This window comes from Rhizobium ecuadorense (assembly GCF_001187535.1).
Taxonomy (GTDB): Bacteria; Pseudomonadota; Alphaproteobacteria; order Rhizobiales; family Rhizobiaceae; genus Rhizobium; species Rhizobium ecuadorense.
Map to the genome: position 1 here is coordinate 1 of NZ_LFIO01001078.1, position 57439 is coordinate 57439.

The window sequence follows — 57439 nt, forward strand, 5'->3', positions numbered from 1 at the left end:
GCCCCAAATGTGCCGGTAGAAAAGGCCCTGGAGCCGATCGTCGAACGCGGCCCGAAACTGCACCAGGCCGGCGAAGCCGGTTACCGCTGAGGAACATCCATGCGACTACTCGTTCTTGGCACGGGCGTGATGGCGAAAAACCAGCTCGCCCGCTTTTCCCTCATCGACGGCGTGACGGTGGTCGGCGCCGTCGACACCGATCCCGAGCGGCTTTCGGCCTTCGCCGACAAGTTCAACATCGAAAAGCGGTTTCTTTCGCTGGAGGAGGCGATCGCCTGGGGTGAATTCGACGCGGCGACGAACGTCACGCCCGACCGCATTCATCACCCGACGACCATGGCGCTGATTGCCGCGGGCAAACATGTGTTCTGCGAAAAGCCGCTGGCGGAGAACTATGCGAAGGCGCTGGAGATGACGGAGGCGGCCGAAAAGGCCGGCGTCATCAACATGGTAAACCTGACCTATCGCAATGTCGCGCCGTTGCAGCGCGCCCGCGAGATGGTGCTCGCTGGCGAGCTTGGCACGATCAGGCATGTGGAAGCCTCCTATCTTCAGAGCTGGCTGGTGTCGCGTGCCTGGGGCGATTGGCGAACGGAATCGACCTGGCTGTGGCGGCTTTCCACCGGCCATGGCTCGAACGGCGTGCTCGGCGACGTCGGCATCCATATCCTCGATTTTGCTGCCTATGGCGCGGCGACCGACATCGACCATGTCTTTGCCCGGCTGAAGACCTTCAACAAGGCGCCGGGCGGACAGATCGGCGAATATCTGCTCGATGCCAATGACAGCTTCACCATGTCCGTCGATTTCGCCAATGGCGCACTCGGCGTCATCCATGCCAGCCGCTGGGCGACAGGGCATCTCAACGAGTTGAAGCTGCGCATCTATGGCGAGAGGGGCAGCCTCGAGGTCATCCATCGTCCCAGCGGTTCCGAGTTGCATGGCTGCCTCGGCGAGGGTGTCGAAACCGCCACCTGGACGCAGATCGAGGTTGAACCGGTGGCGACCAATTACGAGCGTTTTGCGGAGGCCGTGGCAAGCGGCGTCCAGCCAGACCCTAACTTCCGCCACGCCGCCAACCTGCAGAAGGTGCTGGACCTCGCCATTGTGACCGAGCGCGAGCGGCGCGAACTGAAGGTCTGATCTGCCGTGGGATGATGTAACGGGGCAAGGACAAGCCGTATGAAAAGCCTTCTGACAAGCTGGCCGCTTTGGGCGCTTCTTTCCGCTGGCTTTGCAGCGGTCACGGCGATTTTCGCCAAGGTCGGCGTCGAGAACGTCAACTCCGACTTCGCGACCTTCATCCGCACCATTGTCATCCTGCTGGCGGCGGCGATGATGGTCTCCATATCGGGAAGCTGGCAGGAGCCGTCTTCCGTGTCGAGCAGGAGCTGGCTCTTCCTGGTGTTCTCCGGCCTTGCCACCGGCGCATCCTGGATTTGTTATTTCCGTGCTCTGAAGCTTGGCGATGCTGCCCGTGTCGCCCCGATCGACAAGCTATCCGTCGTCTTCGTGGCTGTCTTTGCGGTGCTGTTTCTCGGCGAGCGCTTGACGCTTCCGAACTGGCTCGGCGTCGTTCTGATTGCGGGAGGCGCCGTGCTCGTCGCTTACAGGGCATGAACCAGTGACAAGCATAGTCTTCGTAAACACGGGAAAAAAGACCCCGCCGAAGCGGGGCCGGAGGTTGCCGAGCCGCAGCAGGCGGCACCGGCGATATGAGTGTTCTTATTCGATGACCTGCACCACGCGATGGGTGCGGGGTTCGACGATCACATGTTGATTGTTGATGACCGTATAGGCGTATTTCGGATTATCGGGCACCGGTGTGACGACAACATCGGCCGGAAGCGGCTTGCCGACGACGATCGGCTCCTGGACGACCACCGAGGCGGTCGGGGCCGGCTGCTGCTGGACATAGGTGACGACCTCGCGCGGCGGCGGATCGACAACGGCGCCGGCGACACCGCCGGCCACGCCGCCAATGGCGGCACCCACGGGGCCACCGACGATGGCGCCGGTGATCGCGCCGCCGGCTGCGCCAGTCACGGCGCCATCAGCGAGGGCATTGGTTGCAAGTGACGACAGCGCAAGGGCGCTGGAGACAAGTAGAATCTTGTACATTTTGCTTCTCCTTTGCTGGGGTTGCGTTTGGGTAACGACCACGCCAATCCGAGGTTCCGGCAGGAGAGAGTCACGCTTTGGAAGGCCGGTTCACATTCTGTGAGGGGGGCGAAGCCATCCGCCGCGGTTGGATTATTCCAGTCGCCGGCGGAAGAGCCAGGCGGCGGCGCTGAGTGTGACGGCGGCGATCAACGCCAGCGGGATCGTCTGGTGGACCACCTCGCTCACGGGGATATCCTTGAGGAAAACGCCTTTGACGATCACCAGGAAATAACGCAGCGGGTTGATGAAGGTTATCGGCTGGAGCCAGCCCGGCATGTTCTCGATCGGCGTCGCAAAGCCCGAAAGCAGCATGGCCGGGACCATGAACAGGAAGGCGCCGAGGATCGCCTGCTGCTGCGTCATCGACAGCGCCGAAATGAAGAGGCCGAGGCCGGCGACCGAACCGAGATAGAAGATCGCGCTGCCGTAAAGCAGGAAGAGCGAGCCGCGCAGCGGCACCTCGAACAGAAAGACGGCGGCGAGGATATAGACGGTGATGTGGAAGAGGCCGATCATCATCGGCGGGATCAGCTTGCCGATCAGGATTTCGTGCAGGCGCAGCGGTGAGACCATCAGCTGGTCGAAGGTGCCGAGCTCGCGCTCGCGGGCGATCGACAGAGCCGTGACGATCAGGCCGATCAAAAGTGCGATGCTGGCGATCAGGTTCGGCACCATGAACCATTGGTAGGTGAGGTTCGGGTTGAACCAGTTGCGCGGCACGGATGAGACGATGCCGGCGCCGGCGCGTTTGCCCGCCGGTGTTTCGGCGGCAAGGGCACCGCCGATCTGCGAGAGGTAGCCGGCGACGATCTGCGAGGCGTTGGAGCGGCGGCCGTCGAGCACCACCTGGAGATCAACAGGTGTTCCCGCCTCGATGTTGCGCGAAAAATCCGGACCGATCTCGACGGCGGCGATCACGGTCTGGTTGTCGATCGCCACCCGGACTTCGCTCTGATCGGCGGCGAATTCGATGTTGCGGAAGGTCGGCGACCCGTCGATGCGCTCGATCAGCTCCTGGCCCCAGTGACCGCTGTCGCGGTTGAGGATCATGACGTCGACATTGCGGACTTCCAATGTCGCGGCATAGGAAAAGACGAGAAGCTGGACGATCGGCGGGCCGATCAGGATGGCGCGGCCCTTGGGGTCGCGCAGCACGGCGAGCAGTTCCTTGACGATGAGGGCGTAGAGCCTTGTCCACATCTCAGCCGATCCTCTTCCGGGTGCTGCGGGCCGCAAGCACGAACATGACGGCGCCGATCGCCAGCATCACGGCGATTGCCTTTCCGAACATCGGCCAGATATCGCCGGCAAGGAAGACTGTCTGCAGGCTGGGGATGAGGTACCGCGCCGGCACGATGAAGGTGATCCACTGGATGACAGCAGGCATGGAATTGATCTCGAACAGGAAGCCCGAGAGCAGGAAGGCCGGCAGGAAGGCCGATATTAGCGCCAGCTGCGAGGCGAGGAACTGGTTCTTCGTTGCCGTCGAGATCAGCAGGCCCTGACCGAGCGCCGGGATCAGGAAGGCGGCCGAAAGCGCGTAAAGGGCGGCGACCGAGCCGCGGAACGGCACGCCGAAAAGAAAGACCGCCAGCAGCACGCAGAGCGTCATCGAGGTGAGGCCGAGCAGGAAATAGGGCAGGATCTTGCCGGTGAGCAGTTCGACCGCCGTCACCGGCGTCGCCATCATCGCCTCCATAGTGCCGCGCTCCCATTCGCGGGCGACGACGAGCGAGGTCAACAGCGTGCCGACCAGCGTCATGACGATGGCGATCGAGCCGGGCACGAGAAAATTGCGGCTGGTCAGCTCCGGATTGAACCAGAAGCGCTGCTCGACCGCGATGGCGGGAGCGTGGGAGGCCACGTCGGCCTGGCGCTGCTGCTCCCAGTTGGCGACGGCGCCCTGGGCATAATTCTGGACGAAATTGGCGGTGTTCGGGTCGGAACCGTCGACGATCACCTGAATGGCGGGATGGTTGTCTGCGGTGTAGCGTGTGGTGAAATCGGCCGGGATGATGACGATGCCGCGCACATTGCCGAGCACGAGATCTTCCTCGAACAGGCGCCGGTCGCGGCCCATCGCGACATCGAAATAGCGCGAGGCCTGGAAGCTGGCCGACAGGTCCTGTGTCAGCGGCGTCAGCTCCTCGGTCACGAGGCCGATGCGGGTGCGGGTGGTATCGAGTGAGACGCCGTAACCGAAGAGAAAGAGTAGGATCAGCGGCAGCACGAAGGCGATGAGGATGCTGCTCGGATCGCGGATCGCCTGAAAACTTTCCTTGCGCACGAGAGCAAAAAGACGCCGCAGCCGGCCGGAAGAGGCGCTCATGCGGCGTCCTCCGCTTCCGATTGCTGCACCAGGGCGATGAAGGCGTCCTCCATCGTCGGATCCGGCTGCTCGTTGGTCGCGACGCGGGCCTTTAACTCATCGGGCGAGCCAAGCGCGATCGAACGGCCGCGATAGATCAGCGAGATGCGGTCGCAATATTCCGCCTCGTCCATGAAATGGGTGGTGACGAGCACGGTGACGCCTTTTTCGACAAGCGCGTTGATATGCGTCCAGAACTCGCGCCTTGTGATCGGATCGACACCCGAGGTCGGTTCGTCCAGGAAGAGGGCGCGCGGCTCATGCATGACGGCGCAGGCAAGCGCCAGGCGCTGCTTCAGGCCAAGCGGCAGGTCCTTGGCGGGCTCGCGGGCGTGGCGGCCGAAATCGAAAATGCCGGCCATCAGCGCGATGCGCTCGCGCTTGCGCTGCCCGCGAAGACCGTAGACGCCGGCGAAGAATTCGAGGTTCTGCATGACGGTGAGATCACCGTAAAGCGAGAATTTCTGCGCCATGTAGCCGAGCTGGTTGCGGGCTTCAGCGGCATCTCGGCGAAGATCGAAACCGGCGACGCGGCCTTCGCCGCCGGTCGGCTTCAGCAGGCCGCAGAGCATCTTGAAGGTGGTGGACTTGCCGGCACCGTTCGGGCCGAGCAGGCCGAAGATCTCGCCGCGGCGGATATCGAAGCTGATATCCTCGGCGGCAGTGAAATCGCCGAAGCGCTTGGTCAGGCCCTTGGCCTCGATCACCGGCCGGTCGCCCTCGGCCTTCAGCGGATCTTGCGCTTCGGCAAGCCTGGAGCGGCCGCCGGGGCCGCCGCCCAGCATGTCGACAAAGGCATCCTCGAAGCGGGGCGGGGCGGGGGCGAGCGTTGCCCCGTCGCCGGCCTTGCCGATATCGGGTTTTTTGTCCTTGGCCGCCACCAGGCGGATCGCTTCGCCCTGGATCACGCCGTCGATGACGCCATCGGCCTGCAGGAGCTCGGCAAGCACCTGCCGGCGGCGCCCGCTGACATCGGACACCCTGAAGACCCGGTCGTTGACGCGCTCGGTCAGCTCAGCGGGTTTTCCCGAGAAGAGCAGTTTTCCCTGGTTCAGCAGCAGCACGTGGTCGCAGGCTTCCGCCTCGTCGAGATAGGCGGTCGACCAGAGCACGCCGATGCCTTCCTTCGTCAGGTTCTCTACCATTTTCCAGAGGTCGCGGCGCGAGATCGGATCGACGCCGACGCCGGGCTCGTCGAGCAGCAGCAGGCGTGGTTTTTTGAGAAGCGCGCAGGCAAGGCCGAGCTTCTGCTTCATGCCGCCGGAGAGTTTCCCGGCGAGCCGGCCGGTGAAGCGTTTGAGGTCGGTGAAGGTCAGCAGTTCGTCGAAGGCGCTGGCGCGTTCGCTTTTCGGCAGGCCGCGCAGATCGGCGTAGAGATCGAGGTTTTCCTGCACCGAGAGGTCCTCATAGAGACCGAAGCGCTGCGGCATGTAGCCGATCGCCGCCTGGATGCCGGCGGCGTTCTTGCTGGTGTCGAAGCCGAGAACCTCTACTGTCCCCGTGTCGGGCAGCATCAGGCCGGTCATCAGCCGGATCAGCGTCGTCTTGCCTGCGCCGTCAGGGCCGACTAGGCCGGTGATCGCACCGCCGCCGATGACGCCGGAGACGGCGTCGAGGGCGGGAGGCGCATCGCCGAAGCGCTTGGTGACGCCGTCGATCCGGACGAGCGGCTTGTCGTCCCAATCTTTCTGAGGGGCGGCGGTCATCGTCCGTCTGCCGCGGGCGCCGGAAGACGCACGGTGACCGGCATGCCCTGGCGCAGATCCGGGCCGGGCTTGTCGATGACGATCCTCAGGCGATAGACGAGATCGGTCCGGAGCTCCGGCGTCTCCACCGATTTCGGGGTGAATTCGGCGACCGGCGAGATGAAGCCGATCGTGCCGTCATAGGGTTTGTCGGGCGCCGTATCGGAGGTGACGGAAACCTTCATGCCGGGATGGATGCGGCCGAGATCGGGTTCGGCAACATAGCTGCGCACCCAGACGGGTTCGGTCAGCGACAGCACGAAGACGGTATCGGCCGGCGAGACGATCGCGCCGTTCTCCCGCACCCGCGAGAGGATGATACCGTCGTTCGGAGCGCGCAGCTCCGTGTCGGCGAGCGAGGTGCGGGCCGAGGCGAGCGTCGCCTCAGCCGCCTTCAGCTGGGCGTCGGCTGCGGCGATATCCTCGACGCGGGAACCTTCCTGCAGCAGCTTCAGCGCCTCGTTGGCGGACTGCGAGCGGGCGGCGGCCATCGCCTTTGCGGCGGTCGCCTGGTCGAGCGTCGCTTCGGAAATAGTGCCTTGCGGGCGCAGCTGGCGGGCGCGGTCATAGGCGAGGTTGGCATTTCCGAGATCGGCGAGGCTTTCGTCATAAGCGGCGCGCGCCTGGGCGATCTCAGTCGGGCGAGGGCCTGCCTTCAGCTTGTCGAGGGTTGCCCGAAGGGCGGCGGCGTTAGCCTCGCCGGAGCGAACGGCGAATTCATAGGGTGCGGCGTCGAGCTTCGCCAGCACCATTCCGCTTTTGATCACGTCGCCTTCGTCGACGCGGAGTTCGGAGAGGCGGCCGCTGACGCGGAAACCGAGCGAGACCTGGCGGATATCGACATTGCCGTAGAGGGCGAATTCGCGGCGGGCCTCGGGCAGCCAGCCGAGCTTTTCGGGCAGGCCGTACCACCAGGCGGCGCCCGCGACGACGAGAAGGAGAGCGATGGGAAGGATGCGTTTCATGCTGCACCTCCCTTCGACGGGCCGAGCACATCGACCAGTTCGGCGGCAAGGCCGCGTAAGATTTCCACCTGTTCCGGGCCGACGGCCTCCCATTCCATCTGGGCAAGCACGGCCGCGTGGGTGACGCGAAAGACGAGGATGCTGCCGATAAGGTTGAAGGTGCGCAGGCGCACATGTTCGGAGGCGGGATCTTCACGCAAGATGGCGCCGATCAGCCGCCGGCCCATCTCGATCATCGGCCGCATGATGCCCTGATAAACCCTTGCGAAGGCTTCGGTCGGCTCCATCTGCTCGCGGACCAGGAAGCGCGCCCAGGATTCGGATTCCTTGCCGACGAAAAGCGTCACCATGGTCTGGAGAATTTCCGTGAGGAAGAGACGGGCTTCGCTTTCGCCGAGTGTTTCGCCGGCAGCGTCGAGCGCCATGAGATGCGTGCCGATACGCGCCCGCATGTCGCCGACATGCGTATCGATGCGGGCCATCAGATATTCGGCGGTGGCGATGTAAAGGCCTTCCTTGCTGCCGAAATAATAGGGGATCGCCTGCAGGTTGACGCCGGCTGCTTCGGTCAGCTGACGTGTCGAGGCGCCGTCAAAGCCGTAGCGTCCGAAGACGTCGAGGGCGGCGGCCAACATCTTCTGCCGCGCGGCCTCGGCCCGGGCGGATGCTGGCGGGGTTTGAGTGTCGCTTTCCTGGTTCATGAGAGTTTTATAACGCTGATCGCAAAATAAGTCAATCGATTGATATATTTTGCTGAGAAGCGGCCCGAACTGTGGAGCTTTTCACCAGGCGGGCAATCGCGCCGGCCAAAAAAATCCGCCGATTTTTTCTATTTTTGCGCTCATTTTTCGACACAAAACGGCCTTGCTCTTTCCGTATTGTCGATGCGATGCGTATCCAAATTTATATTATCGCGCTGCTGTTGAGCGCCATCATGTGGTCGATCTCGTTCGATGCGGCGCGTGAATCCTATCATGCCGCGCAAAGTGCGGGATTGATGCCGAACCTGCATATCAACAAGAAGCTGGATCGCGTTCTTTAGATTGCGGTCGTCAGCATCGCGCCGATCTCGCCTCGGCGAGTTCGGAGCCGGGGAAGCGTTTTCCCGTGTGTCCCGCGACGAGCGGGAGAGAAAGCCGAATTCCTTAAAATTTGACCGATCGGCTTAAAAGCCCTGCAAATACTGCTGTGTAGAGTGGTCTCATGAAAGCGATCGAAGCGTGGACAGACGCGTCGATCGTTTGGAGACGGGCGAAGCAAAGCCCGCCGATCCGCAAACGGGGACTTCGACATGCACAAAATTCTTGCCGCCATCGCTCTCACTCTGACCATCACCGGCGCTGCCGGGCCGGCGCTCGCCATCGGTCCCGCCAGCCTTGGCCGCGACCTGATGTATACCTCCGCCATCGGCCATTCGCCCGAGATTCCGTTGACGACACGCGCCGGTTTCGTGCGCCCCGGCGTTCCTTTCGTCCTTCGCAGCCCTGCTCAAATCGAGGGCGAGGGTTATCAGCTCAAGGCCTATTCGCCGAAACTGACCGTTGTCGTCGACTATGTGTTTTGGAAGGCGGTCGACGCGGTTGAAGCGGTGACGTTTCTGCGCTGATATTCCTGGTCACAGGAGGCAATTTGGGTCGGCACTCGAGGTAAGCTAGGCGCCGAGTTCGCCACGGACATCGAGATACCAGTCGACGAAGGCTTTGACGCCGACATCCAAACTCGTGTCCGGCTTGTAACCCGTCAGCGCTACGAGCAGATCGGGCGCCGCGAAGGTGCGCGGCACGTCACCCTTCTGCATCGCCAGCATCTTGCGGATGGCAGGACGGCCGAGCGCCTTTTCCACCGTTTCGACGAAATCCATCAGGCTGACCGGCTGGCCGCCGCCAATATTGACGACCCGAAAGGGCGCCTGGCGCGAAAGCGTTTCGATGGCCGCATTGCCCAGACGGTTGTCCTCGCCAGGGGCGATTGCCGACAGCCTGACGATCCCCTCAACGAGATCGTCGATATAGGTGAAGTCACGGCTCATATTGCCTTCGCCGTAGATTTCGATCGGCTGGTCTTCGAGCATGTTCTTGGTGAATTTGAACAGCGCCATGTCGGGCCGGCCCCACGGGCCATAAACGGTGAAGAAGCGAAAGGCCGTGGTCGGGATCTTGTGCAGATGGGCATAACTATGCGCCATCAGTTCCATCGATTTCTTCGTCGCGGCATAGATGGTCAGCGGCTCGTCGGCGCGATCGGTCTCGTGAAAGGGAACGGTCGCATTGGCGCCGTAGATCGAGGACGTCGAGGCCAGCATCAGGTGACGGATTTCGACGCGCCGCGCGATTTCCATGATGTTCCACGAGCCTTCGACGTTCGATCGAAGATAGGCCTCGGGATTTTCCAGGCTGTAACGCACACCGGCCTGGGCGGCGAGGTGGATCAGGATGTCGGGCTTGGCCGCGACCACAGCTGTCTCCAACGCTTCGCGATCCTCGAGCATAGCGATGACCGGTTTGAAGGCTGGGAATTGGGAGAGTGCCGCATGGCGCATCTCCTTGAGCTTGACGTTGTAATAGGGAGTGAGGCCGTCGAAGCCGGTGACCTCGTGCCCTTCCTGCAGCAGGCGCCTGGCCAGATGAAAACCGATAAAGCCGGCAGTCCCGGTAATGAAGTAGCGCATTCCAACCTTCTTTCGGCTCGCTGCCCACGGCAAAAGCCGATTCCGTATCGCGTGACCCCCCTTACAAGATAAGAAGAGGCCGAGTCGATAGATCTTTGAAAGAGAAGGCGGCCGCCGCCATGGCGGCGGTCGCCGGCATATTTGCGCCTTGCCCGGCCGGATGAGGGCGGGCCGTCGATATCGTCCGAAAGCCAGCCGCGGCCATCGGCTATTATGCTGCGTTGCAACATATCAGCCTGCATGTTATGGCCGGCGGGTCGTCTGCAAGCAGGTCAGGATCGATGAGAGAGATAATTTATTGGATTCTCTGCGCGTTTCTGACCGTCGCCATCGCGATCGTGTCCTTGCGCTATGTCACGAACTTCTGGCTTTTGTCCTTTCTCTACAGCTTCCAGGTTCACTTCGGCGTCCTCTTTGTTGCTGCCAGCCTGATCATTCTGGCTGTCAGGCGACAGATCTACGGCTTCGTTCTTCTGTTTGTCTCGCTTGTTCTCGTCGCTCACGGCGTCGTTATGCTGCGGGAGTTTTCCGAGGACGACAGAGGCACGGACAGACCGGCGCTTTTTCGCCTGATGTCGTTCAACATGGCGATCGACAACTGGAAAAACTCGACTGCCATCACCGACATGGTGATCGCGTCGAATGCCGATGTCGTCAATTTGCTTGAAGCCAAGCCGCTGACCTTCCATCTGCAGCAATTGTTCAAGGCCTATCCCTATCATATCGGTTGCGACACCGGGAAGGATACCTGCGATACGCTGGTGCTGTCCAAACGCCCGTTCGTCAACCGGCAGGTCGCAAGCATGGGCAGTCTGCGAAAAAACAGGCTGGTTATATCGAGCGTCGACTTCGGCGGCGAAACCATCAATCTGGTTTCGGCGCATCTGACCAAACCGTACTTCGACGATTTCCAGATGGCTGAACTGGAAGATCTCGCCAAAGCGCTTGGTTCGATCGACGGCCCTCTGGTGCTGTCAGGTGATTTCAACTCTTCGTCGATCGCCCCGAGCATCCAGGCTTTCCTGCGTAAGCAGGGACTGAAGACGATCGCGCCCGAACCGGCGACATGGCCGATCGGTGCCGGCTCATTGGGGATCGCCATCGACCATATATTTGCGCGCGCGCCGCTTCATCTGACATCGCTGAGGCGTCTCGATGACAATCTTGGCTCGAACCATTCCGGTCTGATCGCCGAATTCGTTCTCGACAGGGACGGTGAAACTGCACCGGCAAAGTAAGCTGCCGGGCAAAGTCAAAATCTCGTCCTGCCGCCTTTCTTGTCGATCATCTGAAATTTCTCGCCGTCGGTCTTCACGCTGACGCAGTCGGTCGACTTGTTGGGAAACCGGACGCACACCTGGCCATTGGTTATCTTGTAGCCATTCCTGTTGCCCTGGCGATATTCGTAACCGTTGCTGCTTTCTTTCAGTTCCGACGTGCCCGGCAGATGCTCGCGGATTTCTGCCTCGCTTGCGGTTCGCATCTTTCCGGTTTCGGCAAACGCCATTCCCGGTGCCATGATCGCAAGAAATCCGGCGAGGGCGGGCAAGATACGCATCAAGGGATCTCCGGTCATGTCTTTCGGTACATCCATTCTACGAGAATTCCGATAGCGAGTTCAACAGCGATAGCGGTCGCGCCGGAAAAGGCGGCCTATTGTTCGGGGCCGGCCAGTCCGGCGGCGACGTTACGTTCTTCCGAACTCATCGACGATGCGGATGATGTCGTCCTCGCCGAGATAGGAGCCCGTCTGCACCTCGATGAGCTCGAGGACGATCTTGCCGGGATTGGCGAGACGATGGACTTCGCCGAGCGGAATATAGACGCTTTCGTTCTCGCGCAGCATTCGCACGGTCTCGCCGACCGTCACCTCGGCCGTTCCCTTGACGACGACCCAGTGTTCGGAGCGATGGTGGTGTTTCTGCAGCGAAAGCTTCTTACCCGGGGTCACGAAGATGCGCTTCACCTGGAAACGATCGCCGTTGAAGATCGAGGTATAGCCGCCCCAGGGCCGATAGGAGGTGGGGTGGGTTTCGGTGAATTTCGCCGTCGCCGAAGAAGAGGCCAGCATCTTGACCAATTGCCCGACATTCTGGCTGTCTTTGAGCGGTCCGACATAGACGGCGTCCTCACTGGCGATGACGGCGACATCCTCCATGCCCTGGACGGCAAGATGCACGCCATGGGTCATGACCAGCGAGTTGCGGGTATTGACGACGGTCGTGTTTGCGGCGGCGACATTGCCGTTGTCGTCGCGGCTGCCTGATTTCCAGACGGCATCCCAGCTTCCCATATCCGACCATTTGAACGGCGAGGGGACGACGGCGGCCTTGGAGGTCTTTTCCATGATCGCGTAGTCGATGGAGATATCGGGGCTCTTGGCGAAATGATCGGCGTCGAGGCGGGTAAAGTCGAGGTCGCGGCTTGCCTTGGAAACGGCCTTGCTCGCCGCCTTCAGCACATCGGGCGCATATTCCTGCAGTTCGGCGATGAGCTCCGCCACCGGGAACATGAAGATGCCGGAGTTCCAGTAGAAGCCGCCGTCGGCGAGCATTTTCTCGGCCTTTTCCAATGCCGGCTTTTCCACAAAACGGCTGACCTTGTGGGCGCCGTTTTCGAGCGCATCGCCGATTTCGATATAGCCGTAACCGGTTGCCGGCTCGGTGGGCGTGATACCGAAAGTGACGAGCTTGCCATCGGCTGCGGCATTCCGGGCGATGCGGATGCAATCGAAATAGCTCGTGTCGGCGAGGATCTCGTGATCCGAGGCGAGCATCTGGATGATGGTGTCCTTGCCGAAAAGCTCGGAAGCAAGGGTGGCGGCGGCGGCCACCGCTGCGGCGGTGTTGCGGGCGACCGGCTCGAGCAGCACGGCGGCGAGCGGGACAGCCAGCGCGCGGGCCTGCTCGGCGACCAGGAAGCGAAATTCCTCATTGGTGACGACGATCGGCGCTTCATAGAGCTCCGGGTTGGAAACGCGTTCGAGTGTATCCTGAAACAGCGTCTTGTTGCCGACGAACTGGATGAACTGTTTCGGGGCGGTGGCACGGGAAAGCGGCCAGAGCCGCGTGCCTTTGCCGCCGGCCATGATCACGGGAACGATTTTCTGCGTCATAGGCGGGTTCCTTGAAAAAAGCTTGTTCGTGGCATGTTTAGCGGGCGTTTGCCCAGTCCGTTATTCGGGTGAGGCCTGTCTTCAGCAGATCCAGGGCTGCGGTTTCGCTCCCGGCTTCGACATAGCAGCGCATTTCCGGCGCATTGCCCGACGGGCGGAAATGAATGATCCTGCCGTCTTTCAGCGTTACGCGAAGTCCGTCGATATCGGATTTCGCCGCCACCTCGCCGACCGGCTGCAGGAAAGCGGCAAGGTTTTCATTGGAGGCGCGCAGATGCTCCATCAGCGCCGCACTCGTCTCCACCGGAAAATTCTCCAGGCGATCGGCAGCGGCAAAGGGCAGATGATAGGAGGCGGCAACGGCCGAAAGCGGCTGCCTGCGAACGGCGGCGAGCGACAGGATCGCAAGCATCGGGAGAAAACAATCGCGCGTCGGCAAGGCGCGCACGGATTCGCCGTTGATATCGAAAGGGGTTGCCGTCAGCAGCCCGCCATTGGCCTCAAAGCCCATGACATGATCTTTGCCGGCCGCCACGGCCTCTTCCATGGCTGCGATAACGAAGGGCGAGCCGACGCGGGTGCGCCTGACGGCGAAAGACCCTGCGGCCTCGATGCCGGAATTGGAGGTAACCGGTGTGACCACCGTGTCGGCGCCGAGAAAATTGGCTGCGACAAGGCCGAGAAGGTCGCCGCGCAGCGGCGTGCCGGTTTCGTCTGCGACCAGCGGGCGGTCGCCGTCGCCATCGGTCGAGACGATCGCGTCGAACTTATGCTCGGACACCCAGCGCTTCATCAGCGCGACCGTCTCGTCGGAAACGGCTTCTGTGTCGACCGGAATGAAACTCTCCGAACGGCCGAGAGCGATGATCTCGGCGCCATAATGGGCGAGAACCTCAACCAGCAGGTCGCGGGCGACGGTGCTGTGCTGGTAGACGCCGATCTTCAGGCCGGATAGCGCCCCCTGCGGCAGCAGGGCGGCATTGCGCTGGAAAAAGAACTGCCGGCAGATCGCCTGATGATCTTCGGTCTGGGCCGGCGCCTCTGCAACCGGCTCGCCTGTTCGTTCGATCTCGGCCGCCCACGCGGTGATCTCAGCCTCGTCCGATTTGTCGATCTCGCCGTCCGGGCGATAGAACTTGATGCCGTTGCGGTCTGCCGGAATATGCGAGCCCGTCACCATCAGGCACGCAGCGTTGCTCTTAAGGCCATAAAGGGCAAGGGCGGGTGTCGGGACATTGCCGCAGTCCAATACCCGGAAGCCGAGCGCGACGAGCGCGCCGGCGCAATTTCCCGAGATGTCGGGGCTCGAATCGCGAAAATCGCGGCCGATTAGAATGGCATCGCCGATCTGTGCCTTGCCGGTCCGCAGCAGATATTTGCCGAACGCCGTCGCATAAAGCGCAGAGGCGCGTCCCTTGAGATCCACTGAAAGTCCGCGAAGGCCACTCGTGCCGAATTTCATTTGAAGACATGTCCCCGGTTTATCATCAAGGTTCTACTCAGGCCGCCTGCCGGCGTAAATACCGAAGCCGTCATATAGTTAAACACGGACGACGGTGTCTCGGAAGCCGCTCGCAATCCTCTCCCGCCCATCCCAAAGGCGTAAACCCATTGCCGAGGCGGCAGGCATTGCAGCGTAGATCGATTTTGTTAGAACCGTGTGTCCGTTGTTTCTTCATATGCGAAGGGTTTGCTCGATGAGCGATACATCAATCAGTCTCGACGAGAGCTGGAAAGCCGCCTTGGCGGCGGAGTTCTCAAGCCCCTATATGCAGCAGCTTAAATCCTTTCTAGTCGCGCAGAAGCAGATCGGTAAGCGGATTTTCCCTCGGGGCAGCGAATATTTCCGCGCCCTCGACTTGACGCCGATCACCAGCGTCAAGGTCGTCATACTCGGCCAGGACCCCTATCACGGGCTGGGGCAGGCCCATGGGCTGTGCTTCAGCGTCCGGCCGGGCGTGCGCATTCCGCCCTCCCTCGTCAATATCTACAAGGAGATGCAGACGGATCTCGGCATAGCGCCGGCGCGTCACGGTTTTCTCGAACATTGGGCAAGACAAGGCGTGCTGCTGCTGAACAGTGTGCTGACTGTCGAGGAAGGGCAGGCGGCTGCGCATCAGGGCAAGGGGTGGGAGCGCTTCACCGACGCCGTCATCCGCAAAGTCAACGACGAGTGCGAATCCGTCGTCTTCATGCTCTGGGGCTCTTATGCCCAACGCAAGGCGGCCTTTGTCGATACGACACGGCATCTCGTGCTCAGGGCGCCGCATCCCTCGCCGCTTTCGGCCCATAACGGATTTTTCGGCTGCGGGCATTTTTCGAAGGCGAATGATTTCCTGCAGTCGCGCGGGCGAACTCCGATCGACTGGCAATTGCCGGTGGTTCCCGAAGAGGTCAAAGTGTGAACGTCATCTGGCCTTCGTTCACTAAAGGAAGACAATGCGTTTTGATCTGGGGGTCTGTTCCCATGGAGTTTCAGCGCGCATCTTAGCCTCATCGAAAGCCTGCGAACTGCGGGCAAGAAAGGGGTCTCACATGCTCGATCAGATCAAGGGTCTGCACCACGTCACGTCGATGGCGGAGGACGCCCGAACCAACAATCAGTTCTTCACCCATGCGCTTGGCCTGCGCCGCGTCAAGAAGACGGTGAACTTCGACGCGCCTGATGTCTATCACCTCTATTATGGTGACGAGACCGGTGTGCCCGGCACTGTCATGACCTATTTCCCGTTCCCGAAGATGGCGCAGGGCCGTCCCGGCACCGGGGAGGTCGGCACGACGGTGTTTTCCGTTCCGCAAGGCTCGCTCGGCTTCTGGGGCGATCGGTTCAGCGGGTTGAATATCGGCGGGCTGAAGGCCGAGGAAAGTTTCGGCGAGAAGCGCCTGAATTTTTCCGGCCCCGACGGTGACGGCTTTGCGCTCGTCGAGGTTAAGGACGATGCCCGCCAGGCCTGGACGCATGGCGGCATCAGCGAGGACCACGCCATTCGCGGCTTCCATTCCGTCGCTATGCGCCTGCGGGATGAAGGCGCTACCGGCGAACTCCTGAAGTTCATGGGTTACGAGGTCGCCGAAGAACGGGACGGCGTCAAGCGGCTGATCAAGCCTGACGGCAACGGCGCGCATCTCATCGATCTCGAGACCATGCCGAACATTGCCCGCGCGCTTCCCGGCGCCGGCTCCGTCCACCACGTCGCCTTCGCCGTCGAAAACCGCGAGAAGCAGCTCGAAGTGCGCAAGGCGCTGATGGACACCGGCTATCAGGTGACGCCGGTGATCGACCGCGACTACTTCTGGGCGATCTACTTCCGCACGCCGGGCGGCGTGCTGTTCGAGGTCGCGACCAATGAGCCGGGCTTCAACCGCGACGAGGATACAGCCCATCTCGGTGAAGCCCTGAAGCTGCCGCAGCAGCACGCCCATCTTCGCGCACTGCTCGAGCAGCACCTGCAGCCGCTCGACGCGTAGGGAGAGGCGATATGACCGAAGCTGGATATGTGCACCGGCTGTATGCCGGTGCATCCGATAAACCCATCCTGCTGGTGCTGCACGGCACCGGCGGCGACGAGAACCAGTTCTTCGATTTCGGCCGGCGCCTGCTGCCCGAAGCGACGGTTCTGTCGCCACGCGGCGACGTTTCCGAACATGGCGCGGCGCGGTTCTTCCGGCGCACCGGGGAGGGGATCTACGACATGGCCGACCTCTCACGGGCGACGGAGAAGATGGCCGCCTATGTCAAGGCATTGGCCGACAAGCACCAGGCTTCCCAAATTCTCGGCCTGGGTTTTTCGAATGGTGCAAACATTCTTGCCAATGTGCTGATCGAGAAGGGCATCTTCGATGCCGCTGTTCTGATGCACCCGCTCATTCCGTTTCAGCCTGAAGCCCAGGCCACTCTGGCGGGGAGAAAGGTGCTGGTGACGGCTGGGCAGCGGGATCCGATCGCTCCCGTCCCGGTGACCGAGGCGCTGTCGGAGCATCTGAAGGATCGCGGCGCCGATGTCAGGACGGTCTGGCATCCCGGCGGCCATGAGATTGCGCCGCTCGAGATCGATGCAGTTCGCGACTTCTTCAGTGGCTATTGATGGAATGTGCCGCCGGTCGGTGGCGCCGATTTGCGGAGCCGGTGAATGCCGGTCCCGCATTTCGGCTGGAATGATGGATCGTTAGGGGCGGGGAGGATATTTGCCCCTGATTGCCGTCATATAAAAATTCCCCGGGGATTCCGCCATCGTCAAGCCGACGACGACGCCCTTGGGGACACCTTCATATTCCCGCCTTTGACCGTTTGTCAGATAGACCCGTAGATGCCGGCTGTCTTCGTCGTAGGTGATCGCCTCGATAAGTTTCGAATCAACCGCAGTTTCCACTTTGCACCCCGCAGTTTTGGATCTGAGATTTCCAGTGAGGAATGTCATTCACGCTCGCAATGCGCCATCATCATGCGCCGCTGCAGTAGCGTCAAGCACGATAAGCTTAAGCGTTCATTTTTTTCTCTTGGCTCTCGCTATAGTTGATTTATGCAGCTTTTCGGGAGGTGCCGCCTGTGGAAACCTGATGGCCGCAAATTCTCCAGCTCGCAGAACTGGCGACTGACACAGCCGCTGAGCGAACGAATAATACGGTTTAACGCCGAATTAACCCTCATCTACCAGAATACAGCGCAATATTAACCGTGATGCGCTTCCGAATGACCGAATACAAATCGCCGTTTCTCGCAAACGTAATTTCACCGTCGCGGGAACGTTGCATGAAAAATTCCATGCACGTGACGCGGCGAGGATCAGGTGATTCGATGCCAAGCTGCAGTGTGAGCCGGAGGCCGGTTACAATTTCGATGAGGCCGTGATCAGGCCAACTTCTTTTTGAACACTGCGGCTCATGCCCATGCAGGGATGGGCGGAAATGGAGCTTGTCCGACTGCCTCACGGGCTGTCGGATCTCATAAATGGGTTACATGTTTAACTATCTCGGGCCGTGGCGACAACAGATTCCGATACTGGCCGGTAACCGCAAAGGACGCGCTCGGCTGACGTTTGCCGAAGGCGACTTCGCTGCGGTCTATGCAATGAGCGATGTACACGGATGTTACAATGAACTCGTCGAGGCGCATCGTCGCATCGAGGAGGATGCCGCGCGCATTCCGGGGCCGAAACTTATCGTCATGCTCGGCGATTATGTCGACCGCGGGCCCGATTCGAGCGCGGTGCTGGAGTTCCTCAGCAAGAGTCCGCCGGCGGGATTTCAGCGTTTCGCTCTCTGCGGCAATCACGACGCGGAACTGGTGAAGCTCTACCGCAAACCGGCGCACATTCTTGAATGGCTCGGTTTTGCCGGGACGGAGACGTTGCACTCATACGGTATCGATATCGAGCATCTGCTGCAGTCTGCGGCTGGAAGCGAAATGATTGCCCGCGTCATTCGCAACATGATCCCCGAGCGGCATATCCAATTCCTGGAATCGCTGCCGATCATGCTGCGGATGGGGAGGGTGGTCTTTGTCCATGCCGGCATCAAACCGGGCATCGACCTCAAGAAGCAGAAGGACAGCGACCTGATGTGGATCCGCCAACCCTTCCTGGATGAAGGGCCGCAGCTTCCTGTCCTCGTGATCCACGGGCATACCCCGGCGCGAACCCCGACATTCGGCCCGCAACGGATCGGAATCGACACCGCGGTTTCGGCGACGGGCCGGCTCACCGTTCTGACGATAAAAGGAACGCGGGTCGGGCTCCTCAATTAAATCTCAAGGCGCGATGCCGCCCGAAACCATTCAGGCTTTTCGGCGAGGTGCGCTAAAGCGCGTCGCATCAAATTTGATTCATGCAACGCGCTTTAGCTCATTGTTTTGATGCATGTCGTTATCCCGGAACCGCGGCACACTTCCGGGCGACATGCATCAAAACCAAACGCCGCGGAATTTTGCTCCGCGGCGTCGGGACGATTATCGGTTCACCACAACCTGTCAGGCGTTTGTCGATTCCTGATAGAGATTGGTGCCGATGCCGGTATAGGTAAAGCCGTGTTTGCGGACCTCGTCGCTGCGGTAAATATTGCGCAGGTCGACCAGGACCGGGGCGCGCATCGACTGCTTCAGGCGATTGAAATCGAGCGCGCGGAACTGGTTCCATTCGGTGACGATGACAAGCGCATCCGCACCAGCGGCCGCTTCATAGGGACCGCTCGCATATTCGATATTCTCGATCACCTTGCGGGCATTCTCCATGCCCTCGGGATCGTAGCCGACCACCAGGGCGCCGGCGTCCTGCAGGGTCTGGATGACCGCAATCGCCGGGCTGTCACGCATGTCGTCGGTGTTCGGCTTGAAGGTCAGGCCGAGAATCGCGATCTTCTTGCCGCGAATGTCGCCGCCGACGGCCGAGATGACTTTACGTCCCATCGCCCGCTTGCGGTTGTCGTTGATCGAGATCGTCGTCTCGATAAGCCGAATCGGCGCGTCGTAATCCTGCGCCGTCTTGGCGAGGGCAAGCGTATCCTTGGGGAAGCACGAACCGCCGTAACCCGGACCGGCATGCAGGAACTTGGCGCCGATACGGCCATCGAGACCGATGCCGCGCGAAACGTCCTGGACGTTTGCATCAACGCGTTCGCAAAGATCGGCGATCTCGTTGATGAAGGTGATCTTCATCGCGAGGAATGCATTGGCAGCATATTTGATCAATTCCGAGGTGCGGCGGGTGGTGAAGACCAAGGGGGCCTGGTTGAGGTAAAGCGGGCGGTAGACCTCGGTCATGGCTTCGCGTGCCCGATCGTCATTCAGGCCGACGACGATACGGTCGGGACGCTTGAAATCTTCGATCGCCGCGCCTTCGCGCAGGAACTCCGGATTGGAAACGACGGCGACATCCGCCGCAGGATTGGTTTCACGCATGATGCGCTCGACTTCGTCGCCGGTGCCGACCGGCACCGTCGACTTGGTGACGATCACGGTGAAGCCTTCCACATAGGTGGCAATCTCGCGCGCCGCGGCGTAGACATAGGAGAGATCCGCGTGGCCGTCGCCGCGCCGGGACGGCGTGCCGACCGCAATGAACACGACGTCGGCGCTACGGACGCTTTCGCCGACATCCGTCGAAAACGACAACCGGCCGGTGCTGGTATTTTCGGCGACCAATTGTTCCAGACCCGGCTCGTAGATCGGAATGCGGCCTTCGCGAAGGGCTTCGATCTTGCTCAGGTCCTTGTCTACGCAGATGACGTCATGGCCGAAATCCGCAAAGCAAACGCCTGAAACGAGGCCGACATAGCCTGATCCAATCATCGTGATGCGCATAATTCCCTCAAATCATTAGAGTAGGACATCATGCTGCGTCGCAGCATGGCGTCCGTCATACTTAATCTGGGCGAAAAGACAATATCGAAGATCGCTTGATACCCATACCGGAAATCGAACTTGGGGCGCCGCAACTCTCTGACGGCGGCCCTGTCGATAGCAAAAACATAGGTTTGTGTGAGCGATATGACAAGTCGAGCCGTTCGTCAGAGCGGCTCGACCTGGATTTCTAAAGCGGTGCGTTCAGCTTATTTTGCGGCGCCCGCTGTCACAGCCGATACCAGACATAGGGGTCTGTTCCCGATTGAATCTTGTCCCAGCGCAGATCGGTATCCCGCCAATTCTTGATGCTGCTTAGCCTGTTGTCGAGCACGAGGTCGCCCTTATCGGTCCTGACCACCAGGACGGCATGCCCTTCACCGGAGGGTGTATAGGCGGTCGCAATCCGCAAAGCGCGCGACGACCAGCCCATCGCGATCAGCCGGCTGCGCTTGGTGAGCGCGAAATCTTCGCAGTCGCCGCTGCGCACATTCACCTTCCAGACGTCGCCGTTCAATTCGTTGCGGGAATCGTTCCGGCCGATCATCGTACGATTGACGGTGCCGTTCACGTTTTTCAGCTGCAGCATTTGCTCGTCGGTGAGCGCGACGACCGAGAGACCGTTGTTGTCGCGGCATTCGGCCGGGTTCTGGGCGCAGAACAATACCTGCGCGAAGGGCGGAATGATCGTGCCTTTTTCAGAGATATAGCTGACCGCCGACCTGCCGTTCAGGCCGCGGGCGAAACCTGCGGGACCGGCGGCAAATGCCGAGCAGGCATTCCCTGCTGTAAAGGCCAGCGCCAGAAGTGTAACGAATGTCTTCTTCATCTGTTAAATCCCCGTTCAGGGCAACTGATTGAGATCAGGCTTGCCTTTTTTCTCAGTCAATGGCATGGCGATCTAGTGATCCGCCAAGTATTGGCTGCAGAACGTCTGTCCCGTTCCTGCTGCTTGACGGAGCATAGCCGGGGGCTTGTCTCGATTGGCTTAAGTCTTTCGCGACAATTTTAAACGATGTGAAATTCTGTTGCACTTTAACACGCAAGCCTTTGATATGCAACTTATGTTAGTACGTGCATATTAACCGCTCGGGTTGTAATTCTGCCGTTGCCGCTCGCCGGCGAAGAGATCGAATGTTATCCAACCTCATCAACAGGCAGGTTTTGCGAGAGGCCCTTCTCTTCGCCTTTATCGGCCTCGTTATACTGACGCTCATTCCGTTCGGAAGCGTCACGCCCTTTCCCTTCGCCTTTGCTGCGATCGGAATGTTTACCCTTGGCGCCATTTCGGCACTGCTGTTCGGAGAGCCGAGACAAAGCAGGCGGGTTTTCGGTATCGCCCTGTTGATGCTTGTCGTGGTGACGGGCTGGACGTTCATCCAGACCATTGAACTGCCGTCCAACTGGCTGGCAAACCCGGCCTGGAGTGCTGCGCGTGACCTGGCAGGTGTCGATTACGCGGCAATCTCGGTCGAGCCGGCCGACACGCTGGCGTCGATCCTCTCCGTGGCACTGCCCTTCGTTACGTTCCTGACCGGGCTTCTCTTATGCGATACCGATCAGCGTGCGAGGAAAGTGTTGGCCTTCCTCGGGCTGTCGGCGGGTATCATCGCTGTGTTCGGTCTGCTGCAGTTTTCACTGTTTCCCAGCATCTTGATCGTCGTGGAGAAGCACGCCTACCTCGACAGCCTGACCGGAGTCTTCGTCAATCGCAATACCGCGGCGACCTTCCTCGGGCTTGGAACGCTGCTGATGCTGACCCTGGTCAGAGACATCGTCCGTTCCTATTCGAAGCATCCGCCCGGCGAGCCGGGCCGAAACACTCTTCTGTTGAAGTCGTGGATGTATATCCTGCTCTTGTGCGCATGCTTCACCGCGCTGATGCTGACCCGCTCACGCGCCGGCATATTCGCGACCTTTATTGCCGCTCTCATTTATTTCCCGTGGCTGGTCATGAATTGGAGCGGCTCGCGGCGCTATCTGAAACCGGCGCCGGGATGGCGTTCGATGCTGAAACTCCTCTCGGCGATCGTTTTCGTCGTCGTGCTGCTGACGGTGTTTGCAGGTCAGGCGATTTTGCGCGCACAAGAGCGGCGGCTCGAGGATGATGATCGGTTCTGCATCCTGCCGGGCATTTGGCGTGCCATTTCGGATCATTGGTTGACCGGGACCGGCCTCGGAACCTTCCGGACCGTATTTCCTGCCTATCGCGATCCTGCCTGTGGAATTTTCGGGATCTTCGACCGGGCGCATAATTTCTATCTCGAAGGATTTTTGGGTCTCGGAATATTATTCCCGATTGCCGCGATCCTGGTCTTCTCTGTCCTTGCCAAGGTGTTTCGGCAGGGGTTCGCCCAAAGGCGGCGTCTCAGGCATTTTGTGCTGCTTGGCTTGGCGGCAACGGTTCTGGTCGCCCTTCATGCGGCCGTCGATTTCTCGCTGCAAATACCGGGTTTTGCTGTGTTTTATTCCGCCTTCCTCAGTGCGGTCGTCGCGATAAGCCTTGGGCGCAGCAACGGAGAGGCGGATGTGGCATATGAGCGGCCGCTCAGCCGCTAAAATTTAAACAGATGGTTTATGAAGGTTTTTGAAAAATAGCGATTGTGCAGGTGCGAACTGTTGACTCTGAAACGCAAGAAATTTTATAGCGGGTCTAGCCCTCGGGTTCTTACGGCGCCAGAAAAGTTAAACTGGGTCGTTATTCGCTTCCTCAGGGGCTTGGCGTTGCCAGCCTGCCACAGTTAGGGGAATGTTAATCGGCTTTCAGTGTTATTGATCGGGGTTTGTCTTGTATTTTGTCAGATTGCGGGGCAGTAGCTTCAGGGGCGTCAACACAGGTTATTCTATGGGTTGTTCTCGTATCGGTAGTACACGCGTCGCCATTGTTGTAGCGCTAACCACTATATTGGCAAGCTGCACATCGTTGCCAAGGTCCGGTCCCGATCACAAAGATGTCGATCGAGATGCGGCAGTGAAAGTGACAACGAAGGAGCGTCGCGTCGGCATCGACTACGCCCTGATTGATCTCAGCAAGAACGTTCTGCCCTATTTTACCTCTGCCCAGCCGACGTCCTTCAAAGGATTTGGCGGTGGTCGCGGAGGAGCCCCTGAAATTCCGCTTGGTTACGGCGATGTCGTTCAGGTTGCCATCTTCGAAGCGCAGTCCGGTGGGTTGTTCATTCCCTCGGACGCCGGCAGCCGGCCCGGCAATTACATCAATCTGCCGGAGCAGACCATCGATCGAAACGGAACGATTACGATCCCCTATGCCGGTCGCGTTCCGGCCGCCGGTCGCCTGAAGGAGACCGTGGAGCAGGACGTCGAAGATCGGCTGGCGAGCCGCGCGATCGAGCCGCAGGTGGTTATTACGACAACGAACAGCCGCTCCAGTCAGGTGGCCGTGCTCGGTGACGTCAACAATCCTCAGCGCGTCACGATCAGCCCGGCCGGTGAGCGTGTTCTCGATGTCATTTCCGCCGCCGGCGGTTTGACGACCAACAATATCGAAACGAATGTTACGCTGCAGCGTCGCGGCAAGACGGCAACCGTCGCCTACAATACGCTGTTGAAGAATCCGGCGGAGAATATCTATGTCGCGCCGAATGATACGGTCTCGATCGATCATGAGCGCCGCACCTATCTCACGCTCGGCGCCGCTGGCGTCAGCGGCCGCTTCGATTTCGAAGAATCCGACCTGACCCTAGGAGAAGCAATCGCCAAGGCGGGCGGTCTGCGCGACGACCGCGCCGATCCGGCTCAGGTCTTGCTCTATCGCTTGGTCCCGAAGAAAACGGTTCAGTCGATGAACGTCGACACGACGAGATTTGCGGGTGAGACGGTTCCAGTGATCGTCCGCGCGAATCTGCGCGATCCGGCGACCTTGTTTGCCGTTCAGCAATTCAAGATGGAAGACAAGGATATTATCTATATTTCCAATTCGGACTCTGTTGAATTGGTCAAGTTCCTTGACATCGTAAACTCGGTATCGTCCACTGTTGCCGGCGTGACCGACGATGCGAACGATACTCGCAACGCGGTCCAGGATCTCGGAAATTGATTGAAATAGGCGAGTCGGCATCGATCGCGAGTGATCAATGCCGGCGGTCTATATAGCGGATTTGATGAAGGACTATGTTATGGCAAGGTCAGCTGTTTATCGTAAGCTTGCATATAGCGGAATTGTCGTTGCGATGTTTGCCGGGATGAATTCAAGCGCTTTTGCGGCGGCTTGCCTGGGGCCGGCAAATCTTACTTCCGTCGATGTCAGCGGATTTACGGCCAACCCTGCCGTTCTGCTCGATATGTCCGATCCATTGATTTTGTCGTCGCGTGTTCGCGCCCTGGTCGGGACCAGCAATGACGCGCTGTCGCCGGTGATCGAGCAGGCCAAGAAGGCCAATGCCGCGCAGATGGCGGCTATCGGCTCCGGTCTTGGCCGGGCCGCAAACAGCTGCCAGGTATCGGATCCGCAATTCAAGCTGGCGATCGAAAAGGCCGTTGCCGACGCGGCGAGTGCCGATCCCAACCTTGCTCCGCTGCTTGCAGCCTTTGCAAAGGTCCTTGCCGAAGGTGGCACCGCGGCGCTCGGTCCGGGCGCAGGCGCTGCCGCTGCTGCATCCGGCATTGGCAACACGGGGTCGATCGGGCAGACAGGTCCTGGATCGGACGATGGTACGCCCTTTGACGGCGCGGCGACGACTGCCGGTTCGCTGGTTTCGAACGCCGGCGATGGAGATAGCTCGTCCTCGACCTCGACAAGGACATTCCTCACCGTCAATGGGGGAGGGCAGTCGTCCTCTGACACGACGGGATCCACCAGTCCGAGCACACCCGTCATACAATAGCTGGAATTGCCCGTAGATCTTAGCGCTTGACGCCTTAGTTGGAGATCGAAATTGCTATCGCCAGATAAACTTACGCCGCGTATCGACCCCTCCCGCGATACGGGAAACGAAGCTGATTTCATCGATTTCGACAAGCTGATCGCGATCGCCCGCCGACAGTGGCGGATGGTTGCGGCGTGCGCGTTCGCCTTCGCCATTCTCGGCGTTGTCTATGTGCTGACGTCGGTGCCGGTCTACACCGCCGACACAAGCGTGCTGATCGACCGCAGCGATAACCAGGTGATCAACCAACTGGCGGCTTTCGGCCAGATGGACGATGACGAAGGTACCGTCCTCAGCCAGGTCGAGCTGTTGAAGTCCGACACGATCGCCTATGCCGTTGTCGATAAGTTGAAACTGGTCGACGATCCGGTGTTCAATGCACAGCGCAATTCGCTGTTTTCAGTTGCAACCGTGAAGTCTCTGTTCAGTTTCAAATCATGGTTTGCCGACGACGCGGCAGTGGCGCCCGATCCGGAAATGTTACGGCGGTACGCTGCGGAAACTGTGGCCGGCAATATCGATGTCGAACGTGTCGGCAAATCCTACGTTCTCGATGTCAGTTATACCTCGCAGTCACCCGATATGGCGCGTCAGATCGCCGCGGCCATTGCCGACGTCTATCTGGTCGATAAACTCAATTCGAAATACGAAGCGACACGCCGGGCCGGTGAATGGCTGCAGGAGCGTATCGAAGAGCTTCGGCAGCAGGCACTGGACACCGACCTTGCGGTTCAGAAATTCCGCAGCGAGCATGGGCTTGTCGAGGCCGGATCCGGTACGCTGATCAGCGAACAGCAGCTTTCCGAGATCAACACGCAGTTGATCAATGCCCAGGCCGAGACGGCGAAGGCCGAGGCAAAATATGCGCGCGTCAAATCGATCATCGACGCCAAGCAGACCGATGCCATCGTCACCGATGTGCTCGACAGTTCCATTTCCAACGACCTGCGCAAGAAATATCTCGAGGCTTCCAAGCTCGAGACCGAAATCGAGGCGCGGCTCGGTCCCGATCACGTTCAGGCGGTTCGGCTTCGTGCGGAAATGGAAGAATATAAGAGACTCATGTTCGATGAGTTGAACCGCATCGCCGAGAGTTACCAAAGCGAGCTGCAGGTTGCGCAGTCACGGGAAAATTCTCTGCGTGACAGTGTCACGAAGGCGACCGGTGTTGCCGCGACGGCCGGCGAAACGCAGGTGCAGGTTCGCGAACTCGAGCGCACGCGCGATACCTATAAGAATCTTTATCAGAGTTTCCTGACGCGCTACCAGGAAGCCATTCAGCAGCAGAGCTTCCCGATTACCGCTGCGCGCATCATCACGATGGCGGAGACCCCGACGAAGCCGAGTGCTCCGAAGAGAGCCCTTGTCGTCGCTTTTGCGATGTTCCTCGGATGTGCGGTCGGAAGCGGCATAGGCGCTTTCCGAGAATTCCGGGATCGGTTCTTCCGCACCGGCGATGACGTCAAGGAAGTGCTCGATGTGGAATCGCTTGGTGTCATGCCGCTGGTTGACGATAACGTCGATGATCCCACGCTTGTCGATCCAAGCAATCCGCGAAGCATTGCCAGGGGCAGCAAGACCACGACCTATGTCGAGGAGCATCCGCTTTCGGCATTTGCCGAGACGCTTCGAAGCGCCAAGATTGCGATCGACCTCAGTGCGGCTGATCAGCGCTGCAAGGTCATCGGCGTGGTGTCGAGCTTGCCCGGCGAAGGAAAGTCGACGACATCCATCAATTTTGCCAAGCTTCTGGCAATGCAAGGCGCCCGCTGCCTGCTTATCGACGGCGACATGCGAAATCCTGGCTCGACCCGGGCAATCGGCCGCCATGCCGAGGCCGGCTTGCTCGAGGCGATCGTCGACGGCCGTCCGCTCAAGGATCTGATCCTTCTCGATCCCAAAACCAAGCTTGCATTTCTGCCGACGGTTGCACGATATCGTGTCCCGCATTCGTCGGAACTGCTCGCATCACGTGGCATGGATCAGCTTCTTGAAGTGGCGCGTCAAAGCTTCGATTACATCATCGTCGACCTGCCGCCTTTGGCGCCGGTTGTCGATGCGCGCGCTATCAATTCGAAGCTCGATGCGGTGGTTTTCGTTATCGAGTGGGGAAAGACATCGCGCAAGGTCGTGCAGTCGACGCTGCTGTCGGAGCCCGAACTCTATGCGAAATGCGTCGGCGCTATATTGACCAAGGTCGATCCGTCGCAGATGAAGCTTTACCGGACATTCGGCTCCAGCGAATACTATTATAAGCGTTATTCGCGATACTATACCGAAAGCTGATGTTCCGAAGCCGGGTCGTTTCGGTCACCAGGATCGCTTTCGTTATCGTCACCGTCGTCTTTGTGGTGCTGGCCGGACGAGAGCTCTATGCTTCGATCAGAACGGCCAGCATCTCGATCGTCGCCGAGAGGATCGAGCGTGGCGATACCGTCGCCGATGATGTGGTGACGAGATATGCGTCGCGCAGTGTCGACGTGGTTGACGGACATTATTGCCGATCCGATATTGTCGCTGCCGGTGTGACGCTCGTTCTGGCGCAACTCGACCGACAGAATGTCAATGTTAACTACGATGCCTGGGTTGCTGCCGCATCGAGCGCCCGCGGTTATCTGCAATATGCGCTCTCCTGCATGCCGACGAACAGTAATTTTTGGCTCCGTCTCGCCGCTGTTCAGTCGATCATCGCGGAAGAGCCGCTTTCGATTGCGGGAATGATGAAGCGTTCGGTCGCTTTCGCGCCTTACGACGAGTCGATGATTTTGACCCGGTTCTATTTCTGGAACGATTTCACCGATGCAACGCTTTCGGCGGCAAAGACTGCGCTCAATAGCGATCTCACGACGATGCTGAAACTTGGCGATCGTTGCAGGGTCAACGCCACCATAAAAGAGATCAGCCCACAACTCCGCCCGATCTTCGATCGAACTTGGGCAGGCGCCGGAGACGGCGCCACAGCGCGATTTCGGCAACGCTGCAGCAAGTAACCGACGGCAGATTTCTGAGGACAGTTCGAGACCCAAGACGGCTGTATGCAAGGCTTGATGGGCGACAACGCCCGCTGCTTGCGCAGCGGGCGTTGTCGATTGATCGGCGATTGGATGATCAGACGCTGGCGCCCGAGACAAAATCCGTGCCCGTGATATTGAGCGTCAGAACGCCGGCGTCCGTGTGACCTTGGCCGTCGGAGATCTTGTAATACTGGATGGTTTCCGTGACATGATCGCCCGGAGCGATATCGGCTGCCAGATCATAGGTGAATGAGCCGTCGGCCTTGACATGGAACGTGCCATAGGTCCCGACGACGTCGGTGGTTGCGCTCGGGTTGCCGTTCACGTTCGTGCCGGCGAACTGACGGAGGAAGAGATGTCCATTGTCGCCGGGAATGTCGTTGTCGAGCGCATTGCCGGCGATCGGGCTGCCTTCGGTGAAGCTGTAGTGGTCGTCGACGGCGATCGGCTTGACCTGGGTTACGCCCTGAATATTCAGGGTGAACAGGCCGACATCGGTATGACCGCTGCCGTCGGAGATCTTGTACGAGACCTTTTCCTGGAGCAATTCACCATTGGTGAAGTTGACCTTGGCAGCATCGCTCAGAACATAGGTGTAGCTGCCGTCCGGCTTGACGAAGAAGGTGCCGTAGTCGCCCTGGATTTCAGTAACCTGGCTGTTGCCTTGCTTGGCGCCAACGCTCTGCTGGTCGAATGCGCGAAGGAATAGGTGGCCGTTGTCAGATGAATCGTTGCTCAGCAGGTTTCCCGAGATGACGTCGGTTTCCAGAAATGTTGCACTATCGTCGGTTGCGTGAATAGCCATTGTATCTCTCCTTGAATTGATCTTCGCTGGCCAATTTTAACCTTAGCGACGGGTGAGATTAAGGATATATTAATACAGCGAGTCAAGGCTAGGATTAACAGAAGATGAACAGAAGATCGTTCTGCGTGCAATAATGACACACATAGTTTCGGCGTAAGGTAAGGAAGCACTTGCCGATGAGTGCTTTAATAATAAGTGAATACGCGACATAATGATCGATTGAGCATATTTCTTCAGAATGTAAGAAGTTTTATGCGGAGGCAATCAATAATAATACCCGAGTTCACTTCTAGGTGGACGAAATTGTCAAATAATCACATTGGGCTAGCGATCTCTTTTGGTGATTTTGTCGCGCTGCCCCGATATGCCGATCTCAGGCCATTTTAAGTTCACCATTGTCATTTCCATTCTCGGATATGCCGAGGGAGAACCTTCGCAGTTGCGGCGACATTATCACAGCAATCCGTCTGTTACGGAAAATGGACTGCTATCGAACCGACATTCTAGTAAAAATACAATTCTGTCGTGCGTTGCAACTTTGACGCCATGAAAGATACCTGGAGGACGAAGAAAGTACCCCCTGTGGTCAAGAATATCGACAGATAGAAAGAATTTTAGTGTTTCATTTTAGCTGGCGGAGAGAGAGGCGCGCTTAGAAGATTTCCATTACCTCGGGGAGATCAAAGCATGACCGTCTACTACGTGAATTCAGCGACAGGATCCGACCATAACAACGGAACCACGGAGAGCTCGGCTTTCGCGACCTTGTCAGCGGTCGAATCCCTGAGGCTGAACCCCGGTGACAGTGTGCTGCTTGCCGCCGGCAGCGTGTTCAATGAACAATTCGACTTGAAATACTCCGGAAGTGTTACGGCGCCGATCACCATTGGCAGCTACGGTCTTGGCGACGCCCCGGTCATTCACAGCAGCAATGACGGCATCCATGGTTCTAAGGCCTCGAATATCGTCATCGAGAATATCAAGATCGCCGATACTGGGGCGAACGCGATATATGCAGGGAATGTGTCCAACTGGGTCGTGCGGAATGTTGAGGTGACGAATACGGGCCTTGCCGGAAAGCCCGGATCCGTCAGCTTCCAAAGCAGCCAGAACATCACCATCGTAAACAGCACGCTGACCGGTGTCCATTCCGACGGGATCTGGATGGAAAAGGTCAATGGCGTCACCCTGATCAACAACACCGTCACCAACGCCCAGGGAAGCGCGGCAGACGCCATTCAGCTCAACGACAGCAGCAACATTCTCGTCAAGGACAATCATCTGGAGCAAACGCAAACCAACAGCGCCAAGGGTGTCCTGGTGCTGATCCGCGCTCAGGATGCCCTGGTCGAGGGTAATACGCTCATCGGCGGCGGTTTCGGGTTGAGTGCACAGGCGGGCACCAATATCGCCATCCACGACAACAATATCTCGGGATATGGCGGCTACAGCTGGTCCTACGGCATCGGCCTGGGCGATCAGGGCGATGCGAAGAACTATGATATCAGCGGGAATTATATTCACGATGGCGTGTACGGGGTTCTGGTCAGCGCCGCCGGCAATCCGCTCTATGTTCGCGAGAATATCGATGTTCATGACAATGTCTTTGACGACCTGTCGTCTTCGGCGCTGAAGGTCGACCGGCCTGCATCGGGCTCCTTCTATGACAACATTATAGACAGCGATGTATCGACGCTGACGATGCCGGCCGTAATCGCTGCGCAAAACACCTTCTTTGTCGGCGACAACAAGACATTCGAGCAGGCGCAGGCCGAACTCGACAGCGCTGCCGGCAGCACGACCGGCGATACGTCACCGAGCCACGAGCAGACGCCTGCCGTACCGGTCATCGAACATCCTGCGGAAATCCCGGCGCAGCCGCTGGTATCCGCCCCGGCGCCTGTGACCGAAACGCCGGTAGTGAACGTGCCCACAGTCGCCGCGCCGAAAATTGTCGCAGTCCATGACAACTTGAAGATTTCGGCCGATACGGGCAGCGCATATCATGGAAATCTTCTTGAAAATGACAGTGCTGCCAACGGGCATGTACTGCTCCGCCGCTTTGGCGACGGTGCCGTGGATAAATATGGGCTGACGGTAACGGGGAAATATGGTGTGATCCATATCGAAAGTGATGGCGATTACACCTACACCGTCGACGCGGCGAAGCTCGCCGGTCTTAGCGGGAACGTCAGCGAATCCTTCCAGTACAAAATTTCCGACGGCGCTTCGCACATCGACACGGACTCGCTGGGTATCTATATCAATGTCGATGCATTTCATTCCAGCCACGCGTCGCACCTGTTGGTCTGACGCACGCCAACGCCGAGACAGCGTCAGCCGGCCGTCTTCCCGGCTGACGTTTCCCGAGTTCCTTGGTCGATGATGAGCCGCCGCAGGCTGTGAAATGGGGCAAGGCGCGGTGACAAAATATTTCCGCGGTTCATATTCAGAACACACTATAGACTAGATTTATAGTTAACGCCTCAGTAAGCCTCGTGTCTATGTGCGCGACATGTTCAACCCTTTGAGCCGATATTGGGCGGTTTACGGTTTTCACTTGCTTGGGCCGGTATATTTAGCATAGCGTTAAGCTAGGGCCCCTGAAATCGCTCGCTATAAATTGGAATTTTCGGTCATTTTTCAGTGGGATTCATGTAATAAGCTTTGGACTTGTCAGTGGGTTTCGGTACCGATGCCGAAAATCCCAAACAGCGATGTCATTATTCGGGCTTCATTGGCCTGTAGCTGCGATGTACGCAGATTTATTTGCCCGTATGCGATGCGGTAGGAGAGGATTTAATTCGTGTTTCAGAGTTCAGCGACTGATGCCAGCGAGCCGTCCCAGGCCTTGCGGAAATGCAAGGGGGGACTCATCTTCATTGGCATAGCAAGCGCGCTTATCAATATTCTCTATCTTACAAGCTCGTTTTTCATGCTTGAGGTCTATGACCGGGTCATCCCCAGCAAAAGCATCCCGACGCTGGCTGCCCTGGCAATACTTGCCCTCACTCTCTACGCTTTCCAGGGCGCCTTCGAGGTTCTCCGGAGCAGAATGCTGGTGCGCGTTGCCGGTGCGCTCGACGAGATGATGAACGGACGCGTATTCCGGGCGCTCATCAAGGCGCCGCTGAAGGTCAAAATCGGCGGGGACGGGCTTCAGCCGTTGCGCGACTTCGACCAGATAAGGACCTTTCTGTCCGGCATGGGCCCGACGGCGATGTTCGATCTGCCCTGGCTTCCCTTCTACGTCGTGATCTGCTTCCTGTTTCATCCGGCGATCGGATATATCGCGATCGGTGGATCGCTGGTGCTCGCCATCCTGACGTTCCTGACCAACCAGGGAACGCGGACGCTCTCAAAGAAGCAATCGGAAGCCGGCAACATGCGCAATGCCTTCGCGCAGACCTCGATCCGCAACTCCGAGGTCATTCACGCAATGGGCATGGCCGGCACCATGGCTGAAATCTGGGACCGTAAAAACAGCGAATACCGGCTCATCAACCGGCAGGCGTCGGATGTCGGGAACGGATATGCGACCCTGTCGAAGATTTTCCGTATTGCCCTGCAATCGGGAACGCTTGCGACCGGCGCGATCCTGGTCATTCAAGGACAGGCGTCCTCAGGCATTATCATCGCGGGTTCTATTCTGACGTCTCGCGCTCTGGCGCCTGTGGAAGCGGCTATCGGAAATTGGCGCGGTTTCGTTTCCGCCCAGCAGAGCTGGGCCCGGCTTGCGAACCTGTTGAAAACCATTCCGGAAATTCCCGCCCCGCTCGCGCTTGCAGCGCCTTCCAAGCAGGTTACGGTCGAGGGGCTGGCAAGCGGGCCGCCGGCGGGCCAACGCCTGGTCATTTCCGATATCAGCTTCGGGCTGAGAGCGGGCAGCGCCCTCGGAGTCATCGGTTACAGCGCCTCGGGCAAGTCGTCGTTGGCGCGGGCGATGATGGGCATTTGGCCGACCGTCAGGGGATCCATTCGCCTCGATGGCGCAGCACTCGACCAGTGGGATGGCGACGCGCTCGGCCGGCATATCGGCTATCTCCCGCAGGACGTGGAACTGTTCTCAGGAACCGTCGCTCAGAATATCTGCCGTTTCGCCAAGGAAATGTCGCCTGAGGCGGTGGTTGCCGCAGCGCGGGCGGCGCGTGTTCACGATCTCATTCTTCGGCTGCCGAACGGTTACGAAACCGAAATCGGTGAGGGAGGCGCCGCGCTTTCGGCCGGTCAGAGACAGCGTATCGCGCTTGCAAGAGCGCTCTACGGCGAACCCTTCCTCGTCGTGCTCGACGAACCGAACTCCAATCTCGATGAAGAAGGCGAGCGGGCGCTGAGTGCCGCGATCATGAGCGTGCGCGCACGCGGCGGCATCGTCGTCGTCATCGCGCATCGGTCCGGGGTTCTGGCGGTCTGCGACTTCGTGCTGATGATGCAGGACGGCCGGATGATCGCCTTCGGACCGAAAGAGGAAGTTCTGGCACGGGTCAGCCGGCCGGAAGCGGCGCCGCGTACGCCGATTGCCGAGCGCGTGGCTCAGCTCAAAGTCGTCGTCGACGGCATAAATGCCGCCGAATAGGCCGGAAGGAAGATTGTGAGTAAGGTTATCAGTGAATCGAAACGCTCCCTCAATCGCCATGTCGCCATTGTCGGCGTGTTGTCGCTAGCCTTGGTTTGCGGCATTGGCGGCTGGGCGGCAACGACCGAGCTTTCGAGCGCCGTCATCGGCGAGGGCGTGGTCGTCGTCAACGGCGATGTCAAGAAGATCCAGCACCTGACCGGCGGCATCGTGTCGAAACTGCTGGTCTCCGAAAATGACCATGTGACGGCTGGACAGGTCCTGATACGGCTCGACGGCACGACGACAAAAGCACAGCTCTCGATCGTCGAGAGCACACTCGCTCAGCTTTATGCGCGCCGTGCCCGCCTCAAGGCCGAACGGATCGACGCCGAGACATTCGATGTCCAGGAAAACATCAGCGATCTGACGTCCAGCACCGCGGCGCGGGATCTGCTCGATGGCGAGACGAAGCTGTTCGACAGCCGCAGATCGGCGCTGATCGGAATGAAAAGCCAGCTGGCGTCGCGCAAGGATCAACTGGCCGAGCAGATCAAGGGGTTGGTCGTTCAGATCGACGCGACCCATGATTCTCTGGGCCTGATCGAACAGGAACTCGAGGGTGTCGATACGCTCTACAAGAAGGGGCTGGTGACGCTGCAGCGTTTGAATGCGCTCAAGCGCGCCCGCGCCGACCTTCAGGGTAACAGCGGCCAGGAAATCGCTGCAAAGGCGGAGGCCGAAGGCAAGGCGATCGAGATCGATCGCCAGTCGATCCAGCTGGACGAGGATCGCCGTTCGGAGATCGCCAAGGAACTGACCGACGTTGAGGCGAAGATCGCCGAAAATGAAGAGCGCCGAGGAACTGCGCTCGATCAGCTCCGCCGTCTCGACATTACCGCGCCGCTCAGCGGGCGCGTTCACGAGCTTTCCATTCACACCGTCAATGGCGTCGTCAATCCGGGTGAGACGCTGATGCTGGTCGTTCCCGAAAATGAAGATCTGACGGTTGAGGCGAGAGTTGCCACGCGCGATATCGACCAGCTTCACGTCAGCCAGTCCGTCGACGTGCGTTTCAGCGCCTTCGATCAGCGCACGACGCCGGATGTGCGCGGTGAGATCACCTCGATTGCGCCTGATATCGTCAAGGATGAGCGGACGGGCATCAGCTATTATCCCGTTCGCGTCAAGCCGGAGGCTGAAAGCATCGCCAAGCTGAAGTCGATAAAGCTCTATCCCGGCATGCCGGCCGAAGTCTTTATCAAGATCGCCGACAGAACCGTTATCTCCTATCTGACGAAGCCGCTGACCGATCAGATGCAGCACGTATTTCGTGAGGAGTGATGGCGCGGCTGTGCCGCGTCACAACCGGCATGAGCGGTCATCTTCATAAAATTGTCTCAAGCCTGCTGCAGTTTGTCTCAAGAAGGGCATGGCTGCCTTTCCAGCCGGATTTTGGACGCGTGACCTATCGGTTCCGCCGAGATATGATTTCGCCATGATAAGTTTGCGGCTTTGGCGAGCAGCGCCGGTTGAGAGACGATCGCCCTATGGATGGCTTCTGCTTTTGGCGTGTCTGGCGATGCTCGGGGCGCCGGAAAGCGGTCATGCCGGGAATGCCCCGCCGTTGAAAATAGTAGCGTTCGGAACATCATTGACGGCTCGGGGAGGGTGGCAGCCCGCTCTTGAGACAGAGCTTGCAGCCTGCCTGCAGAGGCCGGTGAAAATCGAGAGCGTTGCAAAAAGTGGCGAGACATCGCTATGGGCTCTTACCCAGCTCGATCGCGTCGTTGCCGAGCAGCCGGATATCGTCCTGATCGAGCTTTACGCTAACGACGCAGCATTGCAGCGGTTCGTGTCGCTTGCGCAAAGCCGAAAGGATATCGGCGATATCCTCGATCAGCTTCGGCAGCGCCTGCCGCAGGCGCGGATCATCGTCATGGCGATGAATCCCTTTTCGGGGCTGCGCGGCCTGATCCGCCCCTTTGTCGGCAGCTATATCTCGGCCCATCAGGCGGAGGCGCAGAAACGCGGTCTGGAGTTGGTCGACCACCAGCCGAACTGGCGGCGTCTGACGCCGGTAGAACTGGCGGCAGCAATTCCGGATGGCGCCCATCCCCTGCCTGAGATTGCATCCAAAGTCATCGTGCCGGAACTTGTCAAACACATTACCGGTGGCAATTGCACGGAATGAAGGATCTCCGCTGTGCCGACAGCGTCTCTGCGGGGCTGATTCAGACTGCCGCGAGATAGCCTTTGAGGTAGTTGACTAGGGAAGCCCGTCCAACCTCGGACGGATCCTCGTGAGAGGGACTGTCCAGATCTGCAAGAAGATAGTTTTTGAGATCCTCGTCGGAATGCGCGACATAGATGCCCGGCCGGCCGGCGAGCTGACCTACGGTGGCAAGCTGGTGATCGTTTCGATGCTCGCCGAGGGATGCTTGCCGCGGCACGAGAATGATCGGTTTTCCAAAACGTTTCGCGGTTAGCACCGTGCCAATTCCCGCATGCGAGACGATGACAGTCGCGTCGCGAAAGACCCTATCGAAGTCCGCGGGCTCGATATTCTTGATCCATTTCATATTCTGTGGCGTGTAGGTGCCTTTGCCGATCTGCGCCAGAACCGGCTTGGACAGTTCCTTTGCGAAAGTGTCGACGGCCCTGATGAGGCGGTCAAACGGCAGCTGCGTTCCGACGGTGACAAGGATCAAAGGACAGCTCCTGCATAGTGGGGACCATCCGGCCGCGACAAATGTTGCCATTGCGTGAGCCACAGCGTCGCGATACGGCCAGCCAATTTTCCCGATAGGGACAACTTCTCGACATTGGCGACGCTATCGATCCAGATCGTCCGCTTGCCCGTCAATTTGCCGGCAAGCAGGCAGAAAAGTCCGGGCGCAGCACCCGTGGAAATGACAACGTCGGGCCTCTGCTTGATAACCATGGCGAAGGCGCTGAAAAAGCATCGGATCGACATGGTAATGGAGTCGCGGCTGCAATCGGGCAGGACCAGCCCGTCGCGAATATCATATTTGGCAAGCAGCCCGGGAATGGTCGTTGCAAAGACGATATCGCAGCCCTCGAACGCGCCGCGCATGGCCATCAGCTGCTCCCAGTGGCCGCCTCCCGACGAGGCAGCGAGAACCTTTATTTTTTTCTCAGCCATAGACAGGCATCTCCTATATTTGACCGACGGCAAGAGCGAAAAACCGTTCTGTTCGAACCAGCAGTTGTGTCACGATAATTCAGTAGAAGTGTATCATTCTCGGCTCGGTTGGTTGAAGCCTTGCAGTTCATCGGCAGCCGTTAGACATGATAATTTTGATTGGAACATAGTAACGGCCAGAACCTCTCCAAGAGCGCTTCCGCAAATAATATCAGTGGGCGGCATTGGGCTTGTATTCCTGATAGGCATGTCCGAGGATCCCGTTAACCATGCCGGCGCCGCGCAGAACATGGGTGAGCGCTCGCATGCCCCAGTAAGGTGAAATCAAGATCGCCGGCAGCATGAACAGTCCGAGCACGACCCTCGTGGCGCCATAGGCCGCGCGGTAGAGCCGGCGCTTGAGGTTGCCATGCAGCACCTCGCTGACTGCGAAGGTATTGCCCAGACGGTACTGTCTTTGCAACACCCATTTCCAGGTCATCCGATTCGCCGGAACGATGTCATAGACAAGGGCCTTGTCAGCCCAGAAAATCTGCATGCCGCGGCGGATGGCCTGGTTGAAGAAAAGATAGTCCGTTCCGCCGGTGAACCGCATCTTCTCCTCAAAACGAAGATTCCATGAGCGGATCAGGGGATAGTCGAACATGACATTGTTCGAAGCCGCATAACCGATACGCTGGCCGTCGATGTTCTTCTTGCGCTCGAAAACCCTGGCCTTGATGAAATATTCCGGCGGGTTTTCGGGATAGACCGGCTGGACGGGGCCGTAGACGCAATCGGCGCGGTTTTTCTCGCGGGTCTCCAGCATGGCGTCCAGCCAGCCGTCGACCGGCCATTCGTCATCGTCGAGAAAGCAGAAGAGGTCGGTGCCGGGAGGTGCCGAATCCAGCGCGCGGTTGCGCGCAAAGGGGATGCCCTGGTTTTGCTCGACGACGTAGACCAGGTCGTAGGCGCCTGTCTGGCCAAAGCCCTCCACCGTTGCCTTTGCGCTGCCGGCCGCATCATTGTCCACGATCACCATGGTGAGATGATAGGGGCGGGCGGTGTGCCTGATCTGGCGCGTCATGACGTCAAGCAGCTTGGCGATCCCGTCCAGACGCCGATAGGTCAGCACGCCGACGGCGATCTTCAACGGCGCAGCGTCTGCCTGATCGGTGCCGCGGGATGAGCGCGGGAAAGTTTCCTGCTGGTTCATGACTGTCCTCTCCGCAGCATATTTCCCAAACGCTTGCGCGCCGCCATCAGGGCCACCTCGGTTGCGGCAGCATCGCCGAACGGACCGCCGGTCACCGTGTTGCGCGCTTCGCTCCTGAGCTTCAGCAGCGATGTCGTTTCGGCAATGCCGCCAGCCACCAGGCTCTTGCCGAGCGCCTGCAGCCCATCGTATCGGCGCGCCAATTCCAGTCCTGTCGCGATCATGATCCGCGGGCGCAGCGTCTTTGCCCTGCTTGTGCCGGTATAGCGGTTCGAGGCGTGAATGCGCTGGAAGGTCAGCGGTGTTTCGATGATGGCGCCACGGCCAAGAAAGGCTGCAGCGAACTTGATGTAGTTGTCGCTGAGGACGACGTCTGTCGCGACGGACATCGGCAATATCTGGGACAGCAGGCTGCGGCGGAAGCTCAAGCCCGAAGTCGGAACCGGGAGCGAGGGAAAGCCCCCCTTGCGAAGCGTGTCCCGCTTGTCGAACAGCATCACCTGCAATTCTGCAGGAGGCTGGTCGCTTTCCTCGGTCGTGACACGGTCGAAACACCAGTCGATCTCGTTGCGATCGTAGATCTCGGCAATCCGCGCGAGTTTGCCGGGCAAAAACGCATCGTCGGCATCAAGGAGAAAGAGGACATCGCCGCTTGCGGCAGCAAAGCCTGCATTGAAGCTCGAGGCCTGGCCAGCGTTTTCCTTCAATACAGCCAGAATCCGGTCCCCGTAGGAGGCAAGAATCTCGCGGGAATCATCCGTCGATCCGTCGTCGACTACCACCACCTCGAAGTCAGGATAGGCCTGCGACAGAACGCTATCGATGCATGGGCGGAGAAAACGACCATAATTGAAATTATTGATGAGCACCGAGAGCTTCAAATTACCGCCTCCTACAGCGCCGCGCGTCTTCTCAGACGCGCAAAGGACGCTGTAATATTTCGAATTGCTAAGGCCAATCGATCACCGCGCCAGCGTCTGAGGCGCATATCGGCGAATTCCAGCCCGATAACCGCGCATGTAGTAATATTTCCAGATAGCCCAGAAACGCTTCTTGGATTGCGGCAGGAGATAAAGCGTGGCTGCCCGGAATGCCCATTGCGCGCTTTCGATCCACGTCGGAAGCGGAACTCCGCTTAACCTTACTCCTGCAGGCACTTCGTCGGGAAAGAGCGCCGGCATGCCATAGCCAAGACGCTCGCCTCGTTTCTGCACCCAATCCTCGGTGACGCTTGATGCTGGAATCCAGTGATGAACCACGGCTTCGGCGCATCGATAGGATTTGGCGCCGTTTGCCGCCAGACGGATGATGATCTCCGCATCTTCACCCATGGCAAATATCTTTCCCGGAAGAGGACCGATATCTTCCCGGTAGCGCACGCTGGCACCCAGCAGTTCCCGCCGAATGATCGTATTGGGGCCCCAGACTTTTGTCGGGTCGCACGGCCCGCTTTGCGTTTCATCGACGATCGCAAAGGTGGAGCCCATCGGAATCCACTCGATGAAGCGGTCCTTTGGCTCCTTTTCCCAATCGGGGACAATTCGGCCTCCGAAGACGCCATAGCCCGGATGGGCGATGGCGCAGTCGACGATGGCTTTCAGCCAGTTCGGTTCGGCGCGTATGTCGTCATCGGTAAAGACGACGAGATCGCCCTTCACCCGATCCAGAGCCAAATTCAGCGCCCCGGACTTTCCCGGCTTGCGCTGTTGCAGGATCGTGATGGGGAGCTTGTCGCCATACGACGTCAGAAGATCGAACGTGTCGTCATTGCTGTTGTTGTCGACAGCAACCAGTTCCCATCGATCGTGGGGAAGCTCCTGGCGCACCAAGGAATCCAAAGTATGGCGCAGCCGGCGGCTGGCGCCATTATAGGATGAAAAGAGTACGCTGACGAATAGATCCGACATCAATGACCAACCCTCGTGGTGAAGTCGAAAGAAAAAAGCCTCATATTTTGACTGCCTGTGCGATATTTGAACGGGATCGGCGCCTTATGCCGGGTTCGACCGGGTCTTGCCGAAAAACTCGCGCCTGTGACTTTGGCCGAGTATCCTCAGCTTTCGAAGATTGCGCAACCACCGCCGCGGTTTGGTAAGCACGCCGCGGTTCAGGAAATACTGTCGCAGCAGGCTTGGTGCCTGGCTGTGCGATCCGCCATGGGCGACCCGATAGACCGCCCCGCGAAAGGGAAGTTTCGTCAGCGGCGCTCCACGTTGGGACAGGATGGTCGCAATGCGGACGTGGCTGCCCAGCATCGACTTGATCCAGTCGAGAGAAGCATCCTCGAAGCGGCCGGGGAGCTCGTAGAGATCGGCACGAATGATCAACGAGGTGCCGCAGAGATGGCTGAAATCATCATGGCCGAACAGGAAATTGCCGCCATCGTCCCAGATATAACCGTGGTCGATCGTCCACCCGTTTGCATCCCGATTCTCGGACGCGTGCTGCACGATCCGGGAGCTGACGAAGTCATCGTCGTCGACAATCATGAAGAAGCGGCTATCGGCGGCGGTCAACATGCCGCTCAGGACGCGCCGGCCCTTGTCTGCCCGGAAGGCGTCAAGGAAGTCTTCCTTGCTGCCCTTTCCAAGTTCATGCAGGTCGTTCGGCGGAAAAGTCACGCGCACGGCGGAAAATTTTTCCGGCAGATCAGGCAGGTCGGCGCCTTCGTTCGCCACGATGATCCCGCGCCAATCTCCATTGGTCTGGTTGGAAATCGAGGCCACGGTCTGGCTGAGATTTGCCTTCAGCTTGCTCCAATCGCGGGCATTGTCCTGGTGTCGGACCGGTATGATGAAGGTAACGAGTGGCATCAATAACCCCTTAAGCCCGCAAGCTCATAGCTTCTTTGTTATCGACACGCCCTTTGGCCGCCTGGTGACGCGCCCACTCGATCCCGTCGTCGAGCGAGGTTGCCTTGTATGAAAGATCCGTCCCGCCGGAGAACGCATTCATGAAGCGGCGGATCTTTCCATAGCTGTTGTCCAGCACGGCATGTGGACGGCCGAGCAGCAGCGAGCAGATATGGACGTGCAGGCGGTCGGTGACGATTGCGCGGGCACGTGAAATCTGGCTGATGCCGCGTTCGAAGCGGTTATGCGCAGCCGCGTCCAGCCTGCGCAATGCGACTTCGCTGGGCTTCAATGCGAGATAGGCCGAAGCTACGCCAAGCTTCTTGGCGATATTCACCTTCCGTTTCGACTCCGTAATCCAGTCTTCCACAGGAATGTCGGAAGGAATGCTGCGATCGGTGCCGCCAACCCGTTCCGCATCCTCCCGCAGCATGGCGAGGACGGGAATTTGCGTCGCCCTTTCCGGAAGCGCGCCGATGGCGAAAGCCATATCGGGGCATAGCCGCACCGCGCAGTCGAAATGTTTCTCGGAAAATTCCTTCGATTCTTCGTCGCGCACCAGCAGCACGAAATTCTTGTGGCGCCCGATTGCCCGTTTGGACTGTTCGATGCGCTCAGGCGAGCTGTAGTGGATCGACTGCGGGAACTGGACGATCTGCCGATCGGGGAAGCGCTCCATGATCGCTTCACGGAAATCCTGATGGGCAACCCAGATATCGCCGAAATTGCCGCCGCCGTGAATGAAGATCGGGCCTGTGGGAACGCGCCGTTTCAGCTCTTCCGCGGAGAAGTCGTACAGCCTGGAAACATAGTCCGGGCGCTTGCCGAAGCGATTCTTGAGATAGGCCATCTCACCCAGCCAGATCGCCGAGTCGCCACAATTGCGGATGTCGGGGAAGTCGAGAATCGCGAGCGGCTCGTCGCGCGAGACATAGTCCTTCAGGCAATCATGGATCATGCCATTGAGTTTTGCGATCAGCTCAGATCTGGATAGGCTGGTCATTCTGCCTCACTTTTTAAGGTTCGTTTTAGCTTTAAGCCGACTTGGGAACGGCTATACGTTTGGCTTTTGACAGGAACTTGACGGCGATACGCTGAACTTCGGTTTCCGGGCCATTTGGCTTCTTCATTGCGAGCCAAAGGACAAAGCTGGAACCGATATAGAGAATACCGCCGGTGACGACGAGGATGGCGAGGTGCAGGGCCAGCGCCGGCTTGTCGGTGGGGGTGTTCAGGACATGCGACAATCCCCAGACGCCGGCGGCCATCAGGGCGACACTGGCCAGCGCGCGGAAATTTGCGGCAAGCTGCTGGAAGAACGGCAGATTGATCAGGCGCTTGACCAGAAGCATGTTGACCACCGTGGAAATCAGACCCGTCAACACCCGCGCATAAACCACGCCCGGAAGCCCGGCCATCATCAGGCCGGCGATGATGATGGGAATGCGAACCACCAGCATCTGCGTGTCGCGGATGAACAGCATTTTGGTATGGCCTTTCGCCATGCCGAGCGGCTGGACGAGCGAACCGAGCGTCTGCAGCGCGAAGACCGATGCCAGCGCCTGGACGATGAAGATCGCAGGAGCCCACTTCTCTCCCAGGGCAAGCCGCATCATCGGATCCGCCACGACAGCCATGCCGATCCCCGCCGGAAGCGCCACCGCCGCCAGCAGCGCCTGCGCGCGCTGATAGGCGGCGACCAGCCGGACCGGATCGTTGCGGACCTTGGAAAAGCCCGGATAAATCGTCTGGTTCAATGGCGCCGTCGCCTCGCGCGTCGGCAGCGTCGAAAGAGTGTTGCCGACGGTATAGTGACCAAGCTGCGTGGCGCCGAGCATCTTGCCGATCAGCAGATATTCGATCCGCCAGTTCAGCGTATTGACGATCTGTCCGGCCGTCAGCCACACCGAGAAGGAAAACAGTTCCCGGGCATGGCGGAAGGTTATACGCGGCCAGAACGGCAAGACGGTGTAGGACACGATGATATTGGTCACCTGATAGGCGAGCGTGCCGATCACGAGCGCCCAATAGCTCTGGTAGATCGCAGCAATTGCCACCGTCACGATGAAGCCGACCAGCTTTTGTGAGACGTTGAGGACGAATTCCTGCCAGAAGATCAGATCGCGCTGGAGCATGACGCGGCGCGGATTGGCGAGACCACTCAGGAGCAGGCTGAAACTCAGGGCAAGCATCACACTCGTCAAACGAGGTTCATTGTAAAACTCGGCGATCGGATAGGAGGCGGCGGCAAACAGCAGCGCCAATATGGCGCTTCTCGTTACGCTCAATGTCCAAACCGCGCTGAAGTGAGTTTCGCTCGGAGATTCGTGGCGGATGAGCGCCTGATTGAGTGAAAGCTCGGTGACCGAACTCAAGATGACCTGGATCGTCGTTGCAATGGCGACGAGACCAAAATCAGCCGGTACGAGATACCAGGCCAGAACAAAGGTGCTGAGCGCCGAAAGCCCGTTGACGATGGCGCGGGACAGACTCAGCCACATGCTGCCCTGAATCAGTCGGTCGGTCACACTGCTCATGGGCGAACCGCTCCCGAGATGGAGAACATCGACCAGTTGAGCGGGCCGCATGCCCATCCAAGGTGCTTCTGCCCCTTGCGGGCGCAGAGGGTATCGATGGAGTTGGAAAGCATCATGCCTTGTTGCCTCGTCACGAAACCGGTTTGCGCCCTTAAAGGGCGCTTGCCGTTTTCTTGGAAAAATCTTGCTTCAGTCGGTTCAGCTCGACCAGCATTCTCTCGTGTGCTCTTACGATAGACTCTTCAGTGCTGAGCTGGCCGGGCTTCTCCGCCACCTCCTGCAACGTCTTGACCGTCGATCCGAAGACGTAATTTCCGGTCAACTGCCGGATCCGGCGGTGGCGGAACGTTATGTTCTTCAACAGGGTGGTATTTTTCCGTACCAGCGACGCTCCGACCTCGACGAGGTTCGACGGGCCGATCGGATCGAAATCGATCTCCAGATCGAGTGCACTCGCCCAATCATACCACTTGGCGCGATTGCCCGGCGCGATCGGCCGGATCGCCCGCCATGGAACGCGCAACGCATCCGATATGATGCAGCCATGCATTGCCTCGGAGACGACCTTATGCGAGGCGCTGATTTCGGTCAGAACCTTTTCCACCGACCAGCGGGGATCGATATAGTGGATGCCGGCGAGATCGCAGACCTTGTCCCAACTGCCGTACATGGCGCTTTCGTAGTGCGGCATGAAGGAGACGGGATAACGCTTCTCGATGCTTTTGGCATCCCAGCAGCTGCGCGTCAGGATGCCCGAATCGCCGATGGCGTAGCTCGGATCGATGCCGAGGATTTCGGCGGTCTTCTTTCCGCGCACGAAATAGAAGGTCCAGTTGCCGTCGACTTTCGGCGGGTTGGTATAGCCGCCATAACCTGAGCCAAAGACGATCTTCTGCATGTTCGGATCGAAATTGTCGTAGAGAATCGAACCGATGCCGAGAAAGAGCTGACCTTCGTCATCGTCGAAGAAGCCGGGCAGCAGACGCTCCCAGAGCCAATGGTTGAGTTCGTCGCCAAAATTCTCGTGTTTCCCGCGGTAGGCAAACATCTTCATCGTGCTTCTCCAGTCGGCAAGTGCGTGACGATCTGCGAGACCGTTTCGTCTTCGCGTGCCATGCGTCCGTAACGTGAAATGATCTTGATGTCGCTGCGGATGATCTTTGCCGGATTGCCCGCCACGAGCGAGCGCGGCGGCACGCTTCTGGTCACCACCGAGCCGGAGCCGATGACGCATTCGTCGCCGATTTCGACGCCGGGCAGAATGATGCTGCGGGCGCCGATGAAACAGCGTTTGCCGATTCTCGTGTGAAGGTAGAGCCCGCGCGTGAGATCATGGGTCAGGATCGCCGCCTCAAAGGCGACATAGGTTTCCGCGCCGATATGAAGGCCCTTCGGATTGGTCTTGTCGAACCGGACGCTTAGGGAAAAGCTCGCCGTCGGATCGATGTCCATTCCCCAGAATTTCGTATAATAAAGCCATTTGGCCGTCACGATTCCGTTCCGCAGCGGCCGAAATACGTTCAGTCCCCACTTCGGCTTCTTTCCTGTCTGCACCATCAAGTCCGACCCCGGCTGGAAAATTCGTCTAGCACGGAACTGTAATAGTCCTCGAGCATCCCCGTCTGACGACGTAAGTCGAAGCGCTCGGCCACCAGAAGCGGTGCCCGCGCGCTGAAGGCTGTCCACAGGGCTTGGTCGTTGAGCAGTCTTCCGACTGATTCGGCCATTCCCGCGACATCCCGCTCCTCCACGAGATAACCAGTTTTCCCCTCTTCGATCGCTTCGCCAACGCCTCCCGAGCTAAATGCGACGACCGGAGTCCCGACGGCTTCGGCCTCCAGATTGGCGAGGCCGAACGCTTCGGCGTGACCATTGTCGAGGGTCACGCTGCCATGGAGATAAAGCTCCGCACTGGCGAGCAGATCCCTTATCTCAGTCTGCGACAGATTTTCATGGATCGTGACGCTTGGCAAGGAACGACGCGCAAGCGCCTCGATTTCCTGTTTCAGCGGTCCCTGACCCACCATGACGAATTCGACCGGCGTGCCGGCCGCCGCCACGCGCGAAAGCGCGTCGATCATGAAGCGGTGGCCCTTATAGTCGACGAAACGGGCAATGGAAACCACCAGGCCTCTTTTTCGGGGGCGCGGCTCCATTTTGAAGAGATCGAGATCGATGCCGATATGGTGGCGATAGACGCGGTCGGCGCGAAAGCCGAGCGCCAGCAGCCGGTCGCGGATGAAATCGGAAACGGCGATATTCCAGCTGTTCCAGCCGGCCATCTCGCTGCGGCCCTTGGCGAAGAAGCGCACCTGATTGAAGCCGCCCGGCTTTTTCGGATCGCCGCCATAGGTGGCGTCGAAGCCGTGGAATGTCGTGACCAGCGGCTTGCCGGCGGCGCGTGCCAAGGGCCCGATGACATAACCGTTCTTGCCGAAATGGGCGTGAACGAGATCGGCATTGCCGATCGCGGGGAAGAGAAAGGGAAGGCCGATCTGGGGGATTTTCAGAAGCAGTTCACCGGCCCGCGCCACGGGAGACCGACGGATGTCATGAACCGGAACAGTGGATTTTTTGGTATGGGCGGAAGAAATTCGCGAGCCGGCAAGAATTTCAGCTTCGAAGGAACGAAATGCCACCGCCTGGTTGAGAACAAATGCCTGGCTGGCAGGCAGAAATTTTTCCACGTAAATAACGGCTTTTCTCATGAATCTGTCGATGTCTCCGTTGTCTTGCGCATCACATCGCCTCTATTGCCCGTCGGACGCCATCAACCGCACTTCTCGGCGCATTGTTTTCGTCGTAAAGATTAACGCGTTTCGTACACGCCGCGTCGGGGCCGGCGGCCTTCTCGTCGGGCTCGCCGTATTTCTCCGACATGCCCCATACCGTCACGCCTTTCAAGTCGCCACGCTCGGCTGCCACGGTGATGACGTCACTGAAAATATCGGCATACGACGTCGGCGTGAAGCTTTTGTCGCGGTTCAGGAAGTGGCAGGAGGCGTCGAGTTCGGTGATGAAAACGCCGATACCCATGTCCTTCAGCGCCGCGCAGAAGCGCCCCATTCCTTCCGGGTCGATGCGGTCGAGGCCGGGGCGGAAATGCGCCTGCAGTCCCACCGCGTTGATCGGCGTTTTCTTGGCGACGAGGTCCTCGACGATTTTCAGGATGCGCGCGCGCTTCTGTTCGAACACGTCGGATTTTTTCTCCAGATGCGTTTCGTTGAGCACCAACGTCGCGCCGGGATTGGCCTGATGTGCCATATCGAAGCTCATACGGATATAGTCGTCGCCAAGAAGGCGTCGGAAAACACAATCCCGCAGAACCGGCGCATCATATTCCAACGGCTCGTTCACCACATCCCAAGCGTCGATCGCGTTCTTATAACGAGTGACAACCTGTTTTATATGACGGTTCATCGCCGCCTGAATCGTCTTGGCATCGGTGATGTCAGACACCCATTCCGGGACGCGATACCAGATCAGTGTATGGCCATAAACCCTCATGTTGTTTTTGCGTGCAAATGCAACCATAAGGTCGGCATTTTTGAAGCTGAAAACACCGGGTCTTTTTTCCGTCGCATTCCATTTCAGCTCGTTTCGCGGCGTTATCGAATTGACGTTGTCGATATAGATCCCGGAAGCGATCGGATCGTCGATGTTCTGCGGGTCGATTGCCGATCCGAATCGCAACGCCTTGCTGTCGGCAAGGGCGCGCAACCCTTTCGCCGGAGGCACCTGAGCCAGGACGTGGCCCGCATTGGCATACAACAGAGCAAGCGGAATCGAGGCGAGGAAACGTCTTCTATTCATCTTATCTCTCACTGTTGGCTTTTTTCATGTCAGCGGTGGAATTTAACGGGCCGGCCTGGCCGGCAACGATCCATCGCGGGGTTTGCGTTCAATTCAGTAGAGTAATGCAATCTCAAGTATACTTTCGCACCAGGGGATATTGTCAGTATCTGCTAGACTTTCCAGCTTGCTCCAAGATATAAGCCGTTCTGGAGGGCGCTCGCGATGGAAGATTGGTTTAGCTATCTGATGAGCTGTTTTCATATGGCATTTCAAAATGCCGTTTTTTTTATGGCGACTGTCCAAAAGGATCTATCCCTTCTCGACGTCAGGCAGTTCACAGCCCTTGTCCTCGGCATCGGCGGCGTCATTGTCATCCTGTTTGCAGCGCTGATCAGAACATCCTTGCGGTTGCGTCGCTCGGCATTCGCCATTCGCTCTCTGAACGATGATCTTGCCCAGGTCACGCAGGACCTCAATGTCGAGCGTGTCTGGCGCCTGGCGGGCGGAGACGGCACCGAACGGCCGAGTGCGGAGAGCTTGAAAGAACTTTACAGGATCCTGGCCAGACATCACGACGATGTAAGCTACATGGTGTGATCAGCTTATTGGAGCCGCTGCACACTTCCGAGCGACATGCATCAATGCGGATGTTCCGCATTTTCTGCCGGTGCCTCGGCATCGGCAGGCGTCGACACCGGTGCCGGTTCCGTGCCGGCCTCGGCCGTGGGGTCCGGTGATGGAAGCCATGTTCTGTCGGAAAAATAGCGTCTTGTTCTTTTCTGCGGTCCCGAGGTCGCATCCAGCGACAGCGTGAAATTATAGCGCCCGGGATTGAGCACCTCTCGGGCGAAGTTGATGCTGGCTCCGAAGCCGTCTTCCTTGATGTCCCTCAGATCCTTGATTGCGTTCAGCGTCTCGTGAAAATCGAGCCATTGCGGTTGCCGCAATATGGTTTCGAAGATTCGCAGAATGCCTGGATCGAGCTGGCCGTTTTGATCCGTCTCGGGATTGATGATTTTCACTCGCATATTGTTGATCGCGCCGGCGGCGTCGCCGCGAACGATGACGAAGATGGAGTTCGGAAGCTGATCCTTCTCCCGCTTGCCGCCATGTTCGAAAAAGCATTCGAACGTATCGGCGTTAAAGCTCGCCGCCGCCCAATCGCTGGTTTCGATGCCGGCATCGCGCAGCGCCGCACACATGGCAGGCCCGGATATTCGCCATGTGCGCAGAAAAGTCGACGCAGTCTGTGCCGACGGCGGTTCGATGATATGCAAGGGAAGCTTGAAGGTGGCTGGCGGCGTCGGGCGGGGAAGGGCTTTGGGGGGAGGCGGCCTGACGTCAGGGGCAGAGAGATCGAAGCCAAAATAATGGCTCACCGTCTTCAAGTGTTTCATATCGTTGGAAAGAAGCACCGTCCCCATCACCAGCGAGAGGGAGATCGTCAGCAGCAACCAGAAGACCACGGGAATCTTCGGTTTTCCCAATGGCTGTTTCGCATTTGCGGACGACGAATTATCGGGCAAGCTTGTCTTCTCCGGTGCGAGAAGGGTTTCGATCGGGCTGTCTAAATCCAGCACTATACATTTATCCGTTAAATATCTTTGGCTTCGTGTCGGCAATTGGGTGCCTTTGTGCCGCACCGGATGGGCGCGGCAGCGTCGGCAAAGGCGCAGCGCCATTCGATCGGGAACCGCTCATGCAGCTGCGCAATATCGCAGCGACGGATCGCGGACGATGTCATTATTCGTTCCGTGAACAGTCCCGGCTGGTTTCATAATTTCGAGATATTGCTCTGTTTGTTATTGTGAGTTCGGTGACTTCATCGGATTGTTCCAGGTATTTACTGATGATCCATCCGATCGTTATTTTCCATTCGCCATTTTCTATGTATTGTCGCGCTCTGGTTTTGTTTTTAATTATAAAACCTCAGATTATATATCTTGTTATCCTTGCGGTTCGGCGGGTTTCATCAAATTTTCGACGTATTCTTGGATAGGGTCTGCCGCGCAATGGCCGGGGGGAGGGACATGTCAGTCGAGCTAGATGCAACCACCTATGTTCACGCCAAACCGACAACCGCGCACTGCTACATCTTGCCCGCCGTGCTCGACGTGCTGGAGAGCCATTTCGGCGGTTCTGCGAAAAACGACGTCTTTGATTTGGGATGTGGTACCGGCGGAGCGGCCGCTGCTCTTGCGCAGAAGGGTTATCATGTCGTTGGTGTCGATCCCTCCAGCGATGGTATTGCCAAGGCCAATATCAATTATCCCGAACTGCCGCTGCAAGTCGGCTCGGCCTATGACGATCTTTCCCGGGAATACGGCAGGTTCAATGCCGTCATAAGCCTGGGGGTGGTCGAGCATGTCTACGATCCGAGGGCATTCACCTCGACGCTGTACGATCTTGTCAAGCCGGGTGGCGTCGCCGTGTTGTCGACCCCCTATCACGGTTATCTGAAGAACCTTGCGCTCGCGGTGATGGGGAAAATGGACGATCACTTCATGCCGCTGACGGATCATGGGCATATCAAGTTCTGGTCGAAAAACACTCTGAGCACGCTGCTGCTGGATGCCGGCTTCGACAAGGTCCGTTTTGAATTTGTCGGAAGAATTCCCGTTTTGGCCAAGTCGATGATCGCCGTCGCTCAAAAATCTCTTTAGAGCCCTAAATCTCTTTAGACGGCATCGGGGCGGCCCGCATTTGGAACAGCATTGCTCTGTGGATTTGCGCGCGCGAGTGCGATGCGGGTCCAATCCAAAGGCGGCCTCCGCTGCAATAATCCATAGGTTGTTTTTGCTATGCGCAGCGCGGAAAAAAATCCTTAAGAAATATTTACTTTTAGTTGCATTCTTGCTTAAACTCTCCATTATACGGCTCGGCATGCTGATAAAGTGGGAGACTTGTTCACATGAAGGCGAAATCCCCGAATTCGATCGACGTCTATGTTGGCAACCGCGTCAGGGTCCGGCGAAAGACGCTCGGGATGACCCAGCACGGCCTAGCCGAACTTCTGGGCATCACCTTCCAGCAGATCCAGAAATACGAAAAGGGGACGAACCGCATAGGCGCCAGCCGTCTTCAGCGCATATCCGAGATTCTTCGCGTGCCCATCGGCTTCTTCTTCGAGAACGGTGGTTCCGGACCGATCGAAGGCGAGACGAGCGAGTTGAACAGGTTTTTGTCCTCGAAAGAGGGGCTGGCGCTCAACAAGGCGTTCATCGCCATCGAGGATCCGAATATCAGGCAAAAACTGGTGGCATTGGCCAAAAGTCTGGCAGTTGCGGGGTTGTCCGACATCGACGGTGAGTTGCAGGATCCGGTTATCAACGGCTGAGGACGGAGCGTGCTTCACCTGCAGAGATTCGGCGATCTGCGGTTGATCGAGACGAGCGGCGACCCAGTCCGCTCTCCGATCAAGGGGCTGTTGACGATGGCCCATATCTATGCCTGAGCAGTGAACTCAGCCATTATGGGTTGGCTCAGTTTCTGCGGAGCGACGTCAAAGCTGAGGGCGGAATATTCAATGGCGAAAATGGGCATTGTGGGGATAGCTGGCGGGGCGGAGGCGCTCGCTGCCGCCTGGTCGGCGCCGCTCTGCCTTGCGGCGGCCTCAGCGACAGCCGAGGCGTCATTCTGACGCGCCGGGTCCACTATTCCGACAGGATCATATCGCCGGGGGAAACTCTTTCCCGCGTCGAACCTTTTTTGGCCAGCTTCGGCATCACCAGGGTTGCGCGACATACCGGATTGGACGACATCGGAATCCCTGTCTGGTGCGCCTATGCCCCGAATTCGCGGTCGATCGTGATTGCTCAGGGGAAGGGCCTGACCGATCTGGACGCCAAGGTATCCGCAATCATGGAGGCGCTCGAACGAGCCGTCGCCGGCGAACCCTTCGTCAAGCGCGTCCACGGTTCCTCTGCCCGCCTGCAGGCACAGGGCTGCCAGGCCGACAGATTGAGCTGCCTGACCGCCGTTCATAAACCCGATCTCGGGCCGGATGACGAGACCGAATGGGTTGCCGGCGTCAATATCCTCAGCGGCGAAGAGATCCACATTCCCTTCGAGGCGGTGGTGCTCGACCGGACGCGTGACACGCGATACTGGATGTCCTCGGATGGCCTGGCTTCGGGAAACAGTGCCGAGGAAGCAATCTTTCATGGCGTGCTGGAGCGTATCGAGCGTGACGCTCATGTGCTGTGGCAGGTGGGCGGAGAGGCCGATCGTTATGCCGGCTGCGTCGATCCCCGCGGCTTTGAGGACGACGCCCTCAACGGGCTGATCGACAAGATCGAAGCATCGGGATTGGCGCTCAGGCTGTTCGATATCACCAGCGACATCGCAATCCCCTGTTTCACCGCCATGCTGGGGCCCGGGGAGCTAATTCCAGGCTCCAGGCATCCTTATGCGGACAGGGACATTCGACTCGTCGAGGTGACCGGCGGTACCGGGGCGCATCCGTCCCCCGTCCGCGCGGCCATTCGCGCGGTGACGGAAGCCGTGCAATCCCGGCTGACCTATATCAGCGGCGCCAGGGACGATATTTCTCCTGCAACTTTCTCGAGATCCCTCCCGCCACTGATGCGGCGGGCCTTCGATGCGGTTGCCGCACCGCCTGCCGCCCTCTGCGGTGACGGCGCGGCAGGATATCGGCCACAGGATCTGACGCAGTTGCTGCAGCATGTGCTTGACGCTCTCAGCAACCGAGGGATTAATTCGGTCATCCGGGTTCACCTCAGCGACGACACGCTTCCCTTCAGCGTCGTCAAGGTGGTTATCCCCGAACTCGAAAATCCCGAGGGGGAGCGCGCCCGGCGATTTGGAACAAGGGCTCTGGCCAAGGCGATCGGGTTTTGAAGATCATTTTCGCAGGTCCCAGTCTTCCCGATGCGGCATCGCTTGCCGGCGAGGCAATACGCGTCCTGCCGCCTGCCATGCAGGGCGACGTCCTGGCTCAGGTGGAGCAGGGCGCCAATGTCATCGGCCTGATCGACGGCGGCTTCGAATATGCCGCACCGGTCTGGCACAAGGAAATTCTCCATGCTCTCTCGCTTGGCGTGGCCGTTCTCGGGGCCGCAAGCATGGGCGCCTTGCGGGCCGCGGAATGTCATCCTTTCGGGATGATCGGGCTCGGCCGCATTTTCGAGGACTATCGCAGCGGCCGGCTGGTCGACGATGCCGCCGTCGCACTCATGCATGCGCCGAGCGCGCTGGGCAGCAAGCCGCTGACGATACCGCTCGTCAATGTCAGCGCCACGCTGGATGCGATGGAGGATAGGGGACTGCTGGCAGGTGGGTTGCGCCAGGTGCTCGAAGATGCGGCAAACGCGATCTTCTTCAAGAAGCGGACGTGGCGGGCGATCGTCGAACAATGTGCTGACATAGCCGAGCCGGATCCTCCGCAGCTGCTGGCGGCGCTTCTTTCGAATTCCGTCGATCAAAAACGCCTTGATGCCCTGGAATTGCTGAAAGCCCTACAGGACGCCCGTGACATCCGCTCGAACGCCGATCTGCCCTGGAAACTGCACGCAACCGCGTTCCGTACCCGTCCTGCATTGTAAATCGAAGACGGCAATTTTCACCAAGGGTTGTGTCACGCTTTTTTCACGGGCTCGACCCCCTCTGCGCGCGTATCATGCCTTCAATTCGTTGGAGAAATGGTCATGGGCGTGACATCGATTGCCAAGGTAAGTGCAGGGCAAGGGGCAGAAGACGGTCTGAATGAACTCATCGCGCTGGCGCGGATGATCGCCTACGCGCGACAGGTCGCTCAGGATGTCAAATTGCAGTTCGCGACGAATTGCCTCGATCTGGCGCTCGAGGCCGTGAAGCAGGAGGTGGGGGAGGGTTTGACCAGTGAACTGGCTGAATTGGGCTCGCCGGTTCCGCAAGTGAGCGTGAGCCGTCACTAATGCATGTCGCCGGGAAGTGTGCAGCGGTTCCGGGATAACGACATGCATCAAAACAAAGGGCCAAAGCGCGTCGCATGAATCAAATCTGATGCGACGCGCTTTAGAGCGGTTCTGCGCGTCCGTGAAAAGTTGAACTGCTCTGATGCATGCCGCCCGGAAGTGTGCAGCGTTCCGGGCGACATGCAAAAACAAGGGACTATAACGCGCGTCGCTGGGCACAATGCGTCGGCTTTATGGACGTGGCACTCGCGGGACCATTCGATCCCATCGCGCGGGAGATAACGGGCTGAAACTGATGCCCGAGCGTTGGTAAATCCATCTTAGTTGCGGCTTGGAGAAGCCCGGCTCGCTGCGGGCCGCGGATGGTCGGCGCGCTATTCAGGGTCTGCTGGAAACGACCCTGAATGGAAACGAAGGGTAACCGATCTCCCCGACGTTGCTTCCGGAAAGGGAAGCGGCGCGATCTCGCGTTCACAGATCGTCTGCGCGATCGGCCGATCGGCGGCCGATCCATGGTCTCAGTGGGTCAAATTGCGCTTCTGGGCCAGCAGTAAAATGTAGTCGTCGGCAATGTCTGCGATGGCCATTGCGACTTCCGCCGGATCGCACCCCTCGACCTTCGTATTTGCAATGAACTGATAAACCGCCTTTTCGATCTGCTTCCGGCAGATCATCACGCGTTCATCATAACCAAATTCCGGAATATGCGATGCTATATCACTCATCAGGTCGGCTCCCTCACTACTTACAGTGACCATGACACAAATTATAAGTTGAGCAAGCAAATGCTTTATGAAGGGTTAATTCCCTGCCGAGGTGCGACCATTTCGACACAGGTGTGGCAAATCGTAAGACGCCTTTGGCGTGTTGAACGGGACGGGCTCGAAAAGGGCGGCTGTTTCGCGTCGAAAGAATCGCCAACGCCGCTGGCGCCCCGGCTTGGCGCCGGTATCTCGGTCGGATATGCCGGAACCCCGTGCCTGAGGGTAAAACGGACGAGCCGGCTGCTGCCGAGTGAAGCGGCGGAACTGCGCCGTGCCTAGGGTCTAACCATCTGATTTAGCAATATATTGCACCATCATACATCTCCGCTGCCGTCATTCGGCGGTCCTAAGCTGCACCGGCATCGCTCCTGTGCGTGGTCATCTCCATGACTGTCGAGTCATCGCTTGTGATCCCTCGTCGGGATGCTCGACAGGTTGCCGGGCGTCTGAAACCCGAGGTGGGGAAGAGGCTTCAACTGATTTTTTGCCCTCTTGGAAAACTTGAACCGAGGTCGGCGGCAATTAAAGGCAGAATAACCTGCGGCTGATAACCGGTGTTGTGAAGAAAATTTTTATCAAAAGGTTAAATAATAAGTTTCAGATGGAGGTTGTATTTAAATATCAATTAAAAGATGACATGAATTCTATATGCATATAATCACTGGATGTGCTGTCTTATGGTTATCGCGCGTTATTATTGTCTATCATGCCCAGAGATCAACTGTATGACATCGGCTGTTGGCAAGATTTTAAGGCATTCATGAATATCATCTTTGCACTTGAAATATAGATTATGATGTTGCTGGGGCGAGCGGCGGGAGGTCCTGTCCGTTGGAAAATGCGAGCTTGTCTCGTGAGGCCGATCTCTGCCCAGGCGATATTACTATTCGAGCAATATTTTCCATGTCGAGACAAAAGACAACGGCAATCGCATTTCCGGCGAACCGCGGGGAAGAAAAGCAGAGGACCCGCCGGGGTGGGTGACGGGTCCTCCAGTAGAAACGCTTGCACAGTGCGTGGATATAATTGCAGGTAAATCGTGTATTGTCACACGTCATTATTGATGATGATGGTTTTTTCACCGGTTTCATTGATTTTTACTTATTGTTATTCTGGCGAAATATCGCATTTCCAGTGTTCTAGCGAGATATTGACCGGTTGGTCGCCAGCATCACGTCTGCTGTGACGAGGTCGCAGCAGAGCATTCGCCAGACCGATCGACCTCCGACAAGCGCCGGAGCAACGCTTTCGTCCTGAAGAGGGACCAACCGCCCACCAAGGGGCATAGTGGATCTATCTCTTCGAATTTCTGAGCATTTTTTTCCTTTTGATCATCGGTGGGCCAAGCTTTGGACAGCGCCTTGCGTGCGGCTCGCTTCGCTTTTGAAACGATTAAATTGGCCAGCACGCCCGAAGCGAGCATCGGGCTATGATCATAGATGCGCCTAAACGAGGCGGCGGCGCTGTGCCAATCTTTCAAAGCTGCAAATTTTGAGAATGCATAGAGGTGAGCCGAGGTGTGGGCGCAGCTGACGACGAAAGCGGGAAGCTCGGGGTTGCGGGAGACACATTGCTCGGTCGCCGCCAAAAGCGATCGCGCCATTCGGGATCTGTCGGCAGACATGGCTGCGGAATGAACGCGATAGCCCACCAGACCAAGTGGCACGGCCTCGATCTTGAAATGTTCGGCGGTGCGGAGTTCGAAATCGAAGTCTTCGCATCCTCCAATTCCTCGATCGGCATAGCTCGGATCGTAGCCGCCGATCTTGTCTATGACGGCGCGGCGCACCATGAAGCCGCTGCCATTGCCGACAAAGCGGAAGACGAGATGGCGCGCTAGAATCGAGTCCCTTGCGTTCACTGACGAGCCGGATCTCATGTAGTATCCCGCGGGATCGATCAAGCGGTGAAGAGCATACACCGCGCCCCACGCGTCCGGCAGGGGATGGAGCGCTGACAGCATCCTTTCGACATAGGTGGGATGCCAGAGATCGTCTGCGTCGATGAAGGCTATATAGCTGGACCTGGATGCCTCGATCCCGGCATTGCGCGCCGCGGCTACACCGCGATTTTCGGTCGACAGGATCGTGATCCTCGGATCAGCTGCGGCGAACTCGCGACAGATCGATGCGGTATCGTCGGTTGAGCCGTCGTCCACGACGATGATTTCGAGTGCCGAATGGGTCTGGTCGACAACCGATCGAAGTGTGGCGACGATGAACTCTTCGGCATTGTAGGCAGGGATGACGACTGCCACCGTCAATCCGGATAGAGGCTCAGCCGCCATAGAGCAACCCATCCGCTGTTGTGGCCGGACGCAGGTCGATCCGGTTCTTCATCAACCTTGCGACCGACGGGCGATGGCTGACGACGATCAGGGTCCGGCCGTCATATTCCCTGAGCAGGAGGGAGAGCACGCGCCCCTCCGTCTCCTCGTCGAGTGCGCTGGTCGCTTCGTCTAGGAGCAATATGTCGGGCCGGCCGGCCAGCGCCCGCGCCAGACCGATGCGCTGTCGTTGCCCACCCGAAAGCCGGATCGCTTCGTCGCCCAGCCATTCGTCGAAGCCGTAGGGCAGATTCTCGATGAATTCGGTGGCGCAGGCCATATCTGCCGCCCAGCGGACATCCTCCTCATGGATGTCGCGACGGAAGCGGATATTGTCGAGGACGGAGCCATCCATAAGCTCGACGTCTTGGCCCGAGACCGCGAGCAGGCGCAGCCAGCTGGATCGCTCGATAGTCGAGAGGTCCTTGCCATCGATCGTGATCCGGCCTTCGGTCGGCTGAATAAGGTCGAGGAGCATGTTGATGATCGTAGTTTTGCCGGAGCCGCTGGGTCCGGTCAGAGCCGTGGTCTCGCCTGCCCTGATCGAGAAGCTGGCATGACGCACGGCAGGCATTCTGGCCTCTTCGTAGAAGAAGGATACATCGTGGAAAACGATCTCCTGTTTTAGATGTCGCAGTTCCTCTCCGCCTGCAGTTTTCCTGGCGTCGTCCTGTTCCGCGATCAGCGCGAGCACGTTTTGCAGTGAGGCCTCGATTTCATGCAAGCGCAGCAGCTGGGAATCGAATTGCTTGATATGTGGCTGGAGCCTGTAAAGAAGTATCGTGGCAGACAGGGCGGCCCGAAAATCGACCGGCAGGACCTGCGAGGACAGGATGATCGTCAGGATCACCCCGAATGTCAGCGTTTCGCTCAGAAGCGACGTTGCTGCCCCCATCCGATCCGAACGGCGCCAGGTTTCCCCCACTGTCTTGGACAAGGTTTCGAAAATACCTTTGTGGTCGTCTTCCAGACCGAAGCTCTTCACCGCCTTTAACGTCTGCAATGTGGTCCAGCTCAGATGGGTCAATTCTTCCAGAGCTGAAAGACTGGCGGCGCCAAGACGGCGATAGGCAGCTGCAAACAAGCCGAGGCTGAGGTTATGGACGACGCCGAACATCACCGCGAGCACAGCAATCGGCCATGCCATTACGAGCATTCCGATCCCGAAGATGATGATGGTCCCGAGACTGATTCCCAGGCGCACAAGGCCGGTATGAGCGGAGGCCACGGAATAGGATTCGGTGGCGATGACATTGATCAGATCGCTGCGCT

54 protein-coding genes and 1 pseudogene (1 of these 55 cut by a window edge) are annotated in these 57439 nt (G+C 58.6%); 25 read left to right on the forward strand and 30 right to left on the reverse strand.

Features of this window, described 5'->3' with window-relative positions; genetic code table 11:
• From AF337_RS42475 to AF337_RS21535, 3 genes and pseudogenes are all read left to right on the forward strand, one after another.
• A pseudogene (locus AF337_RS42475) lies at positions 1 to 90 on the forward strand (ThuA domain-containing protein); the annotation flags it as partial.
• Positions 91 to 99: 9 nt separating this feature from the next.
• Positions 100 to 1143 (forward strand): Gfo/Idh/MocA family protein, encoded by a 1044-nt coding sequence (locus tag AF337_RS21530; RefSeq protein WP_049733722.1) that lies wholly within the window; start codon positions 100 to 102, stop codon positions 1141 to 1143.
• 39 nt (positions 1144 to 1182) lie between these two features.
• Positions 1183 to 1620, forward strand: a complete 438-nt coding sequence (locus tag AF337_RS21535; protein WP_049733723.1) for an EamA family transporter — start codon at positions 1183 to 1185, stop codon at positions 1618 to 1620.
• Positions 1621 to 1725: 105 nt separating this feature from the next.
• On the opposite strand, the gene AF337_RS21540 is transcribed toward AF337_RS21535, so the two are convergent.
• The 6 genes from AF337_RS21540 to AF337_RS21565 all read right to left on the reverse strand — a co-directional run bounded on the left by AF337_RS21540 (position 1726) and on the right by AF337_RS21565 (position 7942).
• A complete protein-coding gene (locus AF337_RS21540) occupies positions 1726 to 2121 on the reverse strand; it encodes a DUF1236 domain-containing protein (protein ID WP_003542187.1) in 396 nt (131 codons plus the stop codon).
• A gap of 132 nt (positions 2122 to 2253) precedes the next feature.
• On the reverse strand, positions 2254 to 3363 hold the full coding sequence (locus tag AF337_RS21545; RefSeq protein ID WP_049733724.1) for an ABC transporter permease: 1110 nt from the start codon (positions 3361 to 3363) through the stop codon (positions 2254 to 2256).
• 1 nt (position 3364) lies between these two features.
• A complete protein-coding gene (locus AF337_RS21550) occupies positions 3365 to 4492 on the reverse strand; it encodes an ABC transporter permease (protein WP_049733725.1) in 1128 nt (375 codons plus the stop codon).
• On the reverse strand, positions 4489 to 6237 hold the full coding sequence (locus AF337_RS21555; protein WP_049733726.1) for an ATP-binding cassette domain-containing protein: 1749 nt from the start codon (positions 6235 to 6237) through the stop codon (positions 4489 to 4491). The genes AF337_RS21550 and AF337_RS21555 overlap by 4 nt, the downstream gene beginning before the upstream one ends.
• Positions 6234 to 7241 carry a secretion protein HlyD gene (gene hlyD / locus AF337_RS21560; protein WP_049733727.1) on the reverse strand — a complete coding sequence of 336 codons (1008 nt, stop codon included), beginning with the start codon at positions 7239 to 7241 and terminating at the stop codon, positions 6234 to 6236. The genes AF337_RS21555 and hlyD overlap by 4 nt, the downstream gene beginning before the upstream one ends.
• Complete coding sequence (locus AF337_RS21565) at positions 7238 to 7942, reverse strand: CerR family C-terminal domain-containing protein (RefSeq protein WP_049733728.1); 705 nt, start codon at positions 7940 to 7942, stop codon at positions 7238 to 7240. The genes hlyD and AF337_RS21565 overlap by 4 nt, the downstream gene beginning before the upstream one ends.
• Before the next feature lie 71 nt (positions 7943 to 8013).
• Between AF337_RS21565 and AF337_RS21570 the strand changes: the two genes are divergently transcribed.
• Together AF337_RS21570 and AF337_RS21575 are read left to right on the forward strand one after the other, a co-directional pair.
• Entirely contained in the window at positions 8014 to 8283 is a 270-nt protein-coding gene (locus AF337_RS21570; RefSeq protein WP_049733729.1) for a hypothetical protein, read from the forward strand.
• Between the two features lie 249 nt (positions 8284 to 8532).
• A complete protein-coding gene (locus AF337_RS21575; protein ID WP_049733730.1) occupies positions 8533 to 8847 on the forward strand; it encodes a hypothetical protein in 315 nt (104 codons plus the stop codon).
• A 45-nt stretch (positions 8848 to 8892) separates the two neighbouring features.
• Here the strand turns inward: AF337_RS21575 and AF337_RS21580 are convergent, their stop codons facing one another.
• Positions 8893 to 9909: an NAD-dependent epimerase gene (locus tag AF337_RS21580; protein WP_049733731.1), complete on the reverse strand. Its 1017-nt coding sequence runs from the start codon at positions 9907 to 9909 to the stop codon at positions 8893 to 8895.
• Between the two features lie 281 nt (positions 9910 to 10190).
• Here AF337_RS21580 and AF337_RS21585 point away from each other — a divergent pair, with 281 nt between their 5' ends.
• Complete coding sequence (locus AF337_RS21585; protein ID WP_049733732.1) at positions 10191 to 11147, forward strand: endonuclease/exonuclease/phosphatase family protein; 957 nt, start codon at positions 10191 to 10193, stop codon at positions 11145 to 11147.
• A gap of 14 nt (positions 11148 to 11161) precedes the next feature.
• On the opposite strand, the gene AF337_RS21590 is transcribed toward AF337_RS21585, so the two are convergent.
• From AF337_RS21590 to AF337_RS21600, 3 genes are all read right to left on the reverse strand, one after another.
• Positions 11162 to 11467, reverse strand: a complete 306-nt coding sequence (locus tag AF337_RS21590; protein WP_049733733.1) for a hypothetical protein — start codon at positions 11465 to 11467, stop codon at positions 11162 to 11164.
• A gap of 129 nt (positions 11468 to 11596) precedes the next feature.
• Entirely contained in the window at positions 11597 to 13024 is a 1428-nt protein-coding gene (locus AF337_RS21595) for a mannose-1-phosphate guanylyltransferase/mannose-6-phosphate isomerase (protein ID WP_049733734.1), read from the reverse strand.
• 37 nt (positions 13025 to 13061) lie between these two features.
• Positions 13062 to 14486, reverse strand: coding sequence for a phosphomannomutase (locus tag AF337_RS21600; RefSeq protein ID WP_049733735.1), 1425 nt, complete (start codon positions 14484 to 14486; stop codon positions 13062 to 13064).
• A gap of 235 nt (positions 14487 to 14721) precedes the next feature.
• Here AF337_RS21600 and ung point away from each other — a divergent pair, with 235 nt between their 5' ends.
• The 3 genes from ung (at position 14722) to AF337_RS21615 (ending at position 17109) form a co-directional block, all read left to right on the forward strand.
• Positions 14722 to 15429 carry a uracil-DNA glycosylase gene (ung, locus tag AF337_RS21605; protein ID WP_049733736.1) on the forward strand — a complete coding sequence of 236 codons (708 nt, stop codon included), beginning with the start codon at positions 14722 to 14724 and terminating at the stop codon, positions 15427 to 15429.
• 130 nt (positions 15430 to 15559) lie between these two features.
• Complete coding sequence (locus AF337_RS21610) at positions 15560 to 16492, forward strand: VOC family protein (RefSeq protein WP_049733737.1); 933 nt, start codon at positions 15560 to 15562, stop codon at positions 16490 to 16492.
• An 11-nt stretch (positions 16493 to 16503) separates the two neighbouring features.
• Positions 16504 to 17109 carry an alpha/beta hydrolase gene (locus AF337_RS21615; protein ID WP_049733738.1) on the forward strand — a complete coding sequence of 202 codons (606 nt, stop codon included), beginning with the start codon at positions 16504 to 16506 and terminating at the stop codon, positions 17107 to 17109.
• Between the two features lie 81 nt (positions 17110 to 17190).
• Here AF337_RS21615 and AF337_RS21620 read toward each other — a convergent pair whose 3' ends face one another.
• Complete coding sequence (locus AF337_RS21620; protein ID WP_049733739.1) at positions 17191 to 17442, reverse strand: KTSC domain-containing protein; 252 nt, start codon at positions 17440 to 17442, stop codon at positions 17191 to 17193.
• A gap of 530 nt (positions 17443 to 17972) precedes the next feature.
• Here AF337_RS21620 and AF337_RS21625 point away from each other — a divergent pair.
• Positions 17973 to 18767 carry a metallophosphoesterase gene (locus AF337_RS21625; RefSeq protein WP_049733740.1) on the forward strand — a complete coding sequence of 265 codons (795 nt, stop codon included), beginning with the start codon at positions 17973 to 17975 and terminating at the stop codon, positions 18765 to 18767.
• Between the two features lie 222 nt (positions 18768 to 18989).
• Here AF337_RS21625 and AF337_RS21630 read toward each other — a convergent pair whose 3' ends face one another.
• Positions 18990 to 20318 (reverse strand): UDP-glucose dehydrogenase family protein, encoded by a 1329-nt coding sequence (locus AF337_RS21630; RefSeq protein WP_049733741.1) that lies wholly within the window; start codon positions 20316 to 20318, stop codon positions 18990 to 18992.
• Between the two features lie 268 nt (positions 20319 to 20586).
• A complete protein-coding gene (locus tag AF337_RS21635; RefSeq protein ID WP_049733742.1) occupies positions 20587 to 21186 on the reverse strand; it encodes a transglutaminase-like cysteine peptidase in 600 nt (199 codons plus the stop codon).
• Between the two features lie 305 nt (positions 21187 to 21491).
• Here AF337_RS21635 and AF337_RS21640 point away from each other — a divergent pair, with 305 nt between their 5' ends.
• From AF337_RS21640 to AF337_RS21660, 5 genes are all read left to right on the forward strand, one after another.
• Entirely contained in the window at positions 21492 to 22916 is a 1425-nt protein-coding gene (locus AF337_RS21640; protein WP_049733743.1) for an O-antigen ligase family protein, read from the forward strand.
• 286 nt (positions 22917 to 23202) lie between these two features.
• Entirely contained in the window at positions 23203 to 24414 is a 1212-nt protein-coding gene (locus tag AF337_RS21645) for a polysaccharide biosynthesis/export family protein (protein ID WP_049733744.1), read from the forward strand.
• A 79-nt stretch (positions 24415 to 24493) separates the two neighbouring features.
• Positions 24494 to 25201 carry a hypothetical protein gene (locus AF337_RS21650; protein ID WP_049733804.1) on the forward strand — a complete coding sequence of 236 codons (708 nt, stop codon included), beginning with the start codon at positions 24494 to 24496 and terminating at the stop codon, positions 25199 to 25201.
• A gap of 51 nt (positions 25202 to 25252) precedes the next feature.
• A complete protein-coding gene (locus tag AF337_RS21655; RefSeq protein WP_049733745.1) occupies positions 25253 to 27529 on the forward strand; it encodes a polysaccharide biosynthesis tyrosine autokinase in 2277 nt (758 codons plus the stop codon).
• Complete coding sequence (locus AF337_RS21660) at positions 27529 to 28233, forward strand: hypothetical protein (protein WP_049733746.1); 705 nt, start codon at positions 27529 to 27531, stop codon at positions 28231 to 28233. Before AF337_RS21655 ends, AF337_RS21660 begins: the two co-directional genes overlap by 1 nt.
• Positions 28234 to 28351: 118 nt before the next feature.
• Here AF337_RS21660 and rapA2 read toward each other — a convergent pair whose 3' ends face one another.
• The gene (gene rapA2 / locus AF337_RS21665; RefSeq protein ID WP_049733747.1) at positions 28352 to 29062 is read right to left on the reverse strand and encodes a calcium-binding lectin RapA2; all 711 of its coding nucleotides are present in this window, start codon (positions 29060 to 29062) and stop codon (positions 28352 to 28354) included.
• Positions 29063 to 29749: 687 nt separating this feature from the next.
• Between rapA2 and AF337_RS21670 the strand changes: the two genes are divergently transcribed.
• From AF337_RS21670 to AF337_RS21685, 4 genes are all read left to right on the forward strand, one after another.
• The gene (locus AF337_RS21670; RefSeq protein WP_049733748.1) at positions 29750 to 31375 is read left to right on the forward strand and encodes a right-handed parallel beta-helix repeat-containing protein; all 1626 of its coding nucleotides are present in this window, start codon (positions 29750 to 29752) and stop codon (positions 31373 to 31375) included.
• Positions 31376 to 31868: 493 nt separating this feature from the next.
• Positions 31869 to 33638 carry a type I secretion system permease/ATPase gene (locus AF337_RS21675; protein ID WP_049733749.1) on the forward strand — a complete coding sequence of 590 codons (1770 nt, stop codon included), beginning with the start codon at positions 31869 to 31871 and terminating at the stop codon, positions 33636 to 33638.
• Positions 33639 to 33653: 15 nt separating this feature from the next.
• Positions 33654 to 34961: an HlyD family type I secretion periplasmic adaptor subunit gene (locus tag AF337_RS21680; protein WP_049733750.1), complete on the forward strand. Its 1308-nt coding sequence runs from the start codon at positions 33654 to 33656 to the stop codon at positions 34959 to 34961.
• Positions 34962 to 35115: 154 nt separating this feature from the next.
• Entirely contained in the window at positions 35116 to 35811 is a 696-nt protein-coding gene (locus AF337_RS21685) for an SGNH/GDSL hydrolase family protein (protein WP_049733805.1), read from the forward strand.
• A gap of 40 nt (positions 35812 to 35851) precedes the next feature.
• Here the strand turns inward: AF337_RS21685 and AF337_RS21690 are convergent, their stop codons facing one another.
• The 12 genes from AF337_RS21690 to AF337_RS21745 all read right to left on the reverse strand — a co-directional run bounded on the left by AF337_RS21690 (position 35852) and on the right by AF337_RS21745 (position 47180).
• Positions 35852 to 36328 carry a glycosyltransferase gene (locus AF337_RS21690; RefSeq protein ID WP_049733751.1) on the reverse strand — a complete coding sequence of 159 codons (477 nt, stop codon included), beginning with the start codon at positions 36326 to 36328 and terminating at the stop codon, positions 35852 to 35854.
• Positions 36325 to 36783 (reverse strand): glycosyltransferase family protein, encoded by a 459-nt coding sequence (locus AF337_RS21695; RefSeq protein ID WP_049733752.1) that lies wholly within the window; start codon positions 36781 to 36783, stop codon positions 36325 to 36327. Before AF337_RS21695 ends, AF337_RS21690 begins: the two co-directional genes overlap by 4 nt.
• Positions 36784 to 36994: 211 nt before the next feature.
• A complete protein-coding gene (locus tag AF337_RS21700; RefSeq protein WP_049733753.1) occupies positions 36995 to 37978 on the reverse strand; it encodes a glycosyltransferase family 2 protein in 984 nt (327 codons plus the stop codon).
• Positions 37975 to 38859 (reverse strand): glycosyltransferase family 2 protein, encoded by an 885-nt coding sequence (locus AF337_RS21705; RefSeq protein ID WP_049733754.1) that lies wholly within the window; start codon positions 38857 to 38859, stop codon positions 37975 to 37977. The genes AF337_RS21700 and AF337_RS21705 overlap by 4 nt, the downstream gene beginning before the upstream one ends.
• An 81-nt stretch (positions 38860 to 38940) precedes the next feature.
• Positions 38941 to 39885, reverse strand: coding sequence for a glycosyltransferase family 2 protein (locus AF337_RS21710; protein WP_049733755.1), 945 nt, complete (start codon positions 39883 to 39885; stop codon positions 38941 to 38943).
• An 84-nt stretch (positions 39886 to 39969) separates the two neighbouring features.
• Positions 39970 to 40791 (reverse strand): galactosyl transferase, encoded by an 822-nt coding sequence (locus AF337_RS21715; protein ID WP_049733756.1) that lies wholly within the window; start codon positions 40789 to 40791, stop codon positions 39970 to 39972.
• 10 nt (positions 40792 to 40801) lie between these two features.
• Positions 40802 to 41833, reverse strand: coding sequence for a polysaccharide pyruvyl transferase family protein (locus AF337_RS21720; protein ID WP_049733757.1), 1032 nt, complete (start codon positions 41831 to 41833; stop codon positions 40802 to 40804).
• A 31-nt stretch (positions 41834 to 41864) separates the two neighbouring features.
• Complete coding sequence (locus AF337_RS21725) at positions 41865 to 43367, reverse strand: lipopolysaccharide biosynthesis protein (RefSeq protein WP_049733806.1); 1503 nt, start codon at positions 43365 to 43367, stop codon at positions 41865 to 41867.
• Between the two features lie 151 nt (positions 43368 to 43518).
• Positions 43519 to 44421: an exopolysaccharide glucosyl ketal-pyruvate-transferase gene (gene pssM, locus AF337_RS21730; RefSeq protein WP_049733758.1), complete on the reverse strand. Its 903-nt coding sequence runs from the start codon at positions 44419 to 44421 to the stop codon at positions 43519 to 43521.
• Entirely contained in the window at positions 44418 to 44924 is a 507-nt protein-coding gene (locus tag AF337_RS21735; RefSeq protein WP_049733759.1) for an acyltransferase, read from the reverse strand. The genes pssM and AF337_RS21735 overlap by 4 nt, the downstream gene beginning before the upstream one ends.
• Positions 44924 to 46075, reverse strand: a complete 1152-nt coding sequence (locus AF337_RS21740) for a glycosyltransferase (protein WP_049733760.1) — start codon at positions 46073 to 46075, stop codon at positions 44924 to 44926. Before AF337_RS21740 ends, AF337_RS21735 begins: the two co-directional genes overlap by 1 nt.
• 31 nt (positions 46076 to 46106) lie before the next feature.
• Entirely contained in the window at positions 46107 to 47180 is a 1074-nt protein-coding gene (locus AF337_RS21745) for an endo-1,4-beta-xylanase (protein ID WP_049733761.1), read from the reverse strand.
• Between the two features lie 270 nt (positions 47181 to 47450).
• Between AF337_RS21745 and AF337_RS21750 the strand changes: the two genes are divergently transcribed.
• Positions 47451 to 47759: a hypothetical protein gene (locus AF337_RS21750; protein WP_225881124.1), complete on the forward strand. Its 309-nt coding sequence runs from the start codon at positions 47451 to 47453 to the stop codon at positions 47757 to 47759.
• 41 nt (positions 47760 to 47800) lie between these two features.
• Here AF337_RS21750 and AF337_RS21755 read toward each other — a convergent pair whose 3' ends face one another.
• Positions 47801 to 48688: a DUF6030 family protein gene (locus AF337_RS21755; RefSeq protein ID WP_049733807.1), complete on the reverse strand. Its 888-nt coding sequence runs from the start codon at positions 48686 to 48688 to the stop codon at positions 47801 to 47803.
• A gap of 504 nt (positions 48689 to 49192) precedes the next feature.
• Here AF337_RS21755 and AF337_RS21760 point away from each other — a divergent pair.
• The 5 genes from AF337_RS21760 (at position 49193) to AF337_RS21780 (ending at position 53077) form a co-directional block, all read left to right on the forward strand.
• On the forward strand, positions 49193 to 49825 hold the full coding sequence (locus tag AF337_RS21760) for a class I SAM-dependent methyltransferase (protein WP_049733763.1): 633 nt from the start codon (positions 49193 to 49195) through the stop codon (positions 49823 to 49825).
• Positions 49826 to 50073: 248 nt separating this feature from the next.
• Positions 50074 to 50499, forward strand: coding sequence for a helix-turn-helix domain-containing protein (locus AF337_RS21765; protein ID WP_049733764.1), 426 nt, complete (start codon positions 50074 to 50076; stop codon positions 50497 to 50499).
• Positions 50500 to 50831: 332 nt separating this feature from the next.
• Entirely contained in the window at positions 50832 to 52022 is a 1191-nt protein-coding gene (locus AF337_RS21770) for a YcaO-like family protein (protein ID WP_049733808.1), read from the forward strand.
• Positions 52019 to 52726: a TfuA-like protein gene (locus AF337_RS21775; protein WP_049733765.1), complete on the forward strand. Its 708-nt coding sequence runs from the start codon at positions 52019 to 52021 to the stop codon at positions 52724 to 52726. The genes AF337_RS21770 and AF337_RS21775 overlap by 4 nt, the downstream gene beginning before the upstream one ends.
• Positions 52727 to 52828: 102 nt before the next feature.
• A complete protein-coding gene (locus tag AF337_RS21780; protein WP_049733766.1) occupies positions 52829 to 53077 on the forward strand; it encodes a hypothetical protein in 249 nt (82 codons plus the stop codon).
• A gap of 518 nt (positions 53078 to 53595) precedes the next feature.
• Here AF337_RS21780 and AF337_RS21785 read toward each other — a convergent pair.
• From AF337_RS21785 to AF337_RS21795, 3 genes are all read right to left on the reverse strand, one after another.
• Positions 53596 to 53802: a hypothetical protein gene (locus AF337_RS21785; RefSeq protein ID WP_012558648.1), complete on the reverse strand. Its 207-nt coding sequence runs from the start codon at positions 53800 to 53802 to the stop codon at positions 53596 to 53598.
• A 1210-nt stretch (positions 53803 to 55012) separates the two neighbouring features.
• A complete protein-coding gene (locus AF337_RS21790) occupies positions 55013 to 56128 on the reverse strand; it encodes a glycosyltransferase family 2 protein (RefSeq protein ID WP_049733767.1) in 1116 nt (371 codons plus the stop codon).
• A protein-coding gene (locus AF337_RS21795; protein WP_049733768.1) for an ABC transporter ATP-binding protein crosses the window boundary here: on the reverse strand, positions 56118 to 57439 show its 3' portion. 442 nt of this gene lie beyond the right edge of the window; 1322 of the gene's 1764 nt are visible here — the last part of the coding sequence; its start codon lies off the right edge, out of view; its stop codon occupies positions 56118 to 56120. The genes AF337_RS21790 and AF337_RS21795 overlap by 11 nt, the downstream gene beginning before the upstream one ends.

Coding starts and splice junctions, on each gene's coding strand:
- AF337_RS21695 (WP_049733752.1), bottom strand. CDS start 36,783: ATGGCTGAGAAAAAAATAAAGGTTCTCGCTGCCTCGTCGGGAGGCGGC.
- AF337_RS21535 (WP_049733723.1), top strand. CDS start 1,183: ATGAAAAGCCTTCTGACAAGCTGGCCGCTTTGGGCGCTTCTTTCCGCT.
- rapA2 (WP_049733747.1), bottom strand. CDS start 29,062: ATGGCTATTCACGCAACCGACGATAGTGCAACATTTCTGGAAACCGAC.
- AF337_RS21715 (WP_049733756.1), bottom strand. CDS start 40,791: ATGCCACTCGTTACCTTCATCATACCGGTCCGACACCAGGACAATGCC.
- AF337_RS21725 (WP_049733806.1), bottom strand. CDS start 43,367: ATGAGCAGTGTGACCGACCGACTGATTCAGGGCAGCATGTGGCTGAGT.
- AF337_RS21745 (WP_049733761.1), bottom strand. CDS start 47,180: ATGAATAGAAGACGTTTCCTCGCCTCGATTCCGCTTGCTCTGTTGTAT.
- AF337_RS21540 (WP_003542187.1), bottom strand. CDS start 2,121: ATGTACAAGATTCTACTTGTCTCCAGCGCCCTTGCGCTGTCGTCACTT.
- AF337_RS21735 (WP_049733759.1), bottom strand. CDS start 44,924: ATGGTGCAGACAGGAAAGAAGCCGAAGTGGGGACTGAACGTATTTCGG.
- AF337_RS21595 (WP_049733734.1), bottom strand. CDS start 13,024: ATGACGCAGAAAATCGTTCCCGTGATCATGGCCGGCGGCAAAGGCACG.
- AF337_RS21610 (WP_049733737.1), top strand. CDS start 15,560: ATGCTCGATCAGATCAAGGGTCTGCACCACGTCACGTCGATGGCGGAG.
- AF337_RS21765 (WP_049733764.1), top strand. CDS start 50,074: ATGAAGGCGAAATCCCCGAATTCGATCGACGTCTATGTTGGCAACCGC.
- AF337_RS21530 (WP_049733722.1), top strand. CDS start 100: ATGCGACTACTCGTTCTTGGCACGGGCGTGATGGCGAAAAACCAGCTC.
- hlyD (WP_049733727.1), bottom strand. CDS start 7,241: ATGAAACGCATCCTTCCCATCGCTCTCCTTCTCGTCGTCGCGGGCGCC.
- AF337_RS21720 (WP_049733757.1), bottom strand. CDS start 41,833: ATGACCAGCCTATCCAGATCTGAGCTGATCGCAAAACTCAATGGCATG.
- AF337_RS21625 (WP_049733740.1), top strand. CDS start 17,973: ATGGGTTACATGTTTAACTATCTCGGGCCGTGGCGACAACAGATTCCG.
- AF337_RS21545 (WP_049733724.1), bottom strand. CDS start 3,363: ATGTGGACAAGGCTCTACGCCCTCATCGTCAAGGAACTGCTCGCCGTG.
- AF337_RS21575 (WP_049733730.1), top strand. CDS start 8,533: ATGCACAAAATTCTTGCCGCCATCGCTCTCACTCTGACCATCACCGGC.
- AF337_RS21780 (WP_049733766.1), top strand. CDS start 52,829: ATGGGCGTGACATCGATTGCCAAGGTAAGTGCAGGGCAAGGGGCAGAA.
- AF337_RS21550 (WP_049733725.1), bottom strand. CDS start 4,492: ATGAGCGCCTCTTCCGGCCGGCTGCGGCGTCTTTTTGCTCTCGTGCGC.
- AF337_RS21790 (WP_049733767.1), bottom strand. CDS start 56,128: ATGGCGGCTGAGCCTCTATCCGGATTGACGGTGGCAGTCGTCATCCCT.
- AF337_RS21645 (WP_049733744.1), top strand. CDS start 23,203: ATGGGTTGTTCTCGTATCGGTAGTACACGCGTCGCCATTGTTGTAGCG.
- AF337_RS21615 (WP_049733738.1), top strand. CDS start 16,504: ATGACCGAAGCTGGATATGTGCACCGGCTGTATGCCGGTGCATCCGAT.
- AF337_RS21635 (WP_049733742.1), bottom strand. CDS start 21,186: ATGAAGAAGACATTCGTTACACTTCTGGCGCTGGCCTTTACAGCAGGG.
- AF337_RS21620 (WP_049733739.1), bottom strand. CDS start 17,442: ATGACATTCCTCACTGGAAATCTCAGATCCAAAACTGCGGGGTGCAAA.
- AF337_RS21600 (WP_049733735.1), bottom strand. CDS start 14,486: ATGAAATTCGGCACGAGTGGCCTTCGCGGACTTTCAGTGGATCTCAAG.
- AF337_RS21640 (WP_049733743.1), top strand. CDS start 21,492: ATGTTATCCAACCTCATCAACAGGCAGGTTTTGCGAGAGGCCCTTCTC.
- AF337_RS21580 (WP_049733731.1), bottom strand. CDS start 9,909: ATGCGCTACTTCATTACCGGGACTGCCGGCTTTATCGGTTTTCATCTG.
- AF337_RS21650 (WP_049733804.1), top strand. CDS start 24,494: ATGGCAAGGTCAGCTGTTTATCGTAAGCTTGCATATAGCGGAATTGTC.
- AF337_RS21630 (WP_049733741.1), bottom strand. CDS start 20,318: ATGCGCATCACGATGATTGGATCAGGCTATGTCGGCCTCGTTTCAGGC.
- ung (WP_049733736.1), top strand. CDS start 14,722: ATGAGCGATACATCAATCAGTCTCGACGAGAGCTGGAAAGCCGCCTTG.
- AF337_RS21785 (WP_012558648.1), bottom strand. CDS start 53,802: ATGAGTGATATAGCATCGCATATTCCGGAATTTGGTTATGATGAACGC.
- AF337_RS21700 (WP_049733753.1), bottom strand. CDS start 37,978: ATGAACCAGCAGGAAACTTTCCCGCGCTCATCCCGCGGCACCGATCAG.
- AF337_RS21590 (WP_049733733.1), bottom strand. CDS start 11,467: ATGCGTATCTTGCCCGCCCTCGCCGGATTTCTTGCGATCATGGCACCG.
- AF337_RS21660 (WP_049733746.1), top strand. CDS start 27,529: ATGTTCCGAAGCCGGGTCGTTTCGGTCACCAGGATCGCTTTCGTTATC.
- AF337_RS21740 (WP_049733760.1), bottom strand. CDS start 46,075: ATGAGAAAAGCCGTTATTTACGTGGAAAAATTTCTGCCTGCCAGCCAG.
- AF337_RS21555 (WP_049733726.1), bottom strand. CDS start 6,237: ATGACCGCCGCCCCTCAGAAAGATTGGGACGACAAGCCGCTCGTCCGG.
- AF337_RS21760 (WP_049733763.1), top strand. CDS start 49,193: ATGTCAGTCGAGCTAGATGCAACCACCTATGTTCACGCCAAACCGACA.
- AF337_RS21710 (WP_049733755.1), bottom strand. CDS start 39,885: ATGTCGGATCTATTCGTCAGCGTACTCTTTTCATCCTATAATGGCGCC.
- AF337_RS21670 (WP_049733748.1), top strand. CDS start 29,750: ATGACCGTCTACTACGTGAATTCAGCGACAGGATCCGACCATAACAAC.
- pssM (WP_049733758.1), bottom strand. CDS start 44,421: ATGAAGATGTTTGCCTACCGCGGGAAACACGAGAATTTTGGCGACGAA.
- AF337_RS21585 (WP_049733732.1), top strand. CDS start 10,191: ATGAGAGAGATAATTTATTGGATTCTCTGCGCGTTTCTGACCGTCGCC.
- AF337_RS21565 (WP_049733728.1), bottom strand. CDS start 7,942: ATGAACCAGGAAAGCGACACTCAAACCCCGCCAGCATCCGCCCGGGCC.
- AF337_RS21750 (WP_225881124.1), top strand. CDS start 47,451: ATGGCGACTGTCCAAAAGGATCTATCCCTTCTCGACGTCAGGCAGTTC.
- AF337_RS21685 (WP_049733805.1), top strand. CDS start 35,116: ATGATAAGTTTGCGGCTTTGGCGAGCAGCGCCGGTTGAGAGACGATCG.